General features: G+C 70.8%; 51 protein-coding genes, 1 tRNA gene and 1 pseudogene (2 of these 53 cut by a window edge). 20 read left to right on the top strand and 33 right to left on the bottom strand.

The window, feature by feature from the left end:
* Together OG917_RS12280 and OG917_RS12275 are read right to left on the bottom strand one after the other, a co-directional pair.
* On the bottom strand, window positions 1–533 hold the 5' end (the start) of the coding sequence (locus OG917_RS12280; RefSeq protein WP_328317615.1) for a hypothetical protein. The gene continues 631 nt to the left of window position 1, outside the view; the window shows 533 of its 1164 coding nt (coding positions 1–533); the start codon lies at window positions 531–533; its stop codon lies beyond the left edge, outside the window.
* The gene (locus OG917_RS12275) at window positions 430–1341 is read right to left on the bottom strand and encodes a phosphatase PAP2 family protein (protein WP_443058950.1); all 912 of its coding nucleotides are present in this window, start codon (window positions 1339–1341) and stop codon (window positions 430–432) included. The genes OG917_RS12280 and OG917_RS12275 overlap by 104 nt, the downstream gene beginning before the upstream one ends.
* Window positions 1342–1537: 196 nt before the next feature.
* On the opposite strand from OG917_RS12275, the gene OG917_RS12270 reads away from it, so the two are divergent.
* Window positions 1538–2134 (top strand): histidine phosphatase family protein, encoded by a 597-nt coding sequence (locus OG917_RS12270; RefSeq protein ID WP_328317613.1) that lies wholly within the window; start codon window positions 1538–1540, stop codon window positions 2132–2134.
* A 57-nt stretch (window positions 2135–2191) separates the two neighbouring features.
* Here the strand turns inward: OG917_RS12270 and OG917_RS12265 are convergent, their stop codons facing one another.
* Window positions 2192–3514 (bottom strand): tetratricopeptide repeat protein, encoded by a 1323-nt coding sequence (locus OG917_RS12265; RefSeq protein ID WP_328317612.1) that lies wholly within the window; start codon window positions 3512–3514, stop codon window positions 2192–2194.
* A gap of 235 nt (window positions 3515–3749) precedes the next feature.
* Between OG917_RS12265 and OG917_RS12260 the strand changes: the two genes are divergently transcribed.
* Window positions 3750–4166: a hypothetical protein gene (locus tag OG917_RS12260; RefSeq protein ID WP_443059072.1), complete on the top strand. Its 417-nt coding sequence runs from the start codon at window positions 3750–3752 to the stop codon at window positions 4164–4166.
* 91 nt (window positions 4167–4257) lie between these two features.
* Window positions 4258–5121, top strand: a complete 864-nt coding sequence (locus OG917_RS12255) for a spermidine synthase (protein ID WP_328317610.1) — start codon at window positions 4258–4260, stop codon at window positions 5119–5121.
* 100 nt (window positions 5122–5221) lie between these two features.
* On the opposite strand, the gene OG917_RS12250 is transcribed toward OG917_RS12255, so the two are convergent.
* Window positions 5222–5812, bottom strand: coding sequence for a hypothetical protein (locus OG917_RS12250; RefSeq protein WP_443058949.1), 591 nt, complete (start codon window positions 5810–5812; stop codon window positions 5222–5224).
* 69 nt (window positions 5813–5881) lie between these two features.
* Here OG917_RS12250 and OG917_RS12245 point away from each other — a divergent pair, with 69 nt between their 5' ends.
* From OG917_RS12245 to OG917_RS12210, 8 genes are all read left to right on the top strand, one after another.
* The gene (locus OG917_RS12245; protein WP_328317608.1) at window positions 5882–6571 is read left to right on the top strand and encodes a response regulator transcription factor; all 690 of its coding nucleotides are present in this window, start codon (window positions 5882–5884) and stop codon (window positions 6569–6571) included.
* Window positions 6568–7962, top strand: coding sequence for a HAMP domain-containing sensor histidine kinase (locus tag OG917_RS12240; RefSeq protein ID WP_328317607.1), 1395 nt, complete (start codon window positions 6568–6570; stop codon window positions 7960–7962). Before OG917_RS12245 ends, OG917_RS12240 begins: the two co-directional genes overlap by 4 nt.
* Window positions 7963–8121: 159 nt before the next feature.
* Window positions 8122–9636: a glycoside hydrolase family 18 protein gene (locus OG917_RS12235; RefSeq protein WP_328317606.1), complete on the top strand. Its 1515-nt coding sequence runs from the start codon at window positions 8122–8124 to the stop codon at window positions 9634–9636.
* Between the two features lie 602 nt (window positions 9637–10238).
* Window positions 10239–11564, top strand: coding sequence for an ABC transporter substrate-binding protein (locus OG917_RS12230; RefSeq protein ID WP_328317605.1), 1326 nt, complete (start codon window positions 10239–10241; stop codon window positions 11562–11564).
* A 98-nt stretch (window positions 11565–11662) separates the two neighbouring features.
* Window positions 11663–12661, top strand: a complete 999-nt coding sequence (locus OG917_RS12225; RefSeq protein WP_328317604.1) for a carbohydrate ABC transporter permease — start codon at window positions 11663–11665, stop codon at window positions 12659–12661.
* Window positions 12662–12676: 15 nt separating this feature from the next.
* Window positions 12677–13591, top strand: coding sequence for a carbohydrate ABC transporter permease (locus OG917_RS12220; protein WP_328317603.1), 915 nt, complete (start codon window positions 12677–12679; stop codon window positions 13589–13591).
* 140 nt (window positions 13592–13731) lie between these two features.
* Window positions 13732–15189 (top strand): GH1 family beta-glucosidase, encoded by a 1458-nt coding sequence (locus OG917_RS12215; protein ID WP_328317602.1) that lies wholly within the window; start codon window positions 13732–13734, stop codon window positions 15187–15189.
* A gap of 211 nt (window positions 15190–15400) precedes the next feature.
* Window positions 15401–16450, top strand: a complete 1050-nt coding sequence (locus tag OG917_RS12210; RefSeq protein WP_328317601.1) for a LacI family DNA-binding transcriptional regulator — start codon at window positions 15401–15403, stop codon at window positions 16448–16450.
* Between the two features lie 51 nt (window positions 16451–16501).
* Here the strand turns inward: OG917_RS12210 and OG917_RS12205 are convergent, their stop codons facing one another.
* From OG917_RS12205 to OG917_RS12190, 4 genes are all read right to left on the bottom strand, one after another.
* Window positions 16502–17188, bottom strand: coding sequence for an endolysin (locus OG917_RS12205; RefSeq protein WP_328317600.1), 687 nt, complete (start codon window positions 17186–17188; stop codon window positions 16502–16504).
* A 224-nt stretch (window positions 17189–17412) separates the two neighbouring features.
* A tRNA-His gene (locus OG917_RS12200) sits at window positions 17413–17485 on the bottom strand.
* Window positions 17486–17598: 113 nt separating this feature from the next.
* Window positions 17599–18201, bottom strand: a complete 603-nt coding sequence (gene orn, locus OG917_RS12195; protein WP_328317599.1) for an oligoribonuclease — start codon at window positions 18199–18201, stop codon at window positions 17599–17601.
* An 84-nt stretch (window positions 18202–18285) separates the two neighbouring features.
* Entirely contained in the window at window positions 18286–19491 is a 1206-nt protein-coding gene (locus tag OG917_RS12190) for a GlxA family transcriptional regulator (protein ID WP_328317598.1), read from the bottom strand.
* 827 nt (window positions 19492–20318) lie between these two features.
* Between OG917_RS12190 and OG917_RS12185 the strand changes: the two genes are divergently transcribed.
* Window positions 20319–20840 (top strand): universal stress protein, encoded by a 522-nt coding sequence (locus OG917_RS12185; RefSeq protein WP_328317597.1) that lies wholly within the window; start codon window positions 20319–20321, stop codon window positions 20838–20840.
* A 108-nt stretch (window positions 20841–20948) separates the two neighbouring features.
* Here OG917_RS12185 and glmS read toward each other — a convergent pair whose 3' ends face one another.
* Window positions 20949–22766 (bottom strand): glutamine--fructose-6-phosphate transaminase (isomerizing), encoded by a 1818-nt coding sequence (gene glmS / locus OG917_RS12180; RefSeq protein ID WP_328317596.1) that lies wholly within the window; start codon window positions 22764–22766, stop codon window positions 20949–20951.
* Window positions 22767–22781: 15 nt separating this feature from the next.
* Window positions 22782–23057: a hypothetical protein gene (locus OG917_RS12175; protein ID WP_328317595.1), complete on the bottom strand. Its 276-nt coding sequence runs from the start codon at window positions 23055–23057 to the stop codon at window positions 22782–22784.
* Between the two features lie 157 nt (window positions 23058–23214).
* On the opposite strand from OG917_RS12175, the gene OG917_RS12170 reads away from it, so the two are divergent.
* A complete protein-coding gene (locus OG917_RS12170) occupies window positions 23215–24906 on the top strand; it encodes a beta-N-acetylhexosaminidase (protein WP_443058948.1) in 1692 nt (563 codons plus the stop codon).
* A 120-nt stretch (window positions 24907–25026) separates the two neighbouring features.
* Here the strand turns inward: OG917_RS12170 and OG917_RS12165 are convergent, their stop codons facing one another.
* The 16 genes from OG917_RS12165 to OG917_RS12090 form a co-directional block, all read right to left on the bottom strand.
* A complete protein-coding gene (locus OG917_RS12165) occupies window positions 25027–26823 on the bottom strand; it encodes an IucA/IucC family protein (RefSeq protein ID WP_328317593.1) in 1797 nt (598 codons plus the stop codon).
* Window positions 26820–27383, bottom strand: a complete 564-nt coding sequence (locus OG917_RS12160) for a GNAT family N-acetyltransferase (protein WP_328317592.1) — start codon at window positions 27381–27383, stop codon at window positions 26820–26822. The genes OG917_RS12165 and OG917_RS12160 overlap by 4 nt, the downstream gene beginning before the upstream one ends.
* The gene (locus tag OG917_RS12155) at window positions 27380–28669 is read right to left on the bottom strand and encodes a lysine N(6)-hydroxylase/L-ornithine N(5)-oxygenase family protein (RefSeq protein WP_328317591.1); all 1290 of its coding nucleotides are present in this window, start codon (window positions 28667–28669) and stop codon (window positions 27380–27382) included. Before OG917_RS12155 ends, OG917_RS12160 begins: the two co-directional genes overlap by 4 nt.
* Window positions 28653–30092 (bottom strand): pyridoxal phosphate-dependent decarboxylase family protein, encoded by a 1440-nt coding sequence (locus OG917_RS12150; RefSeq protein WP_328317590.1) that lies wholly within the window; start codon window positions 30090–30092, stop codon window positions 28653–28655. The genes OG917_RS12155 and OG917_RS12150 overlap by 17 nt, the downstream gene beginning before the upstream one ends.
* A 123-nt stretch (window positions 30093–30215) precedes the next feature.
* Window positions 30216–31064: a siderophore-interacting protein gene (locus OG917_RS12145; RefSeq protein ID WP_328317589.1), complete on the bottom strand. Its 849-nt coding sequence runs from the start codon at window positions 31062–31064 to the stop codon at window positions 30216–30218.
* A 3-nt stretch (window positions 31065–31067) separates the two neighbouring features.
* A complete protein-coding gene (locus OG917_RS12140; protein WP_328317588.1) occupies window positions 31068–32096 on the bottom strand; it encodes an ABC transporter substrate-binding protein in 1029 nt (342 codons plus the stop codon).
* Between the two features lie 152 nt (window positions 32097–32248).
* Window positions 32249–32935, bottom strand: coding sequence for a response regulator transcription factor (locus tag OG917_RS12135; RefSeq protein ID WP_328317587.1), 687 nt, complete (start codon window positions 32933–32935; stop codon window positions 32249–32251).
* 170 nt (window positions 32936–33105) lie between these two features.
* The gene (locus OG917_RS12130; RefSeq protein WP_328317586.1) at window positions 33106–34326 is read right to left on the bottom strand and encodes a sensor histidine kinase; all 1221 of its coding nucleotides are present in this window, start codon (window positions 34324–34326) and stop codon (window positions 33106–33108) included.
* A 65-nt stretch (window positions 34327–34391) separates the two neighbouring features.
* Window positions 34392–34961, bottom strand: a complete 570-nt coding sequence (locus OG917_RS12125; RefSeq protein WP_328317585.1) for a hypothetical protein — start codon at window positions 34959–34961, stop codon at window positions 34392–34394.
* A 203-nt stretch (window positions 34962–35164) separates the two neighbouring features.
* On the bottom strand, window positions 35165–35896 hold the full coding sequence (locus OG917_RS12120; RefSeq protein ID WP_328317584.1) for an amino acid ABC transporter ATP-binding protein: 732 nt from the start codon (window positions 35894–35896) through the stop codon (window positions 35165–35167).
* A complete protein-coding gene (locus OG917_RS12115; RefSeq protein ID WP_328317583.1) occupies window positions 35896–37395 on the bottom strand; it encodes an ABC transporter substrate-binding protein/permease in 1500 nt (499 codons plus the stop codon). Before OG917_RS12115 ends, OG917_RS12120 begins: the two co-directional genes overlap by 1 nt.
* Window positions 37396–37433: 38 nt before the next feature.
* Window positions 37434–38180: an IclR family transcriptional regulator gene (locus tag OG917_RS12110; protein ID WP_328317582.1), complete on the bottom strand. Its 747-nt coding sequence runs from the start codon at window positions 38178–38180 to the stop codon at window positions 37434–37436.
* 557 nt (window positions 38181–38737) lie between these two features.
* On the bottom strand, window positions 38738–39898 hold the full coding sequence (locus tag OG917_RS12105) for an acyl-CoA dehydrogenase family protein (protein ID WP_328317581.1): 1161 nt from the start codon (window positions 39896–39898) through the stop codon (window positions 38738–38740).
* 2 nt (window positions 39899–39900) lie between these two features.
* Window positions 39901–40845: a hydroxymethylglutaryl-CoA lyase gene (locus OG917_RS12100; RefSeq protein WP_328317580.1), complete on the bottom strand. Its 945-nt coding sequence runs from the start codon at window positions 40843–40845 to the stop codon at window positions 39901–39903.
* Window positions 40842–42800: an acetyl/propionyl/methylcrotonyl-CoA carboxylase subunit alpha gene (locus OG917_RS12095; protein WP_328317579.1), complete on the bottom strand. Its 1959-nt coding sequence runs from the start codon at window positions 42798–42800 to the stop codon at window positions 40842–40844. Before OG917_RS12095 ends, OG917_RS12100 begins: the two co-directional genes overlap by 4 nt.
* An 11-nt stretch (window positions 42801–42811) precedes the next feature.
* Window positions 42812–44434 (bottom strand): carboxyl transferase domain-containing protein, encoded by a 1623-nt coding sequence (locus OG917_RS12090; RefSeq protein WP_328317578.1) that lies wholly within the window; start codon window positions 44432–44434, stop codon window positions 42812–42814.
* 135 nt (window positions 44435–44569) lie between these two features.
* On the opposite strand from OG917_RS12090, the gene OG917_RS12085 reads away from it, so the two are divergent.
* Complete coding sequence (locus OG917_RS12085; protein ID WP_328317577.1) at window positions 44570–45184, top strand: SACE_7040 family transcriptional regulator; 615 nt, start codon at window positions 44570–44572, stop codon at window positions 45182–45184.
* A 202-nt stretch (window positions 45185–45386) separates the two neighbouring features.
* The gene (locus tag OG917_RS12080; protein WP_328317576.1) at window positions 45387–46169 is read left to right on the top strand and encodes a phosphatase; all 783 of its coding nucleotides are present in this window, start codon (window positions 45387–45389) and stop codon (window positions 46167–46169) included.
* 60 nt (window positions 46170–46229) lie between these two features.
* Here OG917_RS12080 and OG917_RS12075 read toward each other — a convergent pair.
* Together OG917_RS12075 and OG917_RS12070 are read right to left on the bottom strand one after the other, a co-directional pair.
* Window positions 46230–46463 (bottom strand): annotated as a pseudogene (locus OG917_RS12075) (IS1380 family transposase); the annotation flags it as partial.
* 150 nt (window positions 46464–46613) lie between these two features.
* Window positions 46614–47237 carry a TetR/AcrR family transcriptional regulator gene (locus OG917_RS12070; protein ID WP_328317575.1) on the bottom strand — a complete coding sequence of 208 codons (624 nt, stop codon included), beginning with the start codon at window positions 47235–47237 and terminating at the stop codon, window positions 46614–46616.
* Between the two features lie 124 nt (window positions 47238–47361).
* Here OG917_RS12070 and OG917_RS12065 point away from each other — a divergent pair, with 124 nt between their 5' ends.
* Window positions 47362–48813, top strand: a complete 1452-nt coding sequence (locus OG917_RS12065) for an amidase (RefSeq protein WP_328317574.1) — start codon at window positions 47362–47364, stop codon at window positions 48811–48813.
* Window positions 48814–48942: 129 nt separating this feature from the next.
* Here OG917_RS12065 and OG917_RS12060 read toward each other — a convergent pair whose 3' ends face one another.
* Together OG917_RS12060 and OG917_RS12055 are read right to left on the bottom strand one after the other, a co-directional pair.
* A complete protein-coding gene (locus OG917_RS12060; protein WP_328317573.1) occupies window positions 48943–49815 on the bottom strand; it encodes an acyl-CoA thioesterase in 873 nt (290 codons plus the stop codon).
* Window positions 49816–49879: 64 nt separating this feature from the next.
* Entirely contained in the window at window positions 49880–51037 is a 1158-nt protein-coding gene (locus OG917_RS12055; RefSeq protein ID WP_328317572.1) for an acyl-CoA dehydrogenase family protein, read from the bottom strand.
* A gap of 381 nt (window positions 51038–51418) precedes the next feature.
* Between OG917_RS12055 and OG917_RS12050 the strand changes: the two genes are divergently transcribed.
* Together OG917_RS12050 and OG917_RS12045 are read left to right on the top strand one after the other, a co-directional pair.
* A complete protein-coding gene (locus OG917_RS12050; RefSeq protein WP_328317571.1) occupies window positions 51419–52018 on the top strand; it encodes a hypothetical protein in 600 nt (199 codons plus the stop codon).
* Between the two features lie 308 nt (window positions 52019–52326).
* Window positions 52327–53352 (top strand): C40 family peptidase, encoded by a 1026-nt coding sequence (locus tag OG917_RS12045; RefSeq protein ID WP_328317570.1) that lies wholly within the window; start codon window positions 52327–52329, stop codon window positions 53350–53352.
* Window positions 53353–53377: 25 nt separating this feature from the next.
* On the opposite strand, the gene OG917_RS12040 is transcribed toward OG917_RS12045, so the two are convergent.
* Together OG917_RS12040 and OG917_RS12035 are read right to left on the bottom strand one after the other, a co-directional pair.
* On the bottom strand, window positions 53378–53599 hold the full coding sequence (locus tag OG917_RS12040; protein ID WP_328317569.1) for a DUF397 domain-containing protein: 222 nt from the start codon (window positions 53597–53599) through the stop codon (window positions 53378–53380).
* A complete protein-coding gene (locus tag OG917_RS12035; RefSeq protein WP_328317568.1) occupies window positions 53592–54386 on the bottom strand; it encodes a helix-turn-helix domain-containing protein in 795 nt (264 codons plus the stop codon). The genes OG917_RS12040 and OG917_RS12035 overlap by 8 nt, the downstream gene beginning before the upstream one ends.
* A 129-nt stretch (window positions 54387–54515) precedes the next feature.
* On the opposite strand from OG917_RS12035, the gene OG917_RS12030 reads away from it, so the two are divergent.
* Window positions 54516–54845 (top strand): hypothetical protein, encoded by a 330-nt coding sequence (locus OG917_RS12030; RefSeq protein WP_328317567.1) that lies wholly within the window; start codon window positions 54516–54518, stop codon window positions 54843–54845.
* A 3-nt stretch (window positions 54846–54848) separates the two neighbouring features.
* Here the strand turns inward: OG917_RS12030 and OG917_RS12025 are convergent, their stop codons facing one another.
* The gene (locus OG917_RS12025; RefSeq protein ID WP_328317566.1) at window positions 54849–56330 is read right to left on the bottom strand and encodes a PucR family transcriptional regulator; all 1482 of its coding nucleotides are present in this window, start codon (window positions 56328–56330) and stop codon (window positions 54849–54851) included.
* Window positions 56331–56462: 132 nt separating this feature from the next.
* Between OG917_RS12025 and OG917_RS12020 the strand changes: the two genes are divergently transcribed.
* Window positions 56463–56694, top strand: the 5' portion of a protein-coding gene (locus tag OG917_RS12020) for a sodium:solute symporter (protein ID WP_328317565.1). The gene runs 1280 nt beyond the window's last position; the window shows 232 of its 1512 coding nt (coding positions 1–232); it begins with the start codon at window positions 56463–56465; the stop codon falls past the right edge of the window.

Here is a 56694-nt window from a genome sequence, read left to right as displayed (position 1 = left end):
GGCTCCAGGTAGGCCGGGGAGCCCGCCACCTCCAGCACCAGCATCGGATGGTCGAACAGGGTCCACCCGCCGGCCTCCGTGGCCTCGCGCAGGGCGAGCGCGGTGCGGGCCGCGCGGCCCTGCGGGCCCGCAGCCGCGAGATCGGGGACCGCGACATCGGCCGGCTCGGCCGTGCCCGTGCACTCCGCGAGCAGCCGCATGAGGTCGGCGCCGCCGTCGGCCTTGACCCTGGCCTCGAAGGCGTTGCCCCGCATGAAGGCGAACTGGGACTGGCCGAAGTCCGATGGGGAGCCGAGAGCCTGGGCGAGGACCGTCTTGTTCACCCCGGCGCCGTCGAGCAGCGCGCGCCGCTCGCAGCCCGGGTTGGCGGCGAGGGCCGCCAGCGCGCGGGCGTCCAGCGGCTGGGGCGCGACCGAAGGACCGCGCAGCTCAGCGAGCCGCTGTCGGAGTGCCGTCGTCTGCGGTGTCGCCTGCTGACGCGGGAGAGGTCGAGGAGGAGGCGGAGGAGGTCCGCTGCCCGGGGAATCGCTCACCCGGGGAAGTCTTGCATCCGGCACCGACAATCGGGGACGGCCCGTCAGTCGCAGCGGAGGAGAACCTGGTGCGTACCCGGTCGGCCAGCCGTACCGCGGGCCGGGACAGCAGCAGCCCCACACCCATCACCGCGACCCCCGCGATCGCGTCGAGCAGATAGTGGTTGGCCGTCCCCAGGACCACGAAGGTGATGGTCAACGGGTAGAGCACCCCGAGTATTCGGGCCAGCGGCGTACGGCCGTGGCGCCAGAGCATGATCCCGCACCACAGCGCCCACCCCACGTGCAGGCTGGGCATCGCGGCGAACTGGTTCGTCATCCCGCCCATCCCGCGCGGCGCGCTCGCGTCGTCGCCCCACCAGCCGTACGAGCTGTACTGCGCCATCGTGTCGACGAAACCCTCGGCCGGGGCGAGCAGCCGCGGCGGACAGGTCGGCGTCAGCGTGAAGCCGATCAGGCCGAGCAGCGTGGAGATCATCAGCCAGGTGCGTGCTGCCCGGTACTGGGCGGGGCGGCGCCGGAAGAGCCAGATGAGGACGGCAGGGGTGACCACGTAGTGCAGTGAGGCGTAGGCGAAGTCGGCGGGTATCCCGATGGCAGGGGTGTGGGTGAACAGCCTGTTCAGCGGGTGTTCGACATTGATGTGCAGGAACTTCTCGGCGCGCAGGAGGGACAGCCCGTGGTCGACGGCGTCCTCGGTGTTGCCTCGGGCCAGCAGCCGGCCCGACGAGTACGCGGTGTAGACGACAGCGATCACAAGGAGCTCTGTCCACCAGCGGGGCCGGTCACGGTTCGCGGTGTACGGCATCCGAATGCTCTCCATCGTCTGTTCAAACGGGGCCTGTCACCCGGCGTACCACCATAGGGCGTATGGAATGACAAGTTCAGGCGGCCCCTCATTGCGGGGGCACGGTAGGGGGGACGTCAGGACCGTCCCCCGGGTTGCTCCCGGAAGCCGTACGCGATGATGGGAGGAGCATCACCGCACGCTAGGAGAGAGCGTCATGGCACCCCGCTTGCTGCTGGTCCGGCACGGACAGACCGCATGGTCGCTGTCCGGGAAGCACACCGGCAGGACCGACATCCCCCTGCTCGACGAGGGACGCGAGGGGGCGGAGCTGCTGGGCAAGCGGCTGCACCGGGCGCCGTGGGACGGGGTGCCGGACACCCGGGTCTTCACCAGCAGACTGCTGCGGGCGAGCGAGACCTGCGCCCTGGCCGGATTCGCCGGCCGCGCGGAGGAGTGGGACGCGCTCCTGGAGTGGGACTACGGGGCGTACGAAGGGCTCACCCCGGCTGAGATCCAGGCCCTCCGGCCCGGCTGGTTCATCTGGCGCGACGGGGCGCCCGACGGCGAGTCGGTGGCCGACGTCACCGCGCGCGCCGACCAGGCGATCGACCGGATCCGCGCGGGGGACCGCGATGTCCTGGTCTTCGCGCACGGTCACATCCTGCGGGCGCTCGCCGCGCGCTGGCTGGGCTACGACCTGACGTTCGGCGCCCGGATACGGCTCGCTCCCGCCTCGCTCTCGGTACTGGGCTGGGCGTACGGCGCGCCGGCGGTCGAGCGGTGGAACGACACCGGTCACCTGGAGGCGTGACGGCCCCGCCCGTCACGCGTGGGTGCTCCGGAGCACGATCCGGGGCCGGCCCGGCCGTCAGACCAGGCGCGGTGTCGACGCGTGCCGCTCCAGGAAGTCCGGCACGCCGGCCGCCCGGCGCTCGGGCAGCAGCCTGCGGGCCGTCCCGGCCAGCATCGCCTGGATACGGGACGACTGGACCTGGTCCAGGAGATCGAGCACCTGGTGCCCGGCGGCCGCGGCCCGGTCCGGTGCACCGGCCCTGACCAGGTCGTCGGCGAGCTGCGCGCGGTAGAGCGCCAGATTGCGGGCGAAGTGCGGATCCTGGAGCTCGGCGGCCCGCTGGGCGTGCTGGGCGGCGCGTGGCCAGTCGCTCAGCGCCGACCAGCACTGCGCCTCCAGCATCTCCAGTTCGGCCTCGACGAAGAAGCTCATCCACTCCGGATCGGCTTCCGACGCACCCTGCGCGAAGAGGGACTTGGCCCGTACCAGCGTGGTCGAACAGGCTGCCCGGTCGCCCAGCCCCGCCCAGCCGCCCGCCTCCCGCAGGGTCAGCAGTGAGAGCAGCCGTGGCGACGCCAGATGCCTCGCCGCGCGCTCCCCGGCCTGCGCGGCCCGCACCGCCTCACGCGGGCGCCCCGCGTCCCGCGCCAGGAACGCCGTGTTGCAGAAGGCGTGGGCCTCAAGCGCGGGATCGCCGGAGACCCGCGAGGTGGCCAGGGCCTCCGCGTAGTGGGAGCGCGCGTCGTCGAAGCGGCCCGAGTCGTGCGCCAGCCACCCCACGGAGATGGCCAGTTCACCGGCGCTCGCGTGCAGCCGGTCGGCCGCGGCCCGGCGGGCGGTGCCCGCGTCGAGCAGGGCGTACGCCGCTTCCAGCGGCTGGGCCGCACGCTGGTAGAGACCGGCGGCGCCGTGCCGGTCGTCGAGCAGTCGGATCTGGCGGACGGCCGCTTCGACGGCGCTGACCTCGGCCTCACCGACATGGCGCTGGGACGGTACGGAAGCCGGGCCGAGGCCCAGCGAGACGGCGGCCATCGCGGCGGAACCGCCGGCCATGAATGCGCGACGCAGCACGTCGCTCTCCTCGTTGTTCTGGCTGGTGTGGGGCTGGGCAGGGGGCCCAGCGGCGCCGGGGCCCCGGCCGCGTACCGTCTCCCGGTCGGCGAACCCCAGGTCCTTCAGGGTCGAACCGGGGAACATGTACAGGAAGACCCGCTCGTACGCGTAGTTGGGACAGCGGATCTCGCCGGCCTCGACGCGCCCGATGTACCGGGCGTCGCAGGCGACCTGTTCGCCGATCTCCCGGGCGGCCCGGCGGATGGCCGCCGCGAACTCACCGGGCGAGCGCTGTCCGCGCAACTGCCGGAAAGCCGGGTTGCGTACCCCCCGTGACGTCGCCATGGCCGAGCCCTCTCTGGCGGATGGTGCTGCCGGCCCGGACCGCTCCGGCGCGCAAAACGTACCGTCTGTGACGGGACGCACACGCCCTGTATAGCTACAAAACGGATATCTCACCCGCGATTTGCCATGAACTGCCATCCTTTATGGCGGCGCTGTGCCGTAGCCCTTGACGCCCGCAGGCGTTGAACCTTGCGGAGAACGAGGAGGGGTTGCCTTGTTGGAGACCGGTATCGAGATGAGCGGTTCGAGAACGACCGCCCGGCACAAGCCCAGTCAGGAACTCAGCGCACTGCCCGACGGCGCGGCCGAACCGTGCGATCTGGTGACGGTCCCCGCCCGGCAGGGGCTCGAAGCGGTGGACATCCTGCGCAGGGGCGCGGACTCGGCCGACGTCGGCCCGGTCCTGCACGACGGCGGCTGCGACACCCTGGGCTTCCTCGTACCCCCGGGTACGGCCGACGGCTGGGACCTGCCGGGCAGCGCGTGTACGCAGACCAACGGCCGCGGGCTGCGGATTCCCGAGGAGCCGCCCGTCAGCGGCACCGGCTGGCTGCTGCCGCCCGAGGCGGCGCCGGTCACCGACCCGTCCGTGCTCAGGGCGGCCCTCGGCGAGGCGGCCCGGCTGATCGAGGCGGCGGACAACCGCCGGTGACCGCCCGGCCGGCCCGGCGCCCCCGCTGAGCGCCGCCGCGGTACGGGAGCGTGACACGGGGGAGCCGGCGGCGGGACGCGATACTGGGGGAGTGGCGAAGAACAAGCGGCAGGGCCGTTCCGCACCGGAGTCCGTGGTCGAGCAGGTGGACGGCGGGGTCGCCGAACTCAGGCCCGACCGTGACCGTCCGCGCGCCTGGACCCTGCTGATCGACGGTGCCCCGCAGTCCCATGTGGATCTCGACGACCCCGCGTACCTCGACTTCGAGTACCAGCGCAGGCTCGGCCATGTCATCGATCTGGCGGGAGGGCCCAGACAGCCGCTGCACGTCGTGCATCTGGGCGGCGGCGCGTTCACCCTCGCCCGTTACGTCGCGGCGACCCGCCCCCGCTCCACCCAGCAGATCGCGGAGGTGGACGGCCCGCTGGTCCAACTGGTGCGCAGGGTGCTGCCGCTGGACCCCGGCGCCCGGATCCGGGTCCGCTCCACCGACGCGCGTGCCGCTCTCGGGAAGATCCCCGACGGCTGGGCCGACCTGATCGTCGCCGATGTCTTCAGCGGTGCGCGGACCCCGGCGCACCTCACCAGTACGGAGTTCCTCGCCGAGGTCCGCAGGGCGCTGAAGCCGGACGGCTGGTACGCGGCGAACCTCACCGACGGCCCGCCGCTGACCTATCTGCGCGGCCAGATCGCGACCGCGGCGGAGACCTTCCCCGAACTGGCCCTGGCGGCCGAACCGGCGGTGCTGCGCGGCCGGAGGTTCGGGAACGCGGTGCTGGTGGGCTCGGCGGCGCCGCTGCCCGTCGCCGAGCTGACCCGCCGGGTGGCGGGCGACGGCCACGCAGGGCGGGTGGAACACGGGCGGGGGCTGGCCGATTTCACGGGCGGGGCGAAGGCGGTCCGGGACGCGGACGCGCAGGCGTCGCCCGCCCCGCCGCCCGCGGTCTTCGGATAGCGGGTTCCCGGGTCCCGGGACCGCTGCGGCGGAGCCCCTTCCGGGGTCGCACCCCCGGGGCGGAGGGCGGCCCCGGCCCGGGCCCCGCCCGCCGCGCCCTTCAGTGGTCGTCCACCTCCACGGACGGCTTGTGGCCGTTCCAGGTGCAGAACACCGAGACCGACGTCCGTCCCTTGGTGAACGTCACGCGGATCCACTGCGGTTGCTTCCAGACCTGCATCTGCCAGCCGTCGGACGGTGTGGCCGACACGAGGCCCGCCGAGCTCGCCCCCAGGTCGAAGACGACCCGGCCGCCCGAGACCGTGTAACTCCGTACATCCCCGGACGATTCGGGCGACGTCGGTGAACCAGTCGCCGACGAGGCCCCTGACGGCGGCGCGGACGGCGTGCGGGAGCCGGGACGCGCAGCCGCCGGGGGCGCCGGGGAGGAGTTCCGGGACGGGTGCCCGGAGGAGGACGCGTGCCCGGCCGCCGCCCCCGGGGAGGCGGAGCCCGGCTCCTCGGGCCGCTGGGTGGCCGACGAGAGCAGCTCGGGGCTCCCCGCGACCGGGAGCGCCCGGGGCGGGTCGTAGGCCGTGCCCGCCATCACCGAATGGACCCCCCACCAGGTCAGCGTGGTCGCGGCCCCGGTGGCGAGCGACCATGCCAGGGCCTGCGTCAGTCGTCGGATCACCGCGCCATACTGCCTCATGGGTCCCGGCGGTGTCGCGACACGGCGAGACGCCGACCGAGTCCCCCCGGATGGCGTACGGTGCCGCCCATGGCAAGTGTGCTCGTGGTCGAGGACGACCAGTTCGTACGCTCCGCCCTCATCCGGCACCTCACCGAGGCCTCCCACACAGTGCGGAGCGTCGGCACTGCCCTGGAGGCGTTGCGTGAGGTGGCCCATTTCGGCTTCGACCTGGTCATCCTCGACCTGGGTCTGCCCGATCTCGACGGGGCGGAAGCGCTGAAGATGCTGCGTGGCATCACCGACGTACCGGTGATCATCGCCACTGCGCGGGATGACGAGGCGGAGATCGTACGGCTGCTGAACGACGGCGCCGACGACTACCTCACCAAGCCGTTCTCCGTGGAGCATCTGTCCGCGCGCATGACAGCCGTACTGCGCCGCGCCGGCAGCCGGTCCGGCGCCGAGCCGCCGCCCCGGCTGATCCGCGTCGGCGGCCTCTGCGTGGACCCGCTGCGCAGACAGGCGGAGCTGGACGAGGTGCGGCTCGACCTGACCCGGCGGGAGTTCGACCTGCTGACCTTCCTCGCCGGGCGCCCCGGAGTGGTCGTATCGCGCAAGGAACTGCTGGCCGAGGTGTGGCAGCAGTCGTACGGTGACGACCAGACCATCGACGTCCATCTCTCCTGGCTGCGCCGGAAACTCGGCGAGACCGCCGCAAGGCCGCGCTATCTCCACACGCTCCGGGGCGTCGGGGTGAAGCTGGAGCCGCCCCGATGAGGTGGGCCCTGGTCAAGGTGGCGCTGGCCGCCACAGCCATGGTCGTGGTGGCCTTCGCCATCCCCCTCGGTCTGGTCATCAAGGAGATGGCGAGCGACCGGGCCTTCGCCGGCGCCGAACGGAACGCGGCGGCCCTCGCCCCCACGCTCTCCATCACCACCGACCGTCTCGCGCTGGAGAAGGCGGTCGCCTCCACCCCGGCGGGCGCCGCAGGGCGGGTCGCCGTCCATATCCCCGCATCCGGCGAACCGGGCGGCCGGCCGGCCGGGATAGGCCACCGGCGGGCAGCGGCCAAGGACATCGAAGCCGCGCGCCGGCAGGCGGTGATCACCGCCGTGCCCGGCGGCTCGGCGCTCCTCCAGCCGACCGCGCTGCCCACCGGGCGCATCGCGGTCGTCGAGGTGTACGTACCGGAGGGCGAGGTCTCCAACGGCGTCGGCACCGCCTGGCTGGTCCTCGCCGGAGTCGGCATCGCGCTGGTCGTCGGGTCGGTCGCCGTCGCCGACCGGCTGGGCGTACGCATGGTGCGCCCCGCGCAGCGGCTCGCGCGGGCGGCGCACGAACTGGGCGAGGGCAGCCTCTCCGTACGGGTCCCCGAGGAGGGACCGACCGAACTCCGCTCGGCCGCCGGGGCCTTCAACTCGATGGCCGACCAGGTCGTCCAGCTGCTGGCCAACGAGCGCGAACTGGCCGCCGATCTCTCGCACCGGCTGCGCACCCCGCTCACGGTCCTGCGGCTCAACGCGGCATCGCTGGGCGACGGCCCGGCCGCCGAGCAGACACGTGCCGCCGTCGAGAAGCTGGAGCGCGAGGTCGACACCATCATCCGTACGGCCCGCGAACAGCGCCCGCAGACCCAGGGGCAGCAGAGCGCGGGCGCGGGCTGCGACGTCTCCGAGGTGATCCGGGAACGGATGGCCTTCTGGTCGGCGCTGGCGGAGGACGAGGGGCGGACGGTACGGCTCGCGGGCGTGGGCCGGACGGTGCGCATCCCGGTCGCACGCACCGAACTGGCCGCCGCCCTCGACGCCTTGCTCGGCAACGTCTTCCGCCACACCCCCGAAGGCACCCCCTTCGCGGTGGACGTGCACCACGCGGAGGACGCCGTCATCGTGCTCGTGTCGGACGCGGGGGAGGGCATCGCCGACCCGGCGGCAGCCCTGACCCGGGGCAACAGCGGCGGGCGGGCGGGCTCCACCGGGCTCGGCCTCGACATCGTGCGCCGGGTCGCCGAGTCGACCGGCGGCGACGTGCGGATCGGCCGCTCGGTCCTCGGCGGTACCGAGGTCAGGCTGTGGATCGCGCTCGACGGCGGACGTACACCGGCGGCCCGCGGCCACCGGGTGCGCGGACGCAGGCGCGGTGCGCTCCGGGGACCCGCGTCCGGCTGAGCGGCGCCGCCGCCGGCCCCGGCATTAACCGCTCCCTTTGTCTTCCTTAAGCCCACCCTAAGATCCCCGGCCGTCGCCCCGAACCGCCCAATTGTCCGGTTCGAAGTCGCTAGCGTGCTGCCACACCCCCCACTTCCGTAACGCAGAGGCAGGCACGCGATGAGTACGACGACCCACCGGCGCAAGGTGAGCGGCAAGTCCAAGGCGATAGGCGCGGTCATGGCCGCGGCCGTCGCCGGGGGCGGAGCGTTCGCGCTGACCGGTACCGCGCACGCCGCCGATGTGGGCGCCGCCTACACCAAGACCAGCGACTGGCAGGGCGGTTACACCGGCCAGTACGTCGTCAGCAACGACGCGGGCAAGGCACTGACGGACTGGAAGCTCGAATTCGACCTGCCCGCCGGTACGAAGCTCAGCTCGCTCTGGAACGCCGACTCCACGGTCGACGGGCAGCACGTCACGGTGCGGCCTTCGAAGTGGGACAAGACGGGAATCGCCGCCGGCAAGTCCCTCACCATCGGCTTCGTCACCTCCTCCGGCGCCACCGCGGGTGACCCCACCGGCTGTGTCATCGACGGGACCAAGTGCTCGGTCGACACCGGCGGTACGCCCGCGCCGAGCGGCCGGCCCACCGCGACGTCCGAGCCCTCGAAGGCGCCGCAGCCGTCCGCCAAGCCCACCGCGGGCGCCGGATCGACCGGGAGCGCCCCGGCGCCCACCCCCACCAAGAGCACCGGGACCGGCGCGGGTACGAGTACGGACACCCCGAAGGGCAGCTCGTCCGGTGCGGGCTTCGCCCCGTACGTCGACACCTCGCTCTACCCCGCGTACGACCTCCTCGACACCACGGCCAAGACCGGTGTGAAGGAGTTCAACCTGGCCTTCGTCACCTCCGGCGGCAGCTGCGCCCCGCTCTGGGGCGGTGTCACCGGCCTCGGCGACGACAAGGTGGCCTCCCAGATCAGCGGGTTGCGTGCGAAGGGCGGTGACGTCCGGGTCTCCTTCGGCGGCGCTTCGGGCACCGAACTGGGCGCGGCCTGCTCGTCCGCCGACGCTCTGGCGGCGGCGTACGGCAAGGTCATCGACACCTACAAGCTCACCAAGGTCGACTTCGACATCGAGGGCGGCGCGCTGCCGGACACCGCGGCCAACACCCGCCGGGCGCAAGCCATCGCCGCGCTCCAGAAGTCCCACCCGGGGCTCGATGTCTCGTTCACCCTGCCGGTGATGCCCGAGGGGCTGACCCAGCCGGGCGTGGATCTCGTTGCCGACGCGAAGAAGAACGGTGTCGACATCTCCGCGGTCAACATCATGGCGATGGACTACGGGCCCTCGTACAGCGGCGACATGGGTGACTACGCGGCCCAGGCGGCGACCGCCACACAGGCCCAGATCAAGGGGGTCCTCGGACTCTCGGACGCCGCTGCCTGGAAGGCCGTCGCGGTGACACCGATGATCGGGGTCAACGACGTCAACACCGAGAAGTTCACGGTCGACGACGCGAAGCAGCTTGCCGAGTTCGCCAAGGCGAAGGGGCTGGGCCGGCTCTCGATGTGGTCGGGTGCGCGGGACAAGGAGTGCCCCGGTGGTGCGAAGAACTCGGCCGACCCGACGTGCTCGTCGGTCGTCCAGGACGACCTGGCCTTCACGAAGGCGTTCGCCGCGAACAGCTGACGTCCTCTCCTGAACCGACGCCCCGGCCGGCGCACCCCCCACCCGGCCGGGGCGTTCGCCGTGCCCGGACCTGCCGGGCCCGGTACGCACCCCCGGGCGGCCCGTCGGGTACGTACCCGCCAACGCCCGTCTCCTCGAACGGGGTTCGAGGAGAGAAGGCGGCTCCCGCCGGGAACGGCCCGCCCCTCCAAGCCCCGTTCGCCGCCCCGTGTACGGCGGCGAACCTGGTTCCGGTGCGGGCACGGCCGGCCCCGGCGCGGGGCTCTCCGCGTTCATCACCCTTCTGAGCTGCGGCTCTTGCTGTCGAACCGCTCCTGGCCGCGGGGTCGCCGCGGTGTCGGCAAGACCCGTGCGGGACACGTTCTCGTGACGTGCGGGACACGCTCGGGCAACGGAACCGTCTTCAACTCTTGACACCCACCCCTCCCAGGCAGCAACCTTCCGGCATCGGCGCATGGGAGCGCTCCCACATCGCACGGGTTTCTCCCGTACGGACCGAACGGCCCGTGTCTCCCCCCTTGCACTTCCCGGCACGCGCACGCACCAGCTCGTATGCCGCGCAGTAAGAACGCCAGTCCCACCCTGGAACAAGGAGTAGTGGAATGCGCATCACCCGCACCGTCGGCGGTCGCCGCCGCAGAGCCGCGGTCATCGCCACCACGGGCCTGACAGCCACCGCCCTGCTGCTGGCCGGCTGCAGCAGCGACTCGTCGGACTCGGGCAAGAGCTCCGACGCGAACGGGAAACTCACCCTGACCGTCGCGGACTACGGGCAGTTCGGCTACAAGGAGGCCGGGCTCTTCGCCCAGTACCACAAGCTGCACCCGAACATCACGGTGAAGGAAGACGTCACCGCTGACGAGAAGGTCTACTACCCCAAGATGCTCCAGGAGCTGAACGCGGGCAGTGGGCTGGCCGATGTGCAGGGCGTCGAGGTAGGCCGGATCAAGGAGGTCGTCGACACCAAGGCGAACGACTTCGCCGACCTCAGCAAGGTGATCAACGTCGGTGACTGGGTGTCCTGGAAGGAGAAGCAGGCCACCACGGCCGACGGCGCGGTCATCGGCGCGGGTACGGACATCGGTCCGATGTCGCTCTGCTACAACACCGAGCTGTTCAAGAAGGCAGGCCTGCCGACCGACCGCGCCGCGGTCGCCAAGAAGGTCGCGGGCGGCTGGAACTCCTACCTCCAGCTCGGTGAGGAGTACAAGAAGAAGGCGCCCGCCGGCACGTACTTCATGGACTCCGCGAGCGCGATGTTCAACGCCGTGGTGAGCTCGAACGCGAAGCAGTACTACGACGCGGACGGCAAGGCGATCTACAAGGACAGCCCCAGCGTCAAGGACGGCTGGAACCTGGCCGCCGACGCCGCGTCCAAGAAGCTCACCCAGGGCCTCGCCCAGTTCAACGACCCGTGGGTGGCCGCGCTGCGCAAGGGCACCGTCGCCACGGTGGCCTGCCCCGCGTGGATGGCGGGTCAGATCTCGACCAACGCCGGTGCGGCCAACAAGGGCAAGTGGGACATCACCACTGCTCCCGGTGCCACGGCCGCCAACTGGGGCGGCTCCTTCCTCGCCGTACCCAAGAAGGGCAGCCACGTCGCCGAGGCCAGCGCGCTCGTCAAGTGGCTGACGGCCCCCGCCCAGCAGGCCGCGGTCTTCAAGGCGATCGGCGTCTTCCCGTCCAACAAGGGTGCGTACGACCTGCCCGAGGTGAAGGACGCCAAGCTGCCGTACTTCAACAACGCCCCGATCGGGCAGATCTACGCCGACGAGGCCAAGACCATCCCCGAGGCCGTGATCGGTGAGAAGGACGGTGTCATCAAGGACACCCTCTCCACGCAGATCAACAACATGGAGCAGCGCGGCACCAGCCCGGACGACGCCTGGTCCGCCGCCACCAAGGCGATCGACAAGGCGATCGGCTGACCACCGCCGGGCGGGCGGCCGGTGGCCGCCCGCCCGGTCCCTGCCGTCAGGCCGGCACCACACCGGAGCCGGCGCCCCTCAGGGAAGGACTCCCGACCGTGTCCACCTCGGCACCCGCCCGGGACGCTTACACCCCGCCCCCCTCCGCCTCCCCGCAGAGTCCGGCGGCCGCCCGCCGGCAGAAGTGGCGCAGCAGGCTGTGGCGGTTCGACGACAAGGCATCGCCGTACGCCTACATCGCTCCCTTCTTCCTGGTCTTCGGTGCTTTCGGGCTCTACCCGCTCCTCTACACCGGGTGGATCGCGCTGCACCGGGTGGAGATGACCGGCCTCGACCAGATGCAGTGGGTCGGCTGGGCCAACTTCGACCGGATCCTGCACGACGCCGAGTTCTGGACCGCGGTCGGCAACACCTTCCTGATCGGTGTGATGTCGACGGTCCCGCAGCTGCTCGTCGCCCTGGGCCTGGCCCATCTGCTCAACTACAAGCTGCGGGCCAGCACCTTCTTCCGGACCATCATCCTGACCCCGTACGCCACATCCGTGGCGTCGGCCGCCCTGGTCTTCGCCCTGGTCTTCCGGGCCGACGGTGGCCTGCTGAACTGGCTGCTGCACTTCATCGGCCTCGGCCACACCAACTGGGCCAACGGGCACTGGACGTCGAAGATCGCCATCTCGGTCATCGTCATCTGGCGGTGGACGGGGTACAACACCCTGATCTACCTGGCCGCGATGCAGGCGGTGCCCACCGACCTGTACGAGGCGGCCTCGATCGACGGAGCCTCGCGGTGGCAGCAGTTCCGGAAGGTCACCATCCCCTCGCTGCGACCCACGATCCTCTTCACGATCGTCATCTCGACCATCGGTTCCATGCAGCTGTTCGGCGAGCCGCTGCTGCTGGAGGGCGGCACCCTCGGCGCCACCGGCGGCAATGAGAATCAGTACGAGACGCTCAGCGTCTACCTCTACAACTACGGCTGGAACCTGGGACATCTCGGCCCGGCCGCCGCGGTGGCCTGGGCGATGCTCGCCCTGTTGCTGATCATCGCCGCGATCAACTGGCTCATCGGCCGCTTCGTACGCAAGTCCGCGGCCTGACCGGGAGCGAAATCCATGACCATGACCAGCCCCACCCACGCACCCGGCCTCACCACCCGGCCGGCAGCCGCCCCTCCCGCTCCCCGCCGCCGTTTCCGGCCCGGCGCGGGCCAGCAGCTGAAAGGCGGACCCTTCGCCTACCTCTCGCTGATCGTCGTCGGTATCGGCTCCGTCCTGCCGCTGTACTGGACCCTGGTGGCCGCGTCCCACACCCAGGACGAGGTGCTGGCCAGCACACCACCGTTCCTGCCCGGCGGCCGGCTCTTCCACAATCTGAACGAGGCCTGGAACCAGGCCCATCTGGGCAAGGCGATCGTCAACTCGGTCATCGTCTCCGGCTGCATCACCGCGGCGACGCTCTTCTTCTGCACGCTGGCCGGGTACGCCTTCGCCAAGATGCGGTTCCGGGGCCGCGGCGGGCTGATGACCGCGGTGATCGCCACCCTGACGATCCCCCCGCAGCTCAGCGTCGTCCCGCTCTTCATGATGATGTCCAAGATCGGCTGGGGCGGGAACCTGGAGTCGGTGATCTTCCCGACCCTGGTGAGCGCGTTCGGCGTCTTCTTCATGCGGCAGTACCTGCTGGAGGCGCTGCCGTACGAGCTCATCGAGGCAGCCAAGCTCGACGGTGCCAACAACCTCCGCATCGTGCGCAGTGTGGTCCTCCCGGCGGCCCGCCCCGCGATGATGGTGCTGGGCATGCTCACCTTCGTGCAGGCGTGGAACGACTTCTTCTGGCCCTATCTGGCCCTGAACCAGCAGAACCCCACCCTGCAGGTGGCGCTCGGCCAGCTGAGCGCCTCGTACACGCCCGACCAGAGCATCGTGATGGCGGGAGCGCTGATCAGCACGCTGCCGCTGCTCCTGGTGTTCGTGATCTTCGGCAAGCAGATCGTCGGAGGCATCATGTCCGGCGCCGTCAAGGGGTGACGCCCGAGCCCCCGCCGTCCCCGGTACGTCCCGTACGGCCCGGTGCCCGACCACCTGCCGTACGGGGCACCGGACCAAGCCCACCACCGACAGTCCCTTCTCCTCCGCCCCTGTCCGCCCATCCCTGGGAGCGCTCCCGCATGACCGTCGTACGATCCGAGACCACCACCCGTGAGCAGGCGCCCGAGACGACGGACTTCCCCGTGGGTTTCGTCTGGGGCGCAGCCACCGCCGCCTATCAGGTGGAGGGGGCCGCTGCCACCGACGGCCGGACCCCGTCCATCTGGGACACGTTCAGCCACACCCCGGGCAAGGTCCGCAACGGTGACACCGGCGACATCGCCGCCGACCACTACCACCGCTTCCGCGACGACGTGGCACTGATGAAGGAGCTGGGCCTCAAGGCGTACCGCTTCTCCGTCTCCTGGTCGCGGGTGCAGCCCACCGGCCGCGGCCCTGCCGTGCAGCGCGGACTGGACTTCTACCGCAGACTCACCGACGAGCTGCTCGAAGCGGGCATCGCCCCGGTTGCCACGCTCTACCACTGGGACCTGCCGCAGGAGTTGGAGGACGCGGGCGGCTGGCCCCACCGGGCGACCGCGGACCGGTTCACCGACTACGCGTCGATCATGGCGGAAGCCCTCGGCGACCGCGTCGGGATGTGGACCACGCTGAACGAGCCGTGGTGCTCGGCCTTCCTCGGGTACGGCTCGGGGGTGCACGCGCCGGGTCGCACCGAGCCCGCCGCGACCCTGCGGGCGGCCCACCACCTCAACCTCGCCCATGGGCGGGCGACCGAGGTCCTGCGCGGCCGGCTCCCCGCCACCGCGCAGATCTCGGTCACCCTCAATCTCCACCAGGTCCGCCCGCTGACCGGCAGCGCAGCGGACGCGGACGCCGCCCGCAGGATCGACGCGGTCGGCAACCGGATCTTCACAGGTCCGATCCTGGACGGCGGTTACCCCGAGGACCTGATCGCCGACACCGCGCACCTGGTGGACTGGTCCGAGCTGGTACGCGACGGCGACCAGGCCGCCATCGCGGCCCCCATCGACGTACTCGGCGTCAACTACTACACCCCGACGCTGGTTTCGACACCGGAGACCGGCACCGGGGACACCCGCGACGACGGCCACGGCAGCAGCGACCACTCGCCCTGGCCCGGTTCGGAACACGTCGCCTTCCACCTCGCGGAGGGCAAGAAGCGCACGGCGATGAACTGGGCGATCGACCCCGACGGGCTGTACAGCCTGCTCACCGATGTCAGCCGGGCCCACCCCGGTCTGCCGCTGATGGTCACCGAGAACGGCGCCGCCTTCGACGACTACGTCTCGCCCGAGGGCCGGGTGGCCGACCCCGAGCGGATCGACTACCTGCACGGCCATCTCGACGCCGTACAGCGGGCAGTGGCCGACGGCGCCGATGTGCGCGGCTACTTCCTCTGGTCGCTGATGGACAACTTCGAGTGGGGGTACGGCTACTCGAAGCGGTTCGGTGCGGTCTACGTCGACTACGCGTCCCAGCGCCGGATCCCGAAGGCGAGCGCCCACTGGTACGCCGACGTGATCCGCCGCCATGCCCTGCCCCCGGTGGTCTGACCCGAACCCGGCTCCGGCAGACGGACGGGCCCCGCGCGGTGCCGGGGCCCGTCCGTTTCCCGGCAGCCGCGTCGGCCCGTAGAGTGGGAGCGCTCCCACCCATCGTGCGCCCGGCGAACCGACCGGCCCGGCGAGCGTGTCGAGGAGCCGGAGAGCGGACTTGGTCCGGTTATCCGACTTGTGAGAAATTGACCGCGAACGGGAGGCAGCCATGGCGGCAGCGCGAGTACGGAGCGGCGGGCGGCCCACGCTCGAAGAGGTCGCGGAACGGGCCGGGGTCGGACGCGGCACGGCCTCCCGCGTCATCAACGGATCGCCCCGCGTCAGCGACCGCACCCGGGAGGCCGTCGAAGCCGCGGTCGCCGAGCTGGGGTACGTACCCAACCGGGCGGCCCGGGCCCTCGCCGGGAACCGTACGGACGCCATCGCCCTCGTCGTCCCCGAGCCGGAGACCCGCTTCTTCGCCGAGCCGTACTTCTCGGACATCGTCCGGGGCGTCGGGGCGGCGCTCGCGGACACCGAGATGCAGCTGCTGCTCACGCTGGTCGGCAGCGACCGCGAACGCGACCGGCTCGCCCAGTATCTGGCGGCGCACCGGGTGGACGGGGTACTGCTCGTCTCCGTGCACGCCGACGACCCGCTGCCCGACCTGCTCCAGCAGCTCGACATCCCGGCGGTGGTGAGCGGCCGGCGCTCCGACCACGAGGCGCTTCCCTCGGTCGACTCGGACAACTACCAGGGGGCGCGCAGCGCCGTCGGGCACCTGGTCGCCCGGGGCCGGCGCCGGATCGCGACGATCACCGGGCCGTTCGACATATACGCCGCGCAGTGCCGCCTCGACGGCTACCGCAAGGCCGTCGCCGCGGCGGGCGCCGACGGCGACGAAGCGCTCGTCGCGCAGGGCGACTTCTCCGAGGAGAGCGGTCGCCGGGCGATGGAGCTGCTGCTCGACCGCCGCCCCGACCTGGACGCGGTCTTCGCCGCGTCCGACGTGATGGCGGCCGGCGCCCGCCAGGTGCTGCGCGAGCGGGGCCTGCGGGTGCCCGACGACATCGCCCTGGTCGGCTTCGACGATTCGGTGATCGCCCGTCATATGGACCCGCCCCTGACGAGCGTGCGACAGCCGATCGAGGAGATGGGCCGCGCCATGGCCCGTCTGCTGCTCTCGGAGATCGCGGTACACCGCTCGCCAGGGACGGCCGCCGTCGAGCGGACCCAGCTGGTGCTCCCCACGGACCTGGTGCCGCGGCTCAGCTCCTGAGGCCGGTCCGGCCGCTGTCCGTGTCCGTGGGCCGGTGAGGCCAGGACCGGCTCAGTCGGTGGCCCGGGGGAGCCGGGTGCCCTGGGCTCCGAGGGGATCCCGGGCAGCCTGCCCCGGGATACCGCCGTCCACCGGGGCCCCGGTGGGGGCCGCCTCGAACGCGGGCCAGCTGCCCGGGTCCTGATGGTCGTTCTCCGGTACCTGGGAGTGGCCGTACCAGCCGGCCGCGTGCTCCCAGGTGTTCTCGTCGCGGTGCGAGGTGAAGTCGGCCGGCCGGCCCATCGGCCAGTTGTCCGGCACGGCCCAGGACCTGACCCAGGCGTTGAGCCCGGCCCAGCCCTTGCACGGGGTGTCCGTGAGCTTCGCGTAGGCCTTGCCGTCCACCCGGCAGTAGGGGAAGAACAGCGCCTCGATCTGGATCACTACCGAGCCCGCTCGGTTCGTACGGGTGCCGCCCGCCCGGTCCACCAGGCTCTTGGAGCGTGAGGTCGCGGGAGCGAACTGGGTGAAGCGGCCGGTGAAAGGGTCCCAGAGGAGATGCGGTGCGGTGCCCCTGCCCGCGGCGCCGCGCCCGAAGTGGCCGACGAGCTGCTCGTACGGCACCAGGTCGGCGGGTTCGGCGGCGGTGGCGTTCTTGTCCCAGGTGATGTGGGCGACGGCCTTGGCGGGCCCGCCCGCGGTGGCCGCGTGGTCGCCGATGTCGAGGCGATGGGCGCCCGGCATCCAGAGATCGGACATGGTCCCTCCACGGCGGGCGGTGAGCCCTGGGCCCGGGTGGCGCGGGGCGGGTGCCTGCCGCCCGGTCCAACCGGCGGGGCGGCCCGGACGACACGGTGGCACCACCGGGCGCACGGAGCGTCCGGGGTCACTGGCGGAGCGGGCGCGGCGCGTACGGCGGCGCACGTACGACGGAGGCCCGGTCCGCTTTCGCGGACCGGGCCTCCGTCAGAAGATCCTGCAAGGGTGAGTAACGGGACTCGAACCCGCGACATCCTGGACCACAACCAGGTGCTCTACCGTCTGAGCTATACCCACCACGACCGTGTCGTTTCCGACCGGCCGAGAAAAAGTGTACAGGGTCCGGGAGGGTGCTCGCTCCCGCCTTTCGGGCGGGTCCCCGGCGATCTCCACCGGGGGTTCCCGGTGGGCTATTCCGCGGGCAGGACGTGCTTGGCCGCGATCTTCTTCGCGGTGTCCGAGTCCGGCCCGGGCTGCGGTACGAAGACGGCCTCCCGGTAGTAGCGCAGCTCCGCGATCGACTCGCGGATGTCCGCCAGAGCCCGGTGGTTCCCGTTCTTCTCCGGGCTGTTGAAGTAGGCCCGGGGGTACCAGCGGCGGGACAGTTCCTTGATGGAGGAGACGTCCACGATCCGGTAGTGGAGGTAGCCCTCCAGCTCCTTCATGTCGCGCAGCAGGAAGCCGCGGTCGGTACCGACCGTGTTCCCGCAGAGCGGCGCCTTCCCCGGCTCCTTCACATGCTCACGTACGTACGCGAGCACCCGCTCCTCGGCGTCGGCCAGCGTGGTGCCGCCGGCCAGTTCGTCGAGCAGGCCGGATGAGGTGTGCATCTTCCGCACCACGTCGGGCATGGTCTCCAGCGCCTCGGCGGGCGGGCGGATCACGATGTCCACCCCTTCGCCGAGCACGTTCAGCTCCGAGTCGGTGACCAGTGCGGCCACCTCAATGAGTGCGTCGTCCGTCAACGAGAGCCCGGTCATCTCGCAGTCGATCCACACCATGCGATCGTTCATACGCCCCACCTTAGACCGCTCCCCGTGCGGGCCGTGGGCCGCGAGGGGCCGGACCCCGGGGGCCGGCCTCCTGGCGGTCCACTCCTACGTCGCGCTCCGCTGTCCGGGCACCGTGGGACGGCCCGGCGCGTAGGAGTCCGAACCGGGCTTTCCCGGATCGGCCACGGCGGGCTGGCCCTGCGGCGCCGGGGGCTGTGCGCCCGGCGCGCTGGTGCGGCGGCCCTGCGGGAGGGCGTCGGCGCCCGCCGTCACGGGCACGGGCTCCCCCTGCGGCCTGCGGGCCCGGTACGCCGTCCGGTACGCGGCCGGCGACGAGCCCAGCTGGCGCCGGAAGTGGCCGCGCAGCGCGACCGGCGAACGGAAGCCGCAGCGCCCCGCGACCTCGTCCACCGAGTAGTCCGACGTCTCAAGGAGCCGCTGCGCCTGGAGCACCCGCTGGGTGATCAGCCACTGCAGCGGCGCGCTGCCGGTCAGCGAGCGGAACCGGCGGTCGAACGTCCGGCGGCTCATATAGGCGCGAGCCGCCAGGGTCTCCACGTCGAACTGCTCGTGGAGGTGCTCCAGTGCCCAGGCGACGACCTCCGCGAGGGGGTCGGAGCCGATTTCCTCCGGTAAAGACCTGTCGAGGTAGCGCTCCTGGCCGCCGCTCCTGCGCGGGGGGACCACCAGCCGCCGGGCGAGGGCTCCCGCCGCGTCCGCCCCGTGGTCCGTCCGCACGATGTGCAGACACAGATCGATTCCGGCCGCGGTGCCGGCCGATGTCAGGACGTCGCCGTCGTCGACGAAGAGCTCACGCGGGTCCACATGGACCGACGGATAGCGCTTCGCGAGCGTCGGTGCGTACATCCAGTGCGTGGTCGCGGGCCTGCCGTCCAGCAGTCCTGCGGCGGCCAGCACGAAGGCGCCCGTGCACAGCCCGACGATGCGTGCGCCCTCCTCGTGGGCGCGGCGCAGCGCGTCCAGCGCCTCGGGCGGCGGCGGTGAGGTGATCGACCGCCACGCCGGGACGACGACGGTGCCGGCCCGGCTGATGGCCTCAAGCCCGTACGGTGCGGTGAGTTCCAGTCCGCCCGTGGTGCGCAGCGGGCCTTCCTCACCCGCGCTCACCAGCAGCCGGTAACGTGGGACCCCGGCGTCCTGGCGGTCGATGCCGAAGACGGAGAGCGGAATGGAGCTCTCGAATATGGGGCCGCCGCTGAAGAGCAGTACCGAGACGATCTCCTTGCGGCGGCGCCCGGAGAGCTTTCTTGCGGTCTCCGCCACGGCGGTGGCGTCCTGGCCCTGACTCATGGTGCTAAGCCCCCCTCGGTGCTCATGGCTCCCTGATCCTGTCGGGACTGTCGCTTCTGCAAACTGCTTTTAATCGTCACAGCCCCTCGGTCCAGCACAAGATCCCCCGCCTTTACCCATGATCGAATCTACTGTGTCCCGTGGTGTCGGCGTGACAAGTTCGACTGACGGCGTTATGTCGACATGGCAACTTGGCGCGAAGCGTTCGATCAGGAAGCGTTTCACTCAGGAAGCCCCCAGGGAAGTGGGCATCCCGCTCATGGCCCGTCCCAGTAGGGTGCGAGAGCCGCCGTCGGTCCTTTCATCCCTGGTCGCACGGGGGTTGACGTATCGTTCCGCCAAGGTCGGGGCAGGTCGCGTAAGTTGGCTGAAAACGATCGGGTGCGCGGGTGGAATTCGGTCAGTGGACCGGCGTGCGCCGCCCAGCGTGGCATCAGAACCTGTGCGCTCCCCATGTGCCGGGCGCGTACGGCGGCCATGCGGCGCACGGGTGGTTCCCGCCGGACCGGCGGCCGGAGCCCCGCACGCCGCACGCCGGCCGGCCGCGCGGGGGAGTGCGGAGGGGAAGCGCGCGGTGGTCGGTTTCCGCCGCCGGCGGCTCGGGGCGGGAAGCTGTAGATACCACCTGGCATTGCCATTTACCGGTCTGCTCGGGCATGCTCCCTGGAACGCCGGACCGGATCGGCGTGCAGTGGGCAGAGGAGGAGTGTCGCCGTACTCTGGAGGGTATGGGCTTGGGAAGATGATTCCCGGACACAGCTCCGCCGGACACTCTCCACCGTCAACTGCCGACCCCTCCCAACAGGATCTTCTTCGCCGAGATACCGATGGCCGGTTACGAATTCTCCGAACCCGCGGACCGCAGGAAGATCGCCGATCTCTCGGCTGAACTCCAGGCGGCCGGCGCACCACGTCACGCATGTGATCCCGCTTTCAGGCACGGGGTCGTCGTCGGCTTCGACGGCTCGACCTCCAGTGAGCGGGCTCTCGCCTATGCCATCGGCATGGCCGTACGCCTCGGCTCCGGCCTGATCATCGTCCATGTCGCCAACCGGTTGCCGACCACGGTCTGGGCGGGCTGTGAGCCCCCGGTCTTCGTGGACGTACCGGACCACAGGACCGAGGTGCTCGGCCTCGAACTTGCCTGCGCCGACTATCTCGCCGATGTGCCCTGGATCCTCGTGGAGCGCGGCGGCGACATCTGCCACGAGCTGGAGGAGGTCGGCCGGGAGTACTCGGCGGACGCCATCGTCGTCGGCTCGACGCACGGCATCGTCGGACGGATCTTCGGATCGGTGGCCGGGCGGCTCGCCCGGCGCGCCCAGCGGCCGGTCATCGTCATCCCGTGACGCCCGCCCGCGGGTACGGCCGACCGCCATGGTGGTTCCCGCGGACAACACCGGCCGCTCCCGGGGCGGTTGGCGCCGGGAACGGCCGGATGGCCCGAGTGCCCGCGGCTACTCGACCGTGACCGACTTCGCCAGGTTGCGCGGCTTGTCGATGTCGCGGCCCAGGTTCAACGCCGTGTGGTAGGCGAGGAGTTGCAGCGGGATGCCCATCAGGATCGGGTCCAGCTCGTCCTCGTTCTTCGGCACCACGATCGTGTGGTCCGCCTTCGGCTGCTCCTGGTGGGCGACCGCGAGGATGCGCCCGTCGCGCGCCTTGATCTCCTCCAGCGCCGCCCGGTTCTTCTCCAGCAGGTCGTCGTCCGGCACGATCGCGACCGTCGGCATGGCGGGCTCGATCAGCGCCAGCGGCCCGTGCTTCAGCTCCGAAGCGGGGTACGCCTCCGCGTGGATGTACGAGACCTCCTTGAGCTTCAGCGAGGCCTCGCGCGCCACCGGGTAGCCGCGCACCCGCCCGATGAACATCATCGACCTGGCGTCCGCGTACTCGCCGGCCAGCTTCTCGATCTCGTCCTCGCGGTCCAGGATCTCGGCGATCTGGCCGGGCAGCTTCCGCAGCCCCGCGATGATCCGCTTGCCGTCGGCCACCGACAGGTCGCGGATCCGGCCCAGGTGGAGGGCGAGCAGCGCGAAGGAGACCACCGTGTTGGTGAAGCACTTGGTGGAGACGACGCAGACCTCCGGGCCCGCGTGCACGTACACGCCGCCGTCGGTCTCGCGCGCGATGGCCGAGCCGACGACGTTCACCACGCCCAGCACCCGGGCGCCCTTGCGCTTGAGCTCCTGCACCGCCGCGAGTACGTCGTACGTCTCACCGGACTGCGACACGGCGACATACAGGGTGTCGGGGTCCACCACGGGGTTGCGGTAGCGGAACTCCGAAGCGGGCTCGGCGTCCGCCGGGATGCGGGCCAGCTCCTCGATCAGCTGAGCACCCATCTGGCCGGCGTGGTAAGAGGTGCCGCAGCCGAGGATCTTGACCCGGCGCACGCCCCGCGCGTCCCGGGCGTCCAGGTTGAGGCCGCCCAGGTGCACGGTGGAGAAGCGGTCGTCGATCCGGCCGCGCAGCACCCGGTCCACCGCCTCGGCCTGCTCCGAGATCTCCTTGTGCATGTACGTGTCGTGGCCGCTCATGTCGTACGACTCGGCCTCCCACTCCACGGTGGTCGGTGTCGCCGAAGTGGTGGAGCCCTCGGTGGTGTACGTGCGGAAGTCGTCCGCCTTGAGGGTGGCCATCTCGCCGTCGTCCAGCGTGACGACCTGGCGGGTGTGCGACACGAGGGCCGCCACGTCGGACGCGACGAACATCTCCTTCTCGCCGATGCCCAGGACGACCGGCGAGCCGTTGCGGGCGACGACGATGCGGTCCGGGAAGTCCGCGTGCATGACCGCGATGCCGTAGGTGCCCTCGATCAGCCGCAGGGCCTCACGGACCTTCTCCTCCAGCGTGGCGGCCGGCGAGCGGGCGATGAGGTGGGTGAGGACCTCGGTGTCGGTCTCGGAGAGGAACTCCACTCCATCGGCGTTGAGCCGGGCACGCAGGTCGGACGCGTTGTCGATGATGCCGTTGTGGACGACGGCGACCTTGCCCTCCGCGTCCAGGTGCGGGTGGGCGTTCAGGTCGCTGGGCGCGCCGTGTGTCGCCCAGCGGGTGTGGGCGATGCCGGTGCTGCCCGCGAAACGCTTGGGCACCCGGGCCTCCAGCTCGCGGACCCGGCCCTTTGCCTTGACCATCTTCAGCGCGGGGGACTTGGGCGAGGAGATGACGATGCCGGAGGAGTCGTACCCCCGGTACTCCAGCCGCTGCAGCCCTTCCAGCAGCAGTGGTGCCACATCACGCTTGCCGATGTACCCGACGATTCCGCACATATCGCTCCTTGGTTCCTAGCCGTAGATCATGCGGCGCAGCTGCCGCAGGGAGAGCTCGGGCGGTGCCACTGCACGATGAGGCAGCTCGTCCGAGATCTGCTGGAAAATATCCGGGTTCGTCCGCCCGCGGGCCTGCAGCTCGCGGTGGCGCCGCCGTACGAACTCCTCCGTCGTCTCGTCGAAGTAGGCCAGCACATCGAGGACCACCCGGGCGGCTTCGCCGCGCTGGAGAGCGGAGCTGCGCACCAGGTGGTCGATGAGGTCGTCGTACGACGGGCGGGATGCGGACACTCGTTGATATTGGAGGGATGCGAGGTCTTACGCAATATTTCTGCCCGGTATCGGGCAGAGTGGGCCGACCGGGTGGCTGCGGATTCAGTCGTTCCGCCGAAGAAGGTGGTTTCGGAGTGGTCTATACCCTTGACCCTCCCGGGGGCGTGCGATACCCATGGGACACGTTCGGTTGCCCAGCGCCACAGTTGCGAGACCCTCCGGAGGGAATCCGCTTGTGAGACTGCACAGAACACTCGAATCCAGGTCCCTGCCCCGGCTCCTCGGTACGTTCCTCCTCGTCGCGGCCGCCGGATTCGCCGGCACCGGAGCGGCGCCGGCCGCCACCCCGGCCGCATCCGCCGCCCCTCCCGTCCGCCCGCTCGGCGCGATCGTCCCCGCGCCCTCGTCCGTGCGCCCGGGCGGCGCCCCGTACGCGATCACCGCCGGGACCCGCATCCGGGCGGACTCCGGCGCCGCGCGTCAGGCCGGCTCGTATCTGGCGGGGCTGCTGCGGCCCTCGACCGGATACCCGCTGCCGGTGACCGGCGGTGCGCACGGCGGCCGGGGCGACATCACACTGACGATCTCCGCGCGGGAGCACGGGCTGGGCGACGAGGGGTACCGGCTGGTCAGCTCCGCGCGCGGGGTCACGATCACGGCCGGGAAGGCCGCCGGACTCTTCCACGGCGTCCAGACACTCCGCCAGCAGCTGCCCGCGGCCGTCGAGGCGCGCCACCGGCAGCCCGGCCCCTGGCAGGTCGCGGGCGGTACCGTCACCGACGTACCCAGGTACGCCTACCGGGGCGCCATGCTGGACGTCTCGCGCCACTTCTTCACCGTCCAGCAGGTCGAGCGGTACATCGACGAGCTGGCGCTCTACAAGATCAACAAGCTGCATCTGCATCTCAGTGACGACCAGGGGTGGCGCATCGCCCTCTCCTCCTGGCCGAAGCTGGCCACGTACGGCGGCTCGACCGAGGTAGGTGGCGGCAAGGGCGGCTACTACACCAAGGCCGACTACCGGGAGATCGTGCGGTACGCGACCGCACGCCATCTGGACGTCGTCCCCGAGATCGATCTGCCCTCGCACACCAACGCGGCTCTGGCTTCCTACCCCGAGCTGAACTGCGACGGCGTCGCGCCCCCGCTCTACACCGGCACCGAGGTGGGATTCAGCTCGCTGTGCGTGCCCAAGCCGGTGACGTACGACTTCGTGGACGACGTCGTGCGTGAGCTCGCCGCGCTCACCCCGGGCCAGTACCTGCACATCGGCGGCGACGAGGCGCACTCCACCAGCCAGGCCGACTACAACGCGTTCATGGACAAGGCCACGGCCATCGTCGGCAAGCACGGCAAGAAGGTCGAGGGCTGGCACCAGATCACCGCGGCCACGCCGGTGAAGGGGGAGATCGCGCAGTACTGGGGGTACGACGACACCGGCGCGGCCGACCGGGCGCAGGTCGTGGCCGCCGCGAAGAAGGGGACCAAGCTGGTGCTCTCACCGGCCGACCGCGCGTACCTCGACATGAAGTACACGGCGGACACCGAGCTGGGCCTCGACTGGGCCGGGCTTGTCGAGGTGCAGCGCTCGTACGACTGGAACCCGGCGACGTATCTGGCCGGGGCACCGGCCGGTTCGGTGCTCGGGGTCGAGGCGCCGCTCTGGTCGGAGACGCTGACCACCAGCAAGGACATCGACTACATGGCGTTCCCGAGGCTGCCCGGGATCGCCGAGCTGGGCTGGTCGCCGCAGTCCACTCACGACTGGTCCGCCTACCGGACCCGGCTTGCGGCACAGGCACCGCGCTGGGACGCACTGGGTATCGGCTACTACCGCTCGCCCCAGGTGGACTGGCCCGCGCGGTAGCCCCGCCCGGCCGCGTCCGTACGGCGCCGTGTCCCGTACCGGCGCCTATGAGCGGCCCGGCGCCCGGAGAGACCGTTCTCCGGGCGCCGGGCCGTCTCCGGTCCCCGCTGTCCGCCCGCGTCAGGCGATCGGGTTCTTCAGGGTCCCGGAGAGCTGGAGCGCACCCGCGGGGTCCTGCAGGTCCACCATCTGCTGGTTGTTCCGCAGCTGGAGCCGGTTGAGGCAGGACAGCGCGAACTCCGGTGCGAACAGGTCGTACTGGCGGAACTTGTCGGCCAGCTGCGGCACCGAGCTCTGGTAGTCGCGTGCGCAGGCGCCGACCGTCTGCCAGAACTCGTCCTCGCCGAGCACGCCCTCGGTGGCGAGCGTCGCGCCGAGGAAGCGGAAGAAGCAGTCGAAGACGTCGGTGAAGAGCGACAGGAGTTTCATGTCGTCGGGCACATCGGCCCGCACGCGCTCGACGTCCGGCGGAAGCACCGCGTCGGGGTCCATCACCGCGATCTCCTCGGCGATGTCCTTGTACACGGCCCGCCGCACCGCGCCGTCCTCGATGACCAGGATCACGTTCTCGCCGTGCGGCATGTAGACCAGGTCGTAGGCGTAGAAGCTGTGCAGCAGCGGGGTGAAGTAGGCGTCGAGGTAGCCGCGCAGCCAGACGGCCGGCTCAAGGCCCGACTCGGCGATCAGCGCGCCCGCGAAGGACGCGCCGTCCCGGTCGGTGTGCAGCAGCGACGCCATCGTGGCGAGGCGCTCGCCCGGCTCCAGCGAGGGCACCGGGCTCTCCCGCCAGAGGGCGGCCAGCATCTTCCGGTACGGCGAGCCCTTGACGGTCGCCTGCTCGTACTGGCGGTGGTGGTAGCCGATCGAGGCCCGCTCCCTGATGATCGTCAGGCCGGTGGCCCTGAGCACCGGGTCGCCCTCGATGAGCTGCGCGAGCCAGTCGTTGATGGCGGGTGTCGCCTCCATGTACGCGGCGGAGAGCCCGCGCATGAAGCCCATGTTGAGCACCGAGAGCGCCGTTTTGACGTAGTGCTTCGCCGGGTCGCTCGTGTTGAAGAAGGTACGGATCGACTGCTGTGCGAGGTACGAGTCGTCGCCGTGCCCCAGCAGCACGAGCCGCTGCTTGGCCACCTCGGCGGCGAAGGTGACGGAGAGTTTGTTCCGCCACTGCCAGGGGTGCACCGGGATCAGGAAGTACGCGTCGAGGTCCAGGCCGAGCCCGGACATGGTCGCGGCGAACCGCTCCAGCGTCTCCTCGCCCAGCTCGTCCCGGATCAGCGACTCGTAGTCGAGTCCGGCGCCCGCACTGAAGGTGGCGCGGTCGCGCACGGCCGCCAGCCAGATGAGCCGGACCGGGCTCGCCGCCTCGGGTGCGTAGCTGAGGTACTCGTCCGAACCGAAGCCCAGGCGACCGTTGTTGGCCACGAAGCAGGGGTGGCCCTCGGTCATCCCGGTCTCGATGTCCTGGAATCCGGAGGCGGCGAGCCGGGCGGCCGGCACGGGGTGCTCGGCGTGCCGGGCGAGCTTGTACGCCGTGCTGGACAGTGTGGAGGAGATCTCCTCCAGGTAGACCGGCAGGACCGTCTCGCTCAGCCCCAGCACATCACGCAGCTCGATGAAGAACTCCAGCGCGTCCAGCGGGAGTTCCTCGGTGCCGCGGTGGCGGGTGATGGACTCGGCCGGGATGTGCCAGTGGTCGAGGGCGAGGATCCGGGCGCGGAAGCGGTACTCGGTCCCGCCGTCGTCGCTGCGTACGGAGAACGGGGTCTCCCCCGTCCCGGCGGGACCGAGATGCGGGGCCTCCTCGCTCAGCGGCTGTGGGGACAGCAGCCGCTCGTGCGAGAACTCCGCGAGCGCCTTGCGGATCAGGAGCCGCTCGGCTTCGGCCCAGAGTACGGGGGTCAGATGGGTGCTCATCGGCGGGCTCCCTCGAACGCGGCGCGGGTGCAGACGCTCAGCAGTGCGGTCTTCTCGGGCTTCTCCAGCTCGCGTACCACCTCGAAGCCGACGGCCTTGTTGAGCGCGTGGACCGCGGTGTTGCGTACGTCGGGCTCGACGACGACGCGGCGCGTCGCCGGGTCCGCGAAGAGCTCGGTCATCACGGCGGTGATGACCGCCCGGGTGAAGCCGTGCACGGGGGAGTCGGTCGGGGCGACCAGGAAGTGCATGCCGACATCGCCGGGCTCGGGTTCGTAGAGGCCCTTGAGCTCGACGTGCGCCGGGTCGTACCGCTCCATCAGGAAGGCCGGGGTCGAGCCGTGCAGTCCTATGAAGGCGTCCTGGTGCTCGGATGCGGCTATCGCCATGTACTCGCGCTCGATGTCGGTCAGGCTCGCGTCCTGCATCATCCAGTAGGCGGATTTGGGGTGGGTGACCCAGCCGTGCACCAGCTCGGTGTCGGAGAGGGGTCCTTCCCCGTCCGTGCGGAGGTGCGAGCTCGGGGAAGGGTCCAGCGGGCGGATGGTGAGGCGGTTCATGCGGCGAACTCCTGGAAAGCGATGGTCTTCTCGACCGGGTAGTACTCCTGGCCGCCGAGCAGCTCGCGGATGATGCACGAGTTGCGGTACGCGGCCATCCCGAGGTCGGGGGCGACGAAGCCGTGGGTGTGCAGCTCGGCGTTCTGCACGTAGATCGTCCGGTCCGCGTCGATGCTGTAGTTGCGGTGGACGTCGAAGCGGCCCTGCTCGTCCCAGCGGATCCGGTCGTGCACCGGGGCGAGGAAGTCCGGCACCCGGTACTTGTAGCCGGTGGCGAGGACGAGCCCCTGGGTGGCGAGGGTGAAGTCCTTCTCCTGCTCCTCCTGGCGCAGCCCGAGCGTGTAGGTGCCGTGGTCGTAACCGGCCGTCTCCAGAGAGGTGTTGGTCATCAGCCTGGTGGCCACCGGGCCGCGCCGGTTCTTCGCGTAGAGCAGGTCGAAGATGGCGTCGATCAGGTCGGAGTTGATGCCCTTGTAGAGGTTCTTCTGCGAGACGTTCAGCCGGTCACGGGTCCGGGGCGGCAGCCCGTGGAAGTAGTCCACGTACTCCGGTGAGGTCATCTCCAGCGTGAGTTTGGTGTATTCGAGCGGGAAGAACCGGGGCGAGCGGGTGACCCAGTTCAGTGCGTACCCGTGCTGGTCGATGTCCTGGAGCAGGTCGTAGTAGATCTCGGCGGCGCTCTGCCCGCTGCCGACCACGGTGACCGACTCCTTGGCCTGCAGCGCCTCCTTCGCCCCCAGGTAGCGGGAGTTGTGGATCAGGTCGCCGCCCAGGCCCTGGCAGGGCTCCGGGAGGTAGGCGGGGGTTCCGGTGCCGAGGACGAGCCTGCGGCCCCGGTACACGGCGCCGCCCTCGGTCCGTACCGCGTAGACCGCGTCACGCTCCTCGTACGTCACCTCGGCCACCGACTGGCCGAAGCGGATCGCGGGTATCTTCGCCGCCGCCCAGCGGCAGTAGTCGTTGAACTCCTCGCGCAGCGGATAGAAGCTCTCGCGTATGTAGAAGGAGTACAGCCGCCCCGATTCCTTGAGGTAGTTGAGGAAGGAGAAGGGCGAGGTGGGATCGGCCAGGGTGACCAGGTCGGACATGAAGGGCGTCTGGAGGGTGGAGCCCTCCAGGAACATCCCGCTGTGCCAGTCGAAGTCCGGCTTGGACTCCAGGAACAGGCCGTTCAGCTCGTCGATGGGGTCGGTCAGGCAGGCGAGTCCCAGATTGAACGGTCCGAGCCCGACCGCGATGAAGTCGTAAGGCTCAAGGGGCTCATGAGACTCAAGAGGCGTGGACAAGTGCTTCTCCCAGGTACTGGCCGGCGTGCTCGGCGAGGAGTTCGAGGACGGCCGCGATATCGGCGATGGTGGTCTGCGGGTTGAGCAGGGTGAATTTCAGGTAGGCGCGGCCGTTGACCGTCGTTCCGGCGACGACGGCCTCGCCGGAGGCGAACAGTGCTTTGCGGGCGTACTGGTTGGCGCGGTCGATCAGCGCGGGGCTGGTGACGTCGCCGGGGATGTAGCGGAAGACGAGCGTGGAGAGCTGGGGCTCGACGGCCACGTCGAAGCGCGGGTCGGCGGCGAGGAGCTTCCACCCCTCGGCGGCGAGGTCGACCACCTCGTCGAAGAGCCCGCCCACCCCTTCGGCGCCCATCACCCGCAGCGTCATCCACAGCTTGAGGGCGTCGAAGCGCCGGGTCGTCTGGAGGGACTTGTCGACCTGGTTCGGAATGCGTGCCTCGGCGGCCGAGCGGGGGTTGAGATAGTCCGCGTGGTACGTGGCGTGCCTGAGGGTGACTCCGTCGCGTACGACCAGCGCGCTCGAACTGACCGGCTGGAAGAAGGACTTGTGGTAGTCGACGGTGACCGAGTCGGCGTTCTCGATGCCGTCGAGCAGGGAGCGCCTGCGGGAGATGAGCAGTCCGCAGCCGTATGCCGCGTCGACGTGCATCCAGGTGCCGTACCGCGTGCAGAGCTCGGCGATCTCGGGCAGCGGGTCGATCGAGCCGAAGTCGGTGGTCCCCGCGGTGGCGACGACGGCCATCGGGACGCCGCCCTCGGCCCGGCAGCGCTCCAGCTCACGGGCGAGCGCCACGGTCTGCATGCGCTTGTTCCCGTCGCAGGGGATGGAGACCACCGCGTCGGGACCGAGGCCGAGCAGTTTGGCGGACTTCTGGACGCTGAAGTGGCTGCACTCGGAGGTGAACACCCGCAGCAGGGACGCGTCGGCGGCCTTCGCCTCCTCACGGGCCAGCAGCAGCGCCTGGAGGTTCGACTGCGAGCCGCCGCTGGTGAAGACCCCGTCGGCGCCGGGGCCGTAGCCGATCCGGCCGGCGGTCCAGTCCACGAGCCGCTGCTCGATCAGGGTCCCGCCCGCGCTCTGGTCCCAGGTGTCCAGCGAGGAGTTGACGGCGGAGAGCACGGCCTCGGCGACGACCGCCGGGATCACGACCGGGCAGTTCAGGTGGGCGAGGTAGCGCGGGTGGTGGAAGTAGACGGCGTCCCGCAGGTAGACGGAGTCGAGTTCGTCGAGCGCGGCGTCCGCGCTGCCCAGCGGCTTGTCCAGGTCCACGGAGTCCAGGGCGGGAGCGAGCTCCTGGGGCTGGATTCCGGTGAACGGCTTTTTGGTGGAGGCGAGTTTGGCCGCCACCCGCTCGACTGCTGCGGTGGCAGTGAGGCGGTACTGCTCCGCGGTCGTGTCATTGAGCAGGTGTGAGCGCATGAACGGTCCTCCGGGAATGGAAGAAGGGGGAGAGGGATCACTGCGATGTCGTAGTTAGGTAAGCCTAACCTAACTAATCTTGGCATCGCAATGAGGCCTCCCCCCCCTGGGGGGTGCAACGGGTCAGGCGGCGCGCGCCACGTTCTCCCGCAGCTGCTCCTCGCTGAGCCCGCGGCGCCAGTAACCGACGAACGTCACCTGCCTGCGGTCGACTTGACGCTCCCGCACGAGATGGCGGCGCAGCTCCTTGACGCAGCCGGACTCGCCGGCGATCCAGGCGTACGGATGTGCACCGGGCAGCTCGGCCGCGCGCACGGCGTCGACGGCCGACGGAGCCCCCTCGTCCCGCACCAGCCAGGTGACCCGGGCGTCGGCCTCGGTGCGCAGTGGCTGCCGGTCCGCGGCGTGCTGGACCTCCAGCCACACCTGGGCCCTGGTGCCGGCCGGCAGCCACTCCAGGATGGCCGAAGCGGCGGGCAGCGCGGTCTCGTCGGCCCAGATCAGGACCGAGTCGGTGCCGGTGGGCGGCTGGAAGCGGACGGCGGTGTTGTGTTCCATGGCGGGGCCGAGGACGCGGACCCGCTGGCCCGCGGCGGCCTGTCCGGCCCATCGGGAAGCGGGGCCCGAACTCGCGGCGCCGGAGCCGGAATCCGTCCCGTGGAGGGCGAAGTCGATGTCGATCTCGTCCGGGTCGCGGCGCTGCTCGCGCACGGTGTACGAGCGCAGTACCGCCCGTACCTCCGGGGGGAGCGCGCGCCACTCGGCGAACCAGTTCTCGCCGGACGGCAGGCGCGGCTCCTCCTGCCCCGGGTGCGGCAGGAACAGGGAGAGGCTCTGGTCGCGGCCTCCGGCGGCGAAGTCCCTGAGGTCCTCGCCGCCGAACGTGATGCGGACCATCGACGGGCCGAGACGCCGGGTCCGTACGACGTGCAGGCCGAAGAAACGGAAAGGGGCGATGGCGGCCGTCGTCATGGGTCAGCTGACCTTCTTCGCGGTCTCGATCGCCTTGGCCAGTGCCTCCAGGGCCGGGGCGCACTTGGCGTAGGAGAAGATCGGGTCGGTCGTGGAGCGCGGGATGACCTGCCCGGCCTTGACGGCGGGCAGCTCGCCCCAGGTCGGCTTGGACGTGAGCGCGGACGGCTGGAGCGCGGAGGTCCGGTTGTCCATCATGATGATGTCGGCCGGGTACTTGTCGGCGTTCTCCCAGCTCAGGCTCTCGAACCAGCCGGTCTTGTCGACCTTGCCCGGGACGACGATGTTGACGCCCAGCTCCTTGAAGTACCGGAGGTCGGCCGAGGGCTCGGGGGTCGAGATGTAGAGCAGGTCGGCGCTGGCCGAGCCGATGAGGACCTTGATCTTCGGGTTGGCCTTGGCGGCGGAGCGCAGCCGGGCGGCGGCCTTCTCGAACCGGGCCTTGGCGTCGGTGACCTTCTTCGCCTTGAGGTCGGCGCCGAGGGACTCCGCCAGCTGGGCGTGGCGTTCGAGCGCGGCCGGCATCGAGGTGCGGGCCACCATGAGGGCGGTGCTCGGGGCCAGCTTGAGGATCTTGGACTTGGACTCGTCGGGCACGTACCAGAGGGCGCCCTTGTCGTACATGCCGGTGATCAGCAGCTGGGGTGCGAGCGCCGCGTACTTCTCGACGTTGAACTCGCCCCAGACGTTGCCGAGTATCTGGACCTTGTCGACGTCGAGATCGCCGGCCTGGACATCGGCCTTGCCGTCCTTGGTCCTGGTCGGTCCGAAGACCCCCGTGACCTCGACGCCGTAGTCGTGCAGGGCCGCGGCCGTGCCGGTGAAGGCGACGATCTTGGTGGGGACCGCGTCGGCCTTGGCGGTGATGCCGCGGTCGTCCTTGAAGGACCAGGGGCCGGAGTCCGATTTCGCAGAGCCCGAGCTCTTCGAGTCGCTGCTGCCGCAGGCGCTGAGGGCGGCACCGATGCCGATGACGCCGCCTGCGGCGAGGATGCCGCGACGGGAGAAGTGGGAGGCGCGGGCGTTGGGCATGGCTGGGCTCTGCTTTCCGTACGTGCCGGGACGGCCACTGGGCGATTCCTGGTCAGGTTAGCCTAACCTGACCTCTTGTCCAGGGGGTGGGGGGAATCGAGCGGGTGGCCCGTCCCGGCACGGTGCGGAGAGTGCGGGCGCCGGGGGCGCGGCTACGGAGTCCGGACCGCCAGCCCGTACCGCCAGGCCCAGGCGATCAGCGCACCGCGGTCCTCCAGGGCCAGTTTGGCCAGGATGTGGTTGAGGTGCGTCTTGACCGTGGACTGACTGACCACCATTTCCTTCGCCACCTGGCGGTTGTTGAGTCCCTGGGCCACCAGCCGGACCACATCGATCTCGCGCCGGGTGAGCCCCTCGGCCTCGGCCGGGACCCCTGCCTCGGGTGCCGGTGCGGGAGGGGGAGCGGTCGATTCCTTTTCGCTGACGATCAGTTCGACCAGGCGGCGCTGGACCGCCGGATCCAGGACGGTGTGACCCGCGGCCACGTCGCGCACCGCGGCGAGCACCGCCTCGCCCGTGGCGTCCTTGGTCAGATACCCGGCCGCACCGGCGCGCAGGGCCGGCATCACCGCGTCGTCGTCCGCGTACGTGGTCAGGATGAGCACCCGGACCCCGATGTCGGCCGAGACGACCCGGGACGTCACCTCGGCGCCGGTCAGACCCGGCATCCGCAGGTCCACGAGCGCGACGTCGGGCCGCGACTCGGACGCCAGCCGGACCGCCTCGTGCCCGTCGCCCGCTTCGCCGACCACCTCCATGTCGTCGGCTGATGAGAGCAGCAGCACGACCCCGTCCCGTACGACCGCCTGGTCGTCCGCCACCAGCACCCGAATCGTCATCCGTCCGCCCTCCCGCACGTGCGCGGCGCCCGGACGCCCGCTGATGTGTTCACGACCCCATCTTCCCTCGCCGGCGACGCTGCCCGGCCAGGGGGGAGCAGGGCTTGGCCCCGCCCCCGGTCCCGCCGGTCCTGCCCCCCGCCCCCGGCCCCGCCGGTCCTGCCCCGTGGTCAGGACGGTCCGGTGGGACGGCCGGACGCCGGAGATCCGGTGGGAGCCGGGCTGCCCACATCGCCCCCGGCCCCCGCGACCGGTACGCGCATCGAGGTCCGCCAGCCCGCCCCATCGGGCGCGGGCCCTGCGGACAGCGTCCCGCCGACGGCCTCGATCCGCTCCGCCATGCTCCGCAGACCCGTGCCGCCCCCCTTCACGCCCGAGCCCCCGCGCCCCGCCGGTACCCCGTGGTCACGGACGTCCACCTGCAACTCCCGCTGCGCCCACGCCACATCGACGTCGATGGCGCTCCCGGTCGCGTAGCGCGCCGCGTTCGTCAGGGCTTCCTGCACTCCGCGGTACAGCGCGTGGCCCGCCTCGGCTCCGAGCTCACCGGGGTGGCCGGAGACCCGCAGGCGCGCCTCGCCCGGGAAACCGCCGACCAGCCCCTTGAGATCGTCCACGCCCCGGCGCGGCCCTGCGCGCAGCGCGCCGACCGCGGCGCGCGCCTCCTGGACGCCGTCGCGGGCGAGGTCGGCTGCCCGGTCGATCGGGCCGGTCAGCGATGCAGGTGCACCTTCCCGGTTGGCGACCGCCCGTACCGCCTGCAACTGCACGGACAGGCCGGCCAGGCTGTGCGCCAGGACATCGTGCATCTCCCTGGCGATACGGCTGCGTTCCTCGACGGCCGCGGCCTCCTGAAGGGCCTGCCGGGAGGCCTCGACCTCGGCCAGCAGCGCGACGGCCCGGTCCCGCTCCGTCTGGAGCGCGGTGTGCTCCACGGACCGGTCGGCGAGGAGCCAGGCGCCCACCCCGGCCAGCAGTCCGGCCAGACTGCCGGTGACCACCATGATCGAGATCCCGAACGCGGCCGACACCACCGCGACGCCGGTCGTCCGCACGGGCCCCGCGGGCAGGCGCAGCGGGAGGACGGAGACGCCCGCGAGCACCGGGACGGAGCCGAGCCCGGCCGGCACCAGGAGCGAGATCGCGAGGCCGGTTCCGATGGTGAGCGTCGCACCCAGGGCGCCCAGGACCGAAGGCGTGACCCGCCGGCCCAGCAGCATCCCCAGCTCCGCGAGGACTCCGAGCGCACCGACGATGATCCTCAGGGTCGTCCCGTGGGCGGCGAGCACGGTGATCGCCAGACAGGCCACCATGGCCGTCGCGCCCCTGAGGGTCCCCCGGTCCAGCGTCTTCCAGCCCGGTGCTTCCCAGACCGGCGTGCTCCAGTCCACCGGATTCCTCCACCAGCGCCCGCTCATTGCCCGCACTCCGTTCTCCGCCTGCCGCTCCGCCCGGGTCAGACGTAGGTGCCGGGGCGGGGCGCCGGTTCGGCGGACGGCGACCCGGCGCGGTTGTCGCTGATGTCGCGGTTGTTGCGGGCCATCAGGAGCCCTCCCCGGGCGACGATCGTACCCAGCCGGACGACGACCTCGCCGAAGGCCATCAGGACGAGGGCCACCACCCACGCCTGGCCGGTGGTGATGTCATGGGCGACGGAGAAGTGCGCGAGGTGGGTCCGGCCGGAGGAGTGGCTGGACCAGACGGCGAAACCGAGCCGGAAGCCCATGCAGATCACCCAGAGCGCCGCGGCGCTCGCGGTGGCCTTGATGCGCACGTGCCCTTCCGCGTACCGGACGCGGGTCAGCAGGCCGGAGGCGAGGCCGAAGACGATCCCCACACCGGCGAACCCCGCGATCAGTCCCAGGTCGTTCCCCGCGGTCGGGAAGCCGTCCAGGTAGTTGTAGCCGGTCCAGGCGATGATGCCCAGCGGCAGGAGGACCGTGCGGGGCGTGAGGCGTTCCTCCCGGAGCTGCCGGAGGACGATGAGAAGAAGCAGGATGTCGATGATCCAGTCGGTGAGCGTCATGCCTTCGACTATTCGCTCCGGCGCCCCGGAATCCTTCAACCCACGGGTGGAACGCGGGTGGAAGCCGAGCGCCGCCGGACCTCCACCCGGAGCGGGAGGCCGCGGGTGGAGCCCCGCCCCTCCGGGAACCGCCCATGCGGAGCCCCACCCGAAGGGCCCCGCCCGGTGGAGCTCCCGCCCGCACCCGGCGGCCCCCGTAGCGGCTACAGGACCTTCGCCAGGAAGGTCCTGACCCGCTCGTTCTCGTTCCCCTCGGAGAAGAACTCGTCGGGCGGCAGATCCGCGGCGATCCGGCCGCCGTCGATGAAGACGACCCGGTCGGCCACCTTGCGGGCGAAGCCCATCTCGTGTGTCACCACGACCATGGTCATGCCCTCCTTGGCCAGCCCGGTCATGACGTCCAGGACGTCCTGGACGACCTCCGGGTCCAGCGCGGACGTCGGCTCGTCGAAGAGCATCAGCTCGGGATCCATGGCCACCGCCCGCGCGATGGCGACCCGCTGCTTCTGCCCGCCGGAGAGCCGGTTCGGGTAGACGTCGGCCCGGCCCAGCATGCCCACCCGGTCCAGCAGGGCGCGGGCCTTGGTCTCAGCCTCCTCGCGGGTCCTGCCGAGCACGTTCATCTGAGGCAGCACCACATTGCGCAGCGCCGTCATGTGCGGGAAGAGGTTGAACTGCTGGAAGACCATGCCCATCCGGGCCCGCAACCGGTCCAGGTTCGACTCGGTGGCGCTGAGCTCGTCGCCCGAGAACACGACGCGCCCCGAGGTCGGCGTCTCCAGCAGGTTGAGACAGCGCAGGAACGTCGACTTGCCGCCGCCACTGGGGCCGATGACGGCCACGACCTGACCCGGCTCGATGGTGAAGTCGATGCCGCGCAGCACCTCGTGATCGCCGAACGCCTTGGTGATGCCCTGGGTTTCGAGGAGTGCCATCAGACGTACACCGCCATCTTCTTCTCTATCGCATGGGTCGCGAAACCGATGATGTTGGTGAGGACGTAGTAGAGAAGGCCGATGAAGAGATAGACGGTCAGGGCGTCGAACGTCCTGGATATGACCACCTGGCCCACCAGGAACAGCTCGCTGATCGTGACGAACGAGACCAGCGTGGAGTTCTTCGTCAGCGACACGAACTCGTTCCCCAGCGGGGGAAGCATCCGCAGGAACGCCTGCGGGACGACGACATGGCGCATGGCCGATAGGTGGGACATACCGCAGGACCTGGCGGCCTCGATCTGGCCCCGGTCCACCGACTGCACGGCCCCGCGGAAGATCTCGGTGACGTACGAGCCGCTGTACAGGCCGAGGGAGAGCACCCCCGCGACCATGGGCGACAGTTGCAGACCGAGCTGAGGCAGACCGAAGTAGATCAGGAACAGCTGGACGACGAACGGCGTGCCGCGGATCACGGAGACATAGGCGTTGCCCAGCCAGCGCACCGGGGCGATTCTGCTCAGCTTGGCGAACCCGCCCGTCATCCCGAACAGGAGACTCAGGCAGAGCGACATCAGGATCACTTCGATGCTCACCAGCAGGCCGTGCCAGATCTGGCTCCAGGAGTCGATGATCGTCTGCGGATTGATGAGCGCGTGCTTCTTCTTCGCCTTGGCCGCGCTGCCGGATCCGAACCACTTGTGGGTCAGCCTGCCGTAGGAGCCATCACTCTTCATGGCCTTCAGCGCGCTGTTGAACGCGCTGGTCACCGCCGGGTCCGTCTTCGGGAAGGCATAGCCGTAGTCCTCACCCGTCAGACGCTTGCCGACCTGCTTGAGGCCGCCCTGCTGAGCGATGAAGTACTGGCCTGCCGGGGCTCCGGTGACGACCGCTGCGGCCTGGCCGAGCTTCACCGACGAGAACATCTGCTGGTTGGTCTGCACCGTGACCAGCTTGGCGCGGGGCTGGTTCTCCTTGAGCCACTCGACGGACTTGGTGCCGACCTGGACCGCGACCCGCTTGCCCGCCAGATCGTCCAGTGAGTGGATCGTGTCGTCCTTGCCGGCGGTGAACATCGCGAGGCCGCCCGGGTAGTACACGTCCGAGAAGTCGATGACCTTGGCCCGCTCCTCGTTGATGTAGATCCCCGAGGCGCCCACGTCGATCTGATGGGCCTGCAGCGCCGGGACGATGTTCCCGAACGGCATCTGTGTGAAGGCGACCTTCTTGATGCCCGCCCGCTTGGCCAGCGCCCTGACCAGCTCGATGTCGAAGCCGACCCGGCCGCCCTTGGCTTCGGTGAACTCGAAGGGCGGAAACGTGGCGTCGGTGCCGACGCGCAGCGTGGCCCGGCCCGAGCGCAGCTGTCCGAGCTTCCCGGCCCCCTTGTCCGCCTGCGGCGCTGCGGCGGCGGGCGAGGATCCCGCCAACAGGAGGAAGGACGTGAGGAGTCCCGCCAGTACGGCTGCGCCCCTTCGCGCCGCGGGTGCTCTTACCATGTTTCACTCCATTCGGACCGTGCGTGATGTGCGAGTTGTCAGGGGAGCGGCTCGTCGAGACGGCCGATGTCCTGCGCCGCGGCGTGGGTGAGCGTGAGCAGTGCCTGGTGGTTGCGGCGCCCGCGGAACTCCGGCGCCATGGTGCTGACGGTCCCGGTGAGCTGCCCCTGCCGGTCGAGTACGGGGACGCTGACGCCCCAGACGCCTTCGTCGACCGCTCCGGTGCTCACGGCGTACCCCCGGTCGCGAACGCGGGGGAGGTCGGCGGTCAGCGCCTCGGTCTCGCGGGGGCCGAGGCGGTGCGCGGTGCAGACCTCGGCGACGCGTGCGGCCGACAGGTGGGCGAGGAGTGCCTGGGCGCTCGCTCCGAAGGTCAGCGGCTGGCTCAGCCCCGGTGAGAAGCTGCACTTGATCACGCGCGATCCCTCGGCTGCCTCGACACACAGGACGTGCGGCCCGCTGGGGATCAGGAAGGCCGCCAGCTCCCCGGTGTCGGCCGCCAGCCGGGCCAGCCGGCGCTGCACGCCTCCGCCGCCGAGCATCTCGCGCCGGTAGTTCACCGCCATCCGCACCGCGAGCGACCCCGCGCAGTACCGGCCGCGCGTCCGGGTCGGACTCACGAGCCCCAGCTGGGTCAGATCGCCCAGATGGCGATAGACCGCACTGACGGGGATGCCGGTGCGGCGGGAGAGGTCCTGGGCGGTCACAGATGCCTGCTCGGCGAGCACGGCCAGGATGGCACCGGTTCTGTGAGCCGGACCCGGAGCGGTCTTTCCGGTAATCACACGGCAGACCCTAGGGAACAAATCCAGCCACGACGAGACCGTTGTCTCACCCACTGGGAACTTGCCTCTCAACCAGTGGGAGATGTGCGATGTGACGGAGTTGTCGACTGCTCTGGGTAATTATCCTTATCTGTACGGATATTATTGGGCGACAGGCATGAAAGGCGTCCCTGTTACGACGCTGGTTGGCGGGCCGTGACGGCCAGGGCGGTCACGGCCACCAGGCCGCCGACGCTGCTGACCACGAGGACCCCGCCCCAGAAAGCGCCATCCGCCGTCACTTTCCAGCCGCGCGCCCGCCGTGCGCGCGTACCCGGGCGGCGGGCGTGACGGCTCATGTGCGGTGCTCCCGCCGCTGGTGATGGCGGAGCAGCACGTTCGCGCCGGATTCCCCGCTGCCGTCGAACTGTGCGCGGGCGCCGTCCCGTTGCTCGTCGAGGGTTCTTGAGCGGCGGGCCTGGTCGGCATTCGTATCAGCCGTGCGGAGCGGTTCGGCCACCGGGTGAGGCCCCGGTGGCCGGCCCTGACCGGTGCGGCAGCGCCGCACCGGTCCGCGGTCACGACCCCGTCGGCAGCCCCAACTCCCTTGCGATCAGCATCCGCTGCACCTCGCTCGTGCCCTCGCCGATCTCCAGGATCTTGGAGTCGCGCCACATCCGGGCCACCGGGTACTCGTTCATGAAGCCGTACCCGCCGTGGATCTGCGTCGCCTCGCGCGCGTTGTCCACCGCCACCGTCGATGAGTACAGCTTCGCCAGCGCCGCCTCCTTCTTGAACGGGTCGCCGCTCACCAGGCGGGACGCCGCGTCGCGCCAGGAGACGCGGGCCGTGTGGGCCTTCATCTCCATGTCCGCGATCTTGAACTGGATCGCCTGGTTGTCGCCGATCGGGCGGCCGAACGCGTGGCGCTGCTTGGCGTACGACACGGACTCGTCCACACACCCCTGGGCGAGGCCCGTCGCGAGGGCGGAGATCGCGACCCGGCCCTCGTCGAGGATGCGCAGGAACTGGGCGTAACCGCGGCCCTCCTCGCCGAGCAGGTTCTCCGCGGGGACCCGGACGTCGGAGAACGACAGCTCACGGGTGTCCGAGGCGTTCCAGCCGACCTTGGAGTACGGGGCCGCCACCGTGAAGCCGGGGGCGCCCGAGGGGACGATGATCGCGGAGATGCGCGGGCGGCCGTCCGGCTTGCGGCCGGTGACCGCGGTGACGGTGACGAGGCCCGTGATGTCCGTACCCGAGTTGGTGATGAAGCACTTGGATCCGTTGATCACCCAGTCGTCACCGTCGCGTACGGCGGTGGTCCGGGTGCCGCCCGCGTCCGAGCCGCACTCCGGCTCGGTCAGGCCGAAAGCGCCCAGGATCTCGCCCGAGCACATCCGGGGCAGCCAGGTGCGCTTCTGCTCCTCAGTGCCGAAGCGGAAGACCGGCATCGCGCCCAGCGATACGCCCGCCTCCAGGGTGATCGCCACCGAGGAGTCGACGCGGGCCAGCTCCTCCAGGGCGATACCCAGGGCGAGGTAGTCGCCGCCCATCCCGCCGTACTCCTCGGGGAACGGCAGCCCGAACAGGCCCATCCGGCCCATCTCCCGGACGATCTCGTACGGGAACTCGTGCCGCTCGTAGAAGTCGCCGATCTTCGGGGCGATCACGTCGTGCGCGAACGCCTCGACCGTACGGCGGAGTTCTTCGTGCTCGGTGCTCAGACGGTGGTCCATCGTTACTGCTCCTGGTGGGAGAGGGCGCGTACGGTGCGGGACGGGCTGGGCCGGCCCAGTTGTCCGGCCATCCACACGCTGGTGGCGGTGAGGCGGCCGAGGTCGACCCCGGTCTCGATGCCGAGTCCTTCGAGCATCCAGACGAGGTCTTCGGTGGCGAGATTGCCGGTGGCGGACTTCGCGTACGGGCAGCCGCCGAGCCCGCCCGCCGACGCGTCCACCGTGGTCACGCCGTGCTGGAGGGCGGCCAGTGTGTTGGAGAGTGCCTGGCCGTAGGTGTCGTGGAAGTGGACGCCGAGCGAGTCCGTGGGGACCCCTGCCTCGCCGAGCCCGGTGAGCAGCGCCCGCACATGGCCGGGTGTCGCCACCCCGATCGTGTCGCCGAGGCTCAGCTCGTCGCAGCCGAGATCCCTCAGCCGCCGTGCGACCGCGACCACCTGGGCGACCGGGACCGCGCCCTCCCACGGGTCGCCGAAGCACATCGAGAGGTAGCCGCGCACATGCACCCCGGCGGCGCGTGCCCTGGCGACGACCGGCTCGAACATGGCGAGCGACTCGTCCACGGTGCGGTTCAGATTGGCCTTGGCGAACGTCTCCGTCGCGCTGCCGAAGACAGCGATCCGGCGGGCGCCCAGCTCCATGGCGCGTGCCAGGCCGCGGTCGTTCGGCACCAGGACCGGCAGGTCCACCCCGTCCGCGAGGTCGGCGAGCTGCGGGAACAGGCTCTCGGCATCGGCCAGTTGGGGCACCCACTTCGGGTGCACGAAGCTGGTCGCCTCGATGGTGGTCAGGCCCGCGCCGGCCAGGCGGTGGATGAACTCCGCCTTCACCTCGGTGGGTACGACCGTCTTCTCGTTCTGCAGCCCGTCGCGGGCCCCGACCTCGTGGATACGGACCCGGGCCGGGAGCCCCTCCGCCGGTACGGGCATGGGCAGTCCGTCGGTCATGAGTCCTCCTGCGGGATACCGGCCGGGATCTCCGCCGGGGTGACGACGGCCAGCACCTGGTCCATCGCGACCGTCGCGCCGGGGACGACGTCCAGCTCGGTGACGGTGCCCGCGTGCGGGGCGGTGATCAGGTGTTCCATCTTCATCGCCTCGACCACCAGGAGGCCCTGACCCGCGACCACTTCGTCCCCGGTGGCGACCTTGACGACGGTCACCGTGCCCGGCATGGGGGCGGTGAGCGACCCCGCGCCGCCCCGGCCGGCCGCCGCGTCCAGCGTGGTCTGTACGGGGTCGTGGTCCTGGACGTGCCAGGCGTCACCGTCCCTGCCGAGCCAGTCACCGGCGCGGTGGAAGGTGTGCACGGTCCCGTCGACGGTGACCGAGACCGTGTCCGCCGCGACCCGGCCCGCGCCCCCGGTCAGCACCGCCTCGTGTCCGGGGATCTGCAGCCACCGTGTCACCGGCAGCGGGGCGCCGCCCAGCCGCCAGCCGTCCGGCACCGAGAAGGGGTCGGTCCAGCCGGCGGCGTCCGGCTCCGCGGTGAGACCGGCCGTCCGTACCGCGGCTGCCGCCGTGTAGACCTCGGGTGGCACCGTGTCGGGCACCAGGCTGTCCGCCTCCCGCTCCACCAGGCCGGTGTCCAGCTCGCCCGCGACCACCGCGGGGTGCGCGAGCAGCCGCCGCAGGAACCCCGCGTTGGTCGGGACGCCCAGGGTGACCGTGCCGGCCAGCGCCGCACGCAGCCGGCGCAGCGCCGTCGCGCGGTCGGGGCCGTACGCGATGACCTTCGACAGCATCGGGTCGTAGCGGCTGCCGACCTCCACGCCCTCGCTGAGGCCCGAGTCGGTCCTTACCCCGTGGCCCTGCGGCTCGCGCAGCGCCAGCACCGTGCCGCCGGACGGCAGGAACCCGCGGGAGGGGTCCTCCGCGCAGATCCGCGCCTCGACGGCGTGCCCGGTGAGCGTGATGTCCTTCTGTTCGTACGGCAGTCGCTCACCCGCGGCGACCCGCAGCTGCCACTCCACCAGGTCGAGACCGGTGATCAGCTCGGTCACCGGGTGCTCGACCTGGAGGCGGGTGTTCATCTCCATGAAGTAGTACGAGGACGGGTCGCCGCCGGGCACGATGAACTCCACCGTGCCCGCGCCCGTGTATCCGCAGCTGCGCGCGGCCTGGACCGCGGCCTCGCCCATCGCCGCCCGGGTCGCCTCGTCGAGCAGGACCGACGGCGCCTCCTCGATGATCTTCTGGTGGCGGCGCTGCAGGGAGCACTCGCGCTCACCCAGGTGCACCACGTTCCCGTGGGCGTCCGCGAGGACCTGGATCTCGATGTGGCGCGGACGGTCGATCCACCGCTCGACCAGCAGGGTGTCGTCACCGAAGGAGGACCGCGCTTCCCGCCGGGCCGACGCGATCTCGTCGGCGAGCAGCGCCTCGTCGCGGACCAGGTGCATGCCCTTTCCGCCGCCGCCCGCCGATGGCTTCAGCAGCACCGGCATCCCGATCTCCCGCGCGGAAGCGGCCAGTTCGCCGTCGGAGAGGCCGCTGCCCGACGATCCGGGGACCACCGGGACCCCGGCGGCCCGCACGGTCGCCTTGGCGCGGATCTTGTCGCCCATCAGCGAGATCGCCGGGGCGGGCGGCCCGATGAAGACCAGGCCCGCGTCGGCGCACGCCTGCGCGAAGTCCGCGTTCTCGGCGAGGAACCCGTACCCGGGATGCACCGCCTGCGCGCCGGACCGCGCCGCCGCGTCGAGGAGCCGCTCCACCGACAGGTAGCTCTCGGCTGCGGGCGCGGGACCGAGCCGGACCGCGGTGTCCGCCTCCCGTACATGCCGGGCGTCCGCGTCCGCGTCGCTGAAGACGGCGACCGAGCGGATGCCCAGTTCCCGCAGCGTACGGATGACGCGCACGGCGATCTCGCCCCGGTTGGCGATCAGAACGCTGTCGAACATTTCCACCCTCATCACATCCGGAAGACGCCGTAGCCGGGCGTTGCCCGGTCCTTCTGGGCCAGCGGGGCATTGGCGCAGGCCGTCAGCGCGAGGCCGACGACGCGCCGGGTCTCCAGCGGGTCGATCACGCCGTCGTCCCAGAGCCTGGCCGTCGCGTAGTACGCGTTGCCCTGCTCCTCGTACTGCGCGCGGACCGGGGCCTTGAAGGCCTCCTCGTCCTCCGCGCTCCAGTCGTCGCCCAGCTGGTCGCGCTTGACCGTGGCCAGGACGGAGGCCGCCTGCTCACCGCCCATGACCGAGATCTTGGCGTTCGGCCACATCCACAGGAAGCGCGGCGAGTACGCCCGGCCGCACATCGAGTAGTTCCCCGCGCCGTACGACCCGCCGACGACCACCGTCAGCTTGGGGACCCGGGTGCAGGCCACCGCCGTGACCATCTTGGCGCCGTGCTTGGCGATGCCGCCCGCCTCGTAGTCCCGGCCGACCATGAATCCCGAGATGTTCTGGAGGAAGAGCAGCGGAATGCCCCGCTGGTCGCACAGCTCGATGAAGTGCGCGCCCTTCTGGGCGGATTCCGAGAAGAGAATGCCGTTGTTGGCGACGATGCCGACGGGATGGCCGTGGATCCGGGCGAAGCCGGTGATCAGCGTGGTCCCGAACTCCGCCTTGAACTCGGCGAACCGCGAACCGTCCGTGATGCGCGCGATCACCTCGCGGACGTCGTAGGGCGTACGGGAGTCGACCGGCACCGCGCCGTAGAGCCCGGCCGGGTCCACCTTCGGCTCCTCCACCGGCTCCACCGGCCAGGGGAGCGGGGTGCGCTCGGGGAGCGTGGAGACGATGGTCCTGACGATGCGCAGCGCGTGCGCGTCGTCCTCCGCGAGGTGGTCGGTGACCCCGGAGATCCGCGAGTGCACCTCGCCGCCGCCCAGCTCCTCGGCCGTGACGACCTCGCCGGTCGCGGCCTTCACCAGCGGCGGGCCGCCGAGGAAGATCGTGCCCTGGTTCCGGACGATCACCGCTTCGTCGCTCATCGCCGGGACGTAGGCGCCGCCCGCCGTGCAGGAGCCGAGGACCGCTGCGATCTGCGGGATGCCCGCGCCGGACATCCGTGCCTGGTTGTAGAAGATCCGGCCGAAGTGGTCGCGGTCGGGGAAGACCTCGTCCTGCATCGGCAGGAAGGCACCGCCCGAGTCGACCAGATAGACGCAGGGCAGCCGGTTCTCCAGGGCCACCTCCTGGGCGCGCAGGTGCTTCTTCACGGTCATCGGGTAGTACGTGCCGCCCTTGACCGTGGCGTCATTGGCGACCACGACCACCTCGCGGCCGCTCACCCGGCCGATCCCGGCGATGACGCCGGCGGCCGGCGCCGATCCCCCGTACATGCCGTCCGCGGCCAGCGGCGCCAGCTCCAGGAAGGGCGAGCCCGGGTCCAGCAGGGTGTCCACGCGGTCGCGCGGCAGCAGCTTGCCGCGCGCCACATGGCGGGCCCGCGACCTCTCGCCGCCACCGAGGCGCGCGGCTGCCAGCCTGGTCCGCAGCTCGGTGGCGAGCACTCCGTGCGCCGCCTCGTTGGCCCGCCAGGCCTCCGAAGCGGGATCGGCCGCGCTCGTCAGGACTGGTGCCTGCTGCATCGGTCGGGCCCCCTCTGCTCTTCTGCTCTGCGCTGATGTGGTTCCCGACCATCCCTGCCCGGTCGGGGCGGTTAGTGATCGTTAACACCTGCGGCCAGGTTAACGCTCGCTAACCCCGCTGTCTAGAATGGGGCCATGAGCACCAGGACGGACGCCCCCACGCGGCGCGAGCAGATCCTCAAGGAGGCGGCGCGCCTCTTCGCCGAGCGCGGCTTCCACGGCGTCGGCGTCGACGAGATAGGCGCAGCGGTAGGGATCAGCGGCCCCGGTCTCTACCGCCACTTCGCGGGCAAGGACGCGATGCTCGCCGAGCTGCTCGTCGGGATCAGCGAGCGGCTGCTCGACGGCGGCAGGATGCGGTCGGAGCAGGCTGTGGGCGGCCCGGCGGCGGTCCTCGCCTCGCTGATCGACGGGCACATCGACTTCGCGCTCGACGACCGCCCGCTGATCACCGTCCACGACCGGGAGCTGGACCGGCTGCGCGACAGCGACCGCAAGGCGGTCCGCAGGCTCCAGCGGCAGTACGTCGAACTGTGGGTCACCGTGGTGCGCGAGCTGTACCCGCACACCCCGGAGCAGGAGGCCCGCGCAGCCGTGCACGCCGTCTTCGGCCTGCTGAACTCCACCCCGCACCTGGGCACCGGCGGGCTTCCCGGCCGGACCGTGACCGGGGCCCTGCTGCGCCGCCTCGCGCACGGAGCGTTCGAGGCGCTGGACCGGGAGCCGGCGGCGCCGTCGGCGGCCGGCTGAGCCCCGCAGCGACACGCGCCGGTCACGGCAGCGCCGGCCGGCCGGGAGCAGCGGCGGGTACCCGCCGATGGGCGGCCGGGTCCCGCAGGGGCCGCGCGCCGGTGACGGACCGTGCCCGCCGAGTGCTGTGCGGGGCCTGTGCGGCGCCCGCCTTCGCCGGTACCGGACTGACGGGGACAGTGCCTGGCGGCACAATGGGCTCATGCCGATACCCAGCCGCGCCGAACTCGTCGACCACCTCGTACGCACCAGGATCGCGGGAAACGTCGCCACGCCCCGCGACAACAACCTCTCCCACTACCGCAAGCTCTCCAACGGCGACCGGCACTACTGGCTGGGGCTGGAACTCGGTGACCGCTGGGCCGACGAGCAGGACGTGCTCGCCGTGATGGCCGAGCGCTGCGGCGTGAACGACGACCCGGAGCACCGGCACGGCCAGGACACCATCGACCCGGAGCTGACGGTCGACGCCCTGGACCGGATGGCCGCCCGGCTGCGCAAGGCCGCCGAGAGCGGGGAGAGGGTGCTCTTCGCCACCGGGCACCCCGGCGGGCTGCTCGACGTGCACCGGGCCACCGCCGACGCGCTGCGTGCGGCGGGCTGCGAGATCGTACGGATTCCGGGCGGTCTCAGTGCCGACGAGGGCATGGTCCACCAGTTCGCCGACGTCGCGATGCTGGAGCGCGGCGCGACCCTCTGGCACACCCACTCACCCGAGCCGATGCGGGCCATCCTGGACGGCCTGGAGCGGGCGGGCAGGCCGCTGCCCGACCTGGTCGTCGCCGACCACGGCTGGGCCGGCTGCGCGGGCCAGCGGGGCCTCGACTCGATCGGCTACGCGGACTGCAACGACCCGGCACTGTTCCTGGCCGAGGCCGAGGGAACACTCACGGTGACCGTCCCCCTCGACGACCACGTCATGGACCCGCGCTTCTACGACCCGATGACGGCGTACCTGCTGGACGCGGCGGGGCTGGGCGGCTGACGGAGCCGGGCGGGCGGAAGGGATGGCGGGGCGTGCCTGCCTCCGAAACGCGTGTCGCCGGTCCGCCGGGGCTCTGGGGCCCAGCGCGACCGCCAGGGCGACGTCCAGCAGGATCTTGCCCGGATCGTGCACCGCCCGAGCCTTCCGCCACGGCGCCGGCGCCGCTGATATCGCCGTGCCCAAGCCGGCCTTGCGGACGGTCTCGACCAGCAGCACGCCCCCGGCCCGTGAGGCCACCCCGCGGCTGCCGCCCTCTGCGCGGCCACGCGGGTACGACCCCATGCGCTTCTTCACCTGGGAAGTGCTTCTTCCCGCGTAACCGACAGGACCCTGGGCAAGTCCCATCTTTGCAGGTCAGAGGCGCTCTCTGCTGACTTGATCAGGGCATGGGCGAGCGCGCCAGGTCACACTCGCATGCCCACGTTCAGCGGGGGGCGCGGGCGGTCAGCCAGCCGCCCCGTATGCGCCGAGGTGGGAGCGGTGCCGGTCCACGATTCCCTCGACGATCTTCATCAGGCGGTCTCCCGTCTGATCGATGCTTCCGTTCTGTGTGCTGACCTGCGCCCCTTCGAGTACGAAGGTGATCTCCGCCGCGGCCTGTCCGGGGTCGGGCATCCGGGCTCGGGTGCACATGTCGATCAGTCGGCGGGTCTGGTGGGCCTTGTGGTCCTCGACCACTTGCCGTGCCGGGTGAAGGCGGTCGGGCAGCTCGGCGAGGGAGTTGATGAACGGGCAGCCCCTGTACGAGATCGCCGGCAGCCCCTCGGCGATGAAGCGGGCCAGGCCCAGAATCTGCTCCTCGGGCCGGTCGGGGTATTCGGTTTCCACGCGGTCGAAGGCCGCCTGATAGTCCGCGGCGACGATCCGCAGCCACTCCGCGACCAGCGCGTCCTTGGTCTCGAAGTGCCGGTAGATCGCCATCTTGGTGGTCTCGGCCTTGTCGGCGATCGCCTGGACCCCCACCTGCCGGATCCCTTCCCTCTGGAAGAGCTCTTCGGCCGCGTCGAGAATGCGCTCACGAGGCGGCAGCTTCGCCACTCTGCTTGGCCTTCTGAGGGTCGATGCCATGACTGCTCCGTCACTCCGGTCGCTCGTGCGGTTCACCACCTCCCTCACGGTACCAGTCCGGCTCTATCGATACCGTAGGGTATCGTTCGGTACTCGAAGGTATCGTTCTTGTCGGGGAGTGGCAGTGAGAGTTTCTGAGTACGTGGGCTTCGACGCAGTCGGGCTGGCGGAGCTGGTGGCCAAGGGCGAGGTACTCCCCGCCGAGCTGGAGGCAGCTGCGCGCGAGGCTGTGCAGGCAGTTGATCCGCAGATCAACGCCGTCGTGGAGACCTGGCTGACCGACGACGAGCCTGTCCCTGGCAGCGCACCACTGGCCGGCGTCCCTTTTCTGATCAAAGACATCGCGGTGGCCATGGCCGGGAGGCGGATGGAGCTGGGAAGCCGGCTGGCGGCCGGTAACGTCGTCGGCGCCGACTCCTCGCTGATGCGGCGCTTCCGGCGCGCGGGCCTCGTGACGTTCGGGCGCACCGCGACACCCGAGATGGCCTATGGCATCTCGACGGAATCAGCGTTGTACGGCGCGACCCGTAACCCGTGGGATGTGGAGCGCAGCGCGGGCGGATCCAGTGGAGGCGCGGCCGCCGCTGTCGCCGCCGGGGTGGTTCCGGTCGCCCATGGCACCGACGCCGCCGGATCGCTCCGTATCCCCGCCGCCTACAACGGCCTCTTCGGGATCAAGCCCACCCGTGGCCGGGTATCCATGGGGCCCGACGTCGACGAGGTCTTCAGCGGCCTGGCCGTGCACGGCAGCGTCAGCCGCACCGTACGCGACAGTGCGGTACTGCTCGACCAGATACGCGGCCCGGAATCGGGAGATCCCTACTTCGCCCAGCAGCCGTCACGGCCGTACGCGGAGGAAGTCACCCGTCATCCCGGCTCGTTGCGAATCGGTGTCCTCACCCAGGCGTGGGGCGGACGCCGTACTACGGCACCGGTGACCGACGCCCTCTCCCGCACCGTGCGGTTGCTCGAATCCCTCGGCCACCAGGTGAACGAGGCAGAGGTCGACCTCGGCATCGACTGGGAGGAATTCGTCCTGGCCAACGCCCGGCTCATGACGGTGAACCTCACCACCCTGGTCGACGGGCTGGCCGCCGCCTCCGGCCGTCCCGTCGATTCCTCGACCCTGGAGCCGGCGACCCTCGCCGGTTACCACTACGGGCAGCGGGTCGGCGGCGCGCAGTTCCTCACCGCTCTCGCGATGCGGAACCGGGTGGCCCGAGGCCTGGCGCGGTACTTCGACGCGTACGACATCCTCCTCACGCCGACCCTGCCGGAGCCTCCCGTGTCTCTGGGCACTCATACGGAGGGTGCGGAGACACTGGACGGCCTCGGCTGGATCGAGCGCATCAACGACCTGTCACCGTTCACCATGCCGTTCAACGTGGCAGGCACGCCCGCCATGTCCGTCCCCGTGACGGCCGACGCCGGGACGGGGCTCCCGGTCGGTATGCAGTTCGCCACCGGATACGGCCTCGAAGGCCGGCTCTTCCGCCTCGCCGGACAACTCGAACAGGCAAGTCCGTGGTCAGGCCGAATCCCCACGGTATGGGCAGGTCACCACCCAGCCCGCTGAAGAACGCTCCTGGCACGCTACAGCGGGGCATCGACGGATTCATGGTCAGTGACAGACCTGCTGGGACGCGCCGTGTCGCCGCGCGTACCGGAGGGCAGATGGAGCGGGGGCGGCCCGCGCCGCCCCTCCTCACCGCGGAACCCGGATCACGCCCTCCTGGATCACGGTGACCGCCAACTGCCCGTCCTGGGTGTAGATCCTGGCCTGGCCGAGGCCGCGGCCGCCGGACGAGGACGGGGACTCCTGGTCGTACAGCAGCCACTCGTCGGCCCGGAACGGGCGGTGGAACCACATCGCGTGGTCGAGGCTCGCGCCGACCACGTCGCCGACCGCCCAGCCGCCCCGCCCGTGTGCCAGCAGCACCGAGTCGAGCAGCGTCATGTCCGAGACGTAGGTCGCCAGGCAGACGTGCAGCAGCGGGTCGTCCGCGAGCTTGCCGTTCGTGCGGAACCAGACCTGCGAGCGCGGCTCGCGCGGGGTGCCGACGCTGCCGAACGGCGGGGCGTCCACGTACCGCAGATCGACCGCCGCGCGGGCCTCGATCAGCCGGTCCACGACCCCGGGCTCAAGGAAGCGGTCCGCGTACCGGGGCAGCATCTCGGCCGCCGTCGGCAGCGTCTCCGGATCGGGCGCTTCCGGCATGGCCGTCTGGTGGTCGAGCCCCTCCTCGTACGTCTGGAAGGACGCCGAGAGATGGAAGATCGGCTGCCCGTGCTGGACGGCGACGACCCGGCGGGTGGTGAAGGAGCGGCCGTCGCGGATGCGGTCGACCGTGTACACGATCGGCGCGCCCGGATCGCCGGGGCGCAGGAAATACGCGTGCAGCGAGTGCGCCGTCCGCTCGCCGGGTACGGTGCGCCCGGCGGCGACCAGGGCCTGCGCGGCGACCTGGCCGCCGAAGACGCGCGGTACGACGGCGGAGCGGCTCAGACCGCGGAAGATGTCCTGCTCGATCCGCTCAAGGTCGAGCAGATCGAGCAGGGACTCAAGTGCCTGGTTCATGAGGCTATTTCTACAAGGTCTCTCTGCGGTGTATCTCTGGGTGTCCTGGATGCCCCGGGCGTCCCTACAGGCCCATGCTCTTCGCGATGATCATCTTCATGACCTCGCTGGTGCCGCCGTAGATCCGGTTGACCCGGTTGTCCGCGTACAGGCGCGCGATCGGGTACTCGTTCATGTAGCCGTAGCCACCGTGCAGCTGGAGGCACTTGTCGATCACGCGGTGGGCGACCTCGGTGGTGAAGAGCTTCGCGGACGCCGCCTCGGCCGCCGACAGCTCGCCCAGGTCGTGGGCCTCCAGGGCGCGGTCGCAGACCGCCTCGGCCGCGTCCACCTCGGCCTTGCAGGCGGCCAGTTCGAACTTGGTGTTCTGGAAGGACGCGACGGTCTTGCCGAAGACCGTGCGGTCCTGGACGTACTCCTGCGCGAACCGTACGGCGGCTGCGGCCTGCGCGTACGCGCCCACCGCGATGCCCAGACGCTCCTGCGGGAGGTTCTGGCCGAGGTAGGAGAAGCCCTTGTTCTCCTCGCCGAGCAGGTCACCGACCGGGACCTTCACGTCGGTGAAGGAGAGCTCGGCGGTGTCCGAGGTCTTCAGGCCGAGTTTGTCGAGCTTGCGGCCGACCGCGTACCCCTCGGACTTGGTGTCCACGACGAGCAGCGATATGCCGTGCCGCCGGTCCTCGGGGGTCGGGGCGGCCGTACGTGCGCAGACGATCACGCGGTCGGCGTGCACACCGCCGGTGATGAAGGTCTTGGCGCCGTTGAGCACGTAGTGCGTGCCGTCATCGGAGAGCCTGGCCGTGGTCTTCATCCCGGCCAGGTCGGAGCCGGTGCCCGGCTCGGTCATGGCGATGGCGTACATCGAGGCGCCGCTGACGAAGTCGGGGAGCCAGCGCTTCTTCTGCTCGTCGGTGGCGTACGCCTTCAGGTACGGCAGGCAGAGCGCGACATGCACGCCGGAACCGCCGAAGGAGACACCGGCGCGGGCGCACTCCTCGGAGATGATCGCCTGGAACTTGAAGGACTCCTCGCCGGCGCCGCCGAACTCCTCGGGCACCTCGATGCCGAAGATCCCCAGCTCGCCGAGCTTGTAGTAGAACTCGCGCGGCGCCTGGCCGGCCGCCAGCCACTCGTCGTACACGGGAACGACCTCGGCCTCGATGAAGGCCCGGATGGTGTCCCGGAACGCCTCGTGGTCCTCGTTGTAAACGGTACGGCGCACGGAAGGCTCCTCTGCGGTTCTGGCGGGGCCCCGGGGTCTGGTCGGCCCGGTCGGCCGCTCCTGCTAAGCGCTTGCTCAGTCGAAGTTACCGGGAGGTCACCGGGACTGTCCAGGGTGAGCCTGGCCACCTGTGGCCGCGCGGGCCCGGCGCGGGGTGGCGGACCCCTGGTGGAGCCCACGGATGCGACCCGCGCCACGGGTTCCCCGGCCGGATGTCACGGTCTTGTCATACAGCGATCAGGTCAAGAACTTCCGGGATCACCCCGGCATCACACCTCACAGAACCACGGCAAGAGACCTGGGGACGCCGGCCGCTCGGCCGATGTCCCGGCTGGTCGGAAGGCCTGCCCGGCAGGGCAGGAACCCATTGAGGAGAGACTGATGCTCGTTCGGAAGAAGAAGATCTCGATATTCGCCCTTGCCGCTGTGGCTGCCGGCCTGGCGCTCACGGCCTGTGACAACAACGGCGGCGACGCGGCCTCGTCTTCCCGGACCGGCTCGTCCTCCTCGTCCTCCGCCTCGTCAGGTGCGCAGTCCTCGGATTCCACCGCCAAGTCCGCCGAAGGCTCGACGTCGGGCACCTCCGCGAAGGCGGGGGTGAGCTGCACCAACCGGATCAATTACGCCGGTGACTCCCGTTCCAATGCCGAGATCAACACGATCGGCGAGAACACCGGCCACTGCCCGGCTCCGGAGAAGCAGGCCGAGCCCGCAGCCACTCCCAAGGAGTCCGGGACCAGCTGCACCAACCAGATCAATTACGCCGGCGATCCCCGTTCCAATGCCGAGATCAACACGATCGGCGAGAACACCGGCCACTGCCCGGCTCCGGAGAGGCAGGTCAAGCCCGCAGGCACGCCCAAGAAGTCCGGGACCAGCTGCACCAACCAGATCGACTACGCCGCTGACTCCCGTTCCAATGCCGAGATCAACACGATCGGTGAGAACACCGGCTACTGCCCGCCGGTCGACCACCAGTAAGCGACGGCCGGGCGGCGTCGGGGCGGGGGCGGTGGAGGCCGGGCCGGAAGTCGGGCAACGGGCCGTCAAGTCGCCGCTACACGGCGTGTGATGTGGGTAAAGAAGTGCGCCGGGGGAGGGGTTTCTTCCTGTGAAGATTGTAATGGTTACGAGATGGTCACTAGGTTGGGCTTCGAACCTTCGCGCGATTGATCACCCAACCGGGGTGGCAGTGAAGGTACCGCCGAGTCCGTGATGTGCACGGAGCCGGGGATTCACTTCCCCCCATAGCCCGGTAGGCGGCTCTGAGGAAGAAGGAGCTCGCCTTCGTGGCGTCCCACCGTCGTCCCAAGCAGCCGAGCCGTACCCGCGTGACCGTGCTCACCGCGACCGCCGCTGCCGCCGTGGCCCTGTCCTCCCAGGCCGCTCAGGCCGATCCCAAGCCGACCAAGAGCGAGGTGAAGGCGAAGGTCGACAAGCTCTACGCCGAGGCAGAGGTGGCCACCGAGCAGTACAACGGGGCCAAGGAGCAGCAGGAGAAGCTGGAGAAGCAGACCGGCGCGCTGCAGGACAGGGTGGCCCACGGTCAGCAGGAGCTGAACACGCTCCGCGCCGGCCTCGGTTCGATCGCCGCGTCGCAGTACCGTGATGGCGGGATCGACCCCTCGGTGCAGCTCTTCCTCTCATCGGACCCGGACAGCTTCCTCGACCGGGCCTCCGCACTCGGCCAGTTGACGGACAGACAGGCCGAGTCACTGGAGAAGATCCAGAAGAAGCAGCGATCCCTCGCGCAGGAGCGCACGGAGGCCCAGGGCAAACTGCGCGACCTCGCGGGCGTCCGCAAGACGCTCGGTGAGAGGAAGAAGACGCAACAGGGCAAGCTCGCCGAGGCACGGAGAGTGCTCAACACCCTGACCGTCGCCGAGCGCGCGAAGATGCGCGACGACGACGTGCGCGCCAGCCGTGACGCCGGTGACCGGGTCGAACTCGGTCACGAGGCTCCCGCATCCGCACTCGGCGCTGCCGCCCTCCAGGCCGCCGCCACCCGGGTGGGCAAGCCGTACGTCCGCAGCGCCACAGGCCCCAATGCCTTCGACTGCTCGGGCCTGACCCAGTGGTCCTACGCCCAGGCCGGTGCCCAGATCACCCGCACCACGTTCACGCAGATCAACGAGGGCACCCGCATCGCGCGCAGTCAGCTGAAGCCCGGCGACCTGGTCTTCTTCAACAACACGCAGCACGTGGGGCTCTACGCGGGCAACAACACGGTGCTGCACGCCCCGTACCCGGGCGCCTATGTCCGCTACGAGTCGATGAACACCATCGGCGGCTTCCAGGCCGCGGTGCGCATCTGACCGAGCACGGCCGGGCCGCGCAGGGTCAGCGGGGCAGGACTCCGTCCTTGAGCGCGCCGATGAAGGAGGCCCACCGGTCCGCGGTGAAGACCAGCGCCGGGCCGTGGGTCACCTTGGAGTCGCGTACGGGAACGCCGGATGGGTGGTTGTCCAGGACCTCTACGCAGCTGCCCGATTCGCTGCCGCTGTACGTCGACTTCCGCCAGCCGCTCAGCGATGTCGTGTCGGGGATGGCCTGCTCAGTCATGGTGTCCGTAGTCCTTTGCCGCTGCTCTCAGCACAGCCAGTGACTCCTTCAGCGGCAGTGCGTCGCTCAGTGCGAGATCGTAGCGGCCCTGCAGTTCCACGACCATGGACGGGGAGTCGTGCAGCTTGCCCATGCGAACCCCCTCGCTGTAGGCCACCGGCGGCTGGTCCTCGAACCACATCAACGTCAGCATGCTCTCCAGCAGGGGATGAAAGCCCAGTGAGAAGGGGAGTACGTGAGCGCGGATGCGTCCCGCCTCGACCAGGTGGACGACGTGTCCGATCTGTTCCGCCATGACCCTCCGACCGCCGATGGGGCGGCGCAGGACCGACTCGTCCAACAGTGCCCACACCACGGGGGACTTCGGGTCGGTGAGGATCTGTGCGCGGTCGAGCCGTGCGACAACGGCCTTGTCACGCTCCTCGTCGCTCACCGGAGGAAAGGCCATGCCGAGTACGGCCCGTGCATACGCTTCGGTCTGGAGGATGCCGGGAATGAAGGAGAGCGCGAACTCGCGGATCGCGGTGGCTTGTTGTTCCAGGTGGCGAGCAGCCCCGAAGTAGTTCGCGAGAACACCGTCGTCCTGCGGCCGGAAGCTGCTGAGCACGTTCCCGGTGCCGAGCGCCCCGTCCAGCCGCCGCGCGTCATCCTCGGAAGGGATCCGCCGCCCCGCCTCGATGTGCGAGATGTGCGAGCGGGTCATGATCGCCGCGTCGGCCAGCTCCTGCTGTGTCAGCGCCGCTGCCTCTCGCTGTGCCTTCAACCACTCGCCGTACCGATTGCCCATCTCCGACTCCCGTGCGCCAAAAGCCCCGTCACCAGCCACCCTCTGGCGAGCCTAGCCCTCCCCGTCTCACGCTGTGAGCGGATCGCCACCCAGCGCGATTCACAGCCGCCGACGCACAGGAGCCGCCACATGACCGACCAGACGTCCGCAGCGGGGAGGCTGCTCCCGTGGGTCAGCCCGGAAGGAAAGCCCTGCTATCTCTTCGGGGACGGGACCGGATATGTGTCCCGCCACGCGGACGACATCGAGGGCCTGCAGCTCGACATGGCCGGCGAACTGCTCGATCACGCCGCCGACATGGACGGCGACCAAGGGGTCACCTCGGTGCAGCTCCGCTACGTGGTGGCGCGTCTGGCCGAGTCGCTGCGTGACCTGCACCGGATCGCGCGGAGCCGGGGCGCACGGCTGGATGCCTGCGGGTGTGGTGCTGCGGGCGGCCCGGGCCCGTCGGGGGTGTGAGGGTCACCCCTGCCGCAGCGCGAACCAGAGTTCCGTCCGTACGTCCATGTCGTCCAGGTCCGAGCCGAGCAGCGTCGCGCAGCGGCCGATGCGCTGGCGAACCGTGTTGCGGTGGATGCCGAGCGCCACCGCCGTACGGTCCCAACTGCCGTGCAGCGAAAGCCAGGTACGCAGGGTCTCCAGGAGCGCGGCGGGCGGTGGGTCGCCGAGCGGGGCCAGGAGGGTGCGGGCGTGGGCCGCCGCCTCGGCCGGGTCGAGGAGGGCGGCGAGGCCCGATGTGCCGTGCCGGGACAGCGGGGTGCGGGTCACCTCCGCGTGGCGAAGGGCCCGTCCGGCCTGGGCGTCGGCCGCCCGGAGGTCCCGCAGGGCGGCGGGGGCGCTCACGCCGAGCGTCCAGCCGGGGTGCGGGGTGACCTCGCGGTCGGCGGGCAGCAGGATCCGTACGGTGTCGGACGCCGTGTCCACCAGCGGGCTGCCCAGTGCGGGCGGGGTCCCCGTGCCGTGCGCGTGCACCACCGTCCAGGGGCCCGCGCCGAGCAGCGGGGCCACATCGCCGGGTGCGGCGCCGAGCAGCAGCCGGACCAGGGCCGAGGAGCGCGCCGCCTCGTCGGCGCCCTGGCGGGGGGCGGTGAGCAGCGAGAGCAGTACGACGGCCACTCCGGCGATGGTGTGGTCGCCCGGTTCGCGTGAGGTCGTGGCGACGCCGAGTACGAGCCCCTCGCCGCCTGCCACCGCGTACGCGGCGAGATGGGCCGTGCCCACCGTGTCGGTGGCGGACGCGGGCGCGGGGCGGGGGCCTGCCGGGCTGCTCCCGGGCGCGGAAGCGGAGTGCGGGCCCGTCCCCGGCGCCCCCGGCCGTACGACCCGGGCGAGCGCCGCCAGTGCGTCGCCCGCCGCGCGGGCGGGCTCACGCCCCGCCGCCTGGAGCGCCGTGCCGTCCGCGGTGAGCAGTACTGCCCGGCCGCCCAGCCGGGTGGCCAGCTGGCGCAGCACCGCCGGTACCGGGTCCGGGCGGGCCGCCGCCGTTGCCAGGCCCTGCTGGGCCTGGGAGACCCGGCGCAGCTCGTGGTGGCGGGCCTCGGCCATCAGCCCCCACACCGCGCGGGCGACCGCGGTGAAGGGTGTCCTGGTCGGCACCTCCACGAGCGGCAGACCGTGCAGGTCGCACGCGCGGACCAGCTGCTCGGGCACCGTGTCGTACACCGGCGCGAGCCCGAAGCCGAGCGCGGCGCCGCCCGCCGCGACGATCCGTGCCGCGTACCGGCCGGGGTCGTCGGAGAGCTGTACCCCGGCGGTCAGCAGCAGCTCACCCCCGAGCAGATAGGGATAGGGGTCGGCCATCTCGCTGGTGTGCACCCAGTGCACCGCGGCCCCGCCGCCCTCCCCGGCCGGCGGGCCGGCGACCTGGCGCAGCCCGAGGTCCGGGCGGGCGAGCAGGGCGGACAGCTGGACGGGGGCGGTGGGCGGAGCGGCGGGATCCGGCATGGATATTCCATCCATCAGGCGAGGGGTGCAGTGGAGGGAACGTACACTTCAACGTCGCTTTCCGGCCACCTAGGGTCAACGTTCGACAGCAAGCCGGACGCAGGTGGCAGAGACGGAAGAGAGGGAGGGCGCATGGCAGTCGACTACGCAGTGATCGTGGCCTATCTGGCGGGCATGCTCGCCATGGGCTGGTGGGGCATGCGCCGCGCCAAGTCCAAGTCCGATTTCCTGGTGGCGGGCCGCAGGCTGGGCCCCGCCATGTACTCCGGCACCATGGCCGCGATCGTGCTCGGCGGCGCCTCCACCATCGGCGGTGTGGGCCTCGGGTACCAGTACGGGCTCTCCGGCGCCTGGATGGTCTTCA

Origin of the sequence: Streptomyces sp. NBC_00388 (assembly GCF_036061255.1) — a bacterium.
Lineage (GTDB): Bacteria > Actinomycetota > Actinomycetes > Streptomycetales > Streptomycetaceae > Streptomyces.
This window is presented reverse-complemented; position numbering and strand designations above follow the sequence as displayed.

Bases quoted from the DNA above. Each gene is read 5' to 3' on its own strand.
- OG917_RS12275 (WP_443058950.1), bottom strand. From the start codon at position 1,341: ATGCCGTACACCGCGAACCGTGACCGGCCCCGCTGGTGGACAGAGCTC.
- OG917_RS12270 (WP_328317613.1), top strand. From the start codon at position 1,538: ATGGCACCCCGCTTGCTGCTGGTCCGGCACGGACAGACCGCATGGTCG.
- OG917_RS12265 (WP_328317612.1), bottom strand. From the start codon at position 3,514: ATGGCGACGTCACGGGGGGTACGCAACCCGGCTTTCCGGCAGTTGCGC.
- OG917_RS12260 (WP_443059072.1), top strand. From the start codon at position 3,750: ATGAGCGGTTCGAGAACGACCGCCCGGCACAAGCCCAGTCAGGAACTC.
- OG917_RS12250 (WP_443058949.1), bottom strand. From the start codon at position 5,812: ATGAGGCAGTATGGCGCGGTGATCCGACGACTGACGCAGGCCCTGGCA.
- OG917_RS12245 (WP_328317608.1), top strand. From the start codon at position 5,882: ATGGCAAGTGTGCTCGTGGTCGAGGACGACCAGTTCGTACGCTCCGCC.
- OG917_RS12240 (WP_328317607.1), top strand. From the start codon at position 6,568: ATGAGGTGGGCCCTGGTCAAGGTGGCGCTGGCCGCCACAGCCATGGTC.
- OG917_RS12235 (WP_328317606.1), top strand. From the start codon at position 8,122: ATGAGTACGACGACCCACCGGCGCAAGGTGAGCGGCAAGTCCAAGGCG.
- OG917_RS12230 (WP_328317605.1), top strand. From the start codon at position 10,239: ATGCGCATCACCCGCACCGTCGGCGGTCGCCGCCGCAGAGCCGCGGTC.
- OG917_RS12220 (WP_328317603.1), top strand. From the start codon at position 12,677: ATGACCATGACCAGCCCCACCCACGCACCCGGCCTCACCACCCGGCCG.
- OG917_RS12215 (WP_328317602.1), top strand. From the start codon at position 13,732: ATGACCGTCGTACGATCCGAGACCACCACCCGTGAGCAGGCGCCCGAG.
- OG917_RS12210 (WP_328317601.1), top strand. From the start codon at position 15,401: ATGGCGGCAGCGCGAGTACGGAGCGGCGGGCGGCCCACGCTCGAAGAG.
- OG917_RS12205 (WP_328317600.1), bottom strand. From the start codon at position 17,188: ATGTCCGATCTCTGGATGCCGGGCGCCCATCGCCTCGACATCGGCGAC.
- orn (WP_328317599.1), bottom strand. From the start codon at position 18,201: ATGAACGATCGCATGGTGTGGATCGACTGCGAGATGACCGGGCTCTCG.
- OG917_RS12190 (WP_328317598.1), bottom strand. From the start codon at position 19,491: ATGAGTCAGGGCCAGGACGCCACCGCCGTGGCGGAGACCGCAAGAAAG.
- OG917_RS12185 (WP_328317597.1), top strand. From the start codon at position 20,319: ATGGCCGGTTACGAATTCTCCGAACCCGCGGACCGCAGGAAGATCGCC.
- glmS (WP_328317596.1), bottom strand. From the start codon at position 22,766: ATGTGCGGAATCGTCGGGTACATCGGCAAGCGTGATGTGGCACCACTG.
- OG917_RS12170 (WP_443058948.1), top strand. From the start codon at position 23,215: ATGGGACACGTTCGGTTGCCCAGCGCCACAGTTGCGAGACCCTCCGGA.
- OG917_RS12165 (WP_328317593.1), bottom strand. From the start codon at position 26,823: ATGAGCACCCATCTGACCCCCGTACTCTGGGCCGAAGCCGAGCGGCTC.
- OG917_RS12160 (WP_328317592.1), bottom strand. From the start codon at position 27,383: ATGAACCGCCTCACCATCCGCCCGCTGGACCCTTCCCCGAGCTCGCAC.
- OG917_RS12150 (WP_328317590.1), bottom strand. From the start codon at position 30,092: ATGCGCTCACACCTGCTCAATGACACGACCGCGGAGCAGTACCGCCTC.
- OG917_RS12145 (WP_328317589.1), bottom strand. From the start codon at position 31,064: ATGACGACGGCCGCCATCGCCCCTTTCCGTTTCTTCGGCCTGCACGTC.
- OG917_RS12140 (WP_328317588.1), bottom strand. From the start codon at position 32,096: ATGCCCAACGCCCGCGCCTCCCACTTCTCCCGTCGCGGCATCCTCGCC.
- OG917_RS12135 (WP_328317587.1), bottom strand. From the start codon at position 32,935: ATGACGATTCGGGTGCTGGTGGCGGACGACCAGGCGGTCGTACGGGAC.
- OG917_RS12125 (WP_328317585.1), bottom strand. From the start codon at position 34,961: ATGACGCTCACCGACTGGATCATCGACATCCTGCTTCTTCTCATCGTC.
- OG917_RS12120 (WP_328317584.1), bottom strand. From the start codon at position 35,896: ATGGCACTCCTCGAAACCCAGGGCATCACCAAGGCGTTCGGCGATCAC.
- OG917_RS12115 (WP_328317583.1), bottom strand. From the start codon at position 37,395: ATGGTAAGAGCACCCGCGGCGCGAAGGGGCGCAGCCGTACTGGCGGGA.
- OG917_RS12105 (WP_328317581.1), bottom strand. From the start codon at position 39,898: ATGGACCACCGTCTGAGCACCGAGCACGAAGAACTCCGCCGTACGGTC.
- OG917_RS12100 (WP_328317580.1), bottom strand. From the start codon at position 40,845: ATGACCGACGGACTGCCCATGCCCGTACCGGCGGAGGGGCTCCCGGCC.
- OG917_RS12095 (WP_328317579.1), bottom strand. From the start codon at position 42,800: ATGTTCGACAGCGTTCTGATCGCCAACCGGGGCGAGATCGCCGTGCGC.
- OG917_RS12090 (WP_328317578.1), bottom strand. From the start codon at position 44,434: ATGCAGCAGGCACCAGTCCTGACGAGCGCGGCCGATCCCGCTTCGGAG.
- OG917_RS12085 (WP_328317577.1), top strand. From the start codon at position 44,570: ATGAGCACCAGGACGGACGCCCCCACGCGGCGCGAGCAGATCCTCAAG.
- OG917_RS12080 (WP_328317576.1), top strand. From the start codon at position 45,387: ATGCCGATACCCAGCCGCGCCGAACTCGTCGACCACCTCGTACGCACC.
- OG917_RS12070 (WP_328317575.1), bottom strand. From the start codon at position 47,237: ATGGCATCGACCCTCAGAAGGCCAAGCAGAGTGGCGAAGCTGCCGCCT.
- OG917_RS12060 (WP_328317573.1), bottom strand. From the start codon at position 49,815: ATGAACCAGGCACTTGAGTCCCTGCTCGATCTGCTCGACCTTGAGCGG.
- OG917_RS12050 (WP_328317571.1), top strand. From the start codon at position 51,419: ATGCTCGTTCGGAAGAAGAAGATCTCGATATTCGCCCTTGCCGCTGTG.
- OG917_RS12040 (WP_328317569.1), bottom strand. From the start codon at position 53,599: ATGACTGAGCAGGCCATCCCCGACACGACATCGCTGAGCGGCTGGCGG.
- OG917_RS12035 (WP_328317568.1), bottom strand. From the start codon at position 54,386: ATGGGCAATCGGTACGGCGAGTGGTTGAAGGCACAGCGAGAGGCAGCG.
- OG917_RS12030 (WP_328317567.1), top strand. From the start codon at position 54,516: ATGACCGACCAGACGTCCGCAGCGGGGAGGCTGCTCCCGTGGGTCAGC.
- OG917_RS12025 (WP_328317566.1), bottom strand. From the start codon at position 56,330: ATGCCGGATCCCGCCGCTCCGCCCACCGCCCCCGTCCAGCTGTCCGCC.